The 57,671-nt window shown below is 53.9% G+C and carries 47 protein-coding genes and 1 other RNA gene (1 of these 48 running past the window's edge); 24 read left to right on the plus strand and 24 right to left on the minus strand.

Going from position 1 to position 57,671, the window contains the following annotated elements; genetic code table 11:
• From EVX52_RS04995 to bcsR, 5 genes are all read right to left on the minus strand, one after another.
• A protein-coding gene (locus EVX52_RS04995; RefSeq protein WP_240783437.1) for a cellulose synthase subunit BcsC-related outer membrane protein crosses the window boundary here: on the minus strand, window positions 1-2,332 show its 5' portion. It extends 893 nt beyond the left edge of the window; only the first 2,332 of its 3,225 coding nucleotides appear in the window; its start codon is at window positions 2,330-2,332; its stop codon lies off the left edge, out of view.
• A gap of 70 nt (window positions 2,333-2,402) precedes the next feature.
• The gene (bcsB, locus tag EVX52_RS05000; protein WP_129990746.1) at window positions 2,403-4,742 is read right to left on the minus strand and encodes a cellulose biosynthesis cyclic di-GMP-binding regulatory protein BcsB; all 2,340 of its coding nucleotides are present in this window, start codon (window positions 4,740-4,742) and stop codon (window positions 2,403-2,405) included.
• Window positions 4,739-7,354 (minus strand): UDP-forming cellulose synthase catalytic subunit, encoded by a 2,616-nt coding sequence (gene bcsA, locus EVX52_RS05005; protein ID WP_129990747.1) that lies wholly within the window; start codon window positions 7,352-7,354, stop codon window positions 4,739-4,741. Before bcsA ends, bcsB begins: the two co-directional genes overlap by 4 nt.
• Window positions 7,351-8,094, minus strand: coding sequence for a cellulose biosynthesis protein BcsQ (gene bcsQ, locus EVX52_RS05010; protein ID WP_129990748.1), 744 nt, complete (start codon window positions 8,092-8,094; stop codon window positions 7,351-7,353). Before bcsQ ends, bcsA begins: the two co-directional genes overlap by 4 nt.
• Before the next feature lies 1 nt (window position 8,095).
• Window positions 8,096-8,296, minus strand: a complete 201-nt coding sequence (bcsR, locus tag EVX52_RS05015) for a cellulose biosynthesis protein BcsR (protein WP_129951234.1) — start codon at window positions 8,294-8,296, stop codon at window positions 8,096-8,098.
• Between the two features lie 200 nt (window positions 8,297-8,496).
• Between bcsR and bcsE the strand changes: the two genes are divergently transcribed.
• From bcsE to bcsG, 3 genes are read left to right on the plus strand one after another with little or no spacing between them, the layout of a single operon-like run.
• Window positions 8,497-10,095: a cellulose biosynthesis protein BcsE gene (gene bcsE, locus EVX52_RS05020; RefSeq protein ID WP_129951233.1), complete on the plus strand. Its 1,599-nt coding sequence runs from the start codon at window positions 8,497-8,499 to the stop codon at window positions 10,093-10,095.
• A gap of 4 nt (window positions 10,096-10,099) precedes the next feature.
• Window positions 10,100-10,333: a cellulose biosynthesis protein BcsF gene (bcsF, locus tag EVX52_RS05025; protein WP_129990749.1), complete on the plus strand. Its 234-nt coding sequence runs from the start codon at window positions 10,100-10,102 to the stop codon at window positions 10,331-10,333.
• A complete protein-coding gene (bcsG, locus tag EVX52_RS05030) occupies window positions 10,330-11,976 on the plus strand; it encodes a cellulose biosynthesis protein BcsG (RefSeq protein WP_129990750.1) in 1,647 nt (548 codons plus the stop codon). Before bcsF ends, bcsG begins: the two co-directional genes overlap by 4 nt.
• 88 nt (window positions 11,977-12,064) lie before the next feature.
• Here the strand turns inward: bcsG and EVX52_RS05035 are convergent, their stop codons facing one another.
• Window positions 12,065-12,763 (minus strand): FadR/GntR family transcriptional regulator, encoded by a 699-nt coding sequence (locus EVX52_RS05035; protein ID WP_129951231.1) that lies wholly within the window; start codon window positions 12,761-12,763, stop codon window positions 12,065-12,067.
• A 197-nt stretch (window positions 12,764-12,960) separates the two neighbouring features.
• Here EVX52_RS05035 and uxuA point away from each other — a divergent pair, with 197 nt between their 5' ends.
• On the plus strand, window positions 12,961-14,145 hold the full coding sequence (uxuA, locus tag EVX52_RS05040) for a mannonate dehydratase (protein WP_129990751.1): 1,185 nt from the start codon (window positions 12,961-12,963) through the stop codon (window positions 14,143-14,145).
• A 34-nt stretch (window positions 14,146-14,179) separates the two neighbouring features.
• Here the strand turns inward: uxuA and araC are convergent, their stop codons facing one another.
• The 4 genes from araC to EVX52_RS05060 all read right to left on the minus strand — a co-directional run bounded on the left by araC (window position 14,180) and on the right by EVX52_RS05060 (window position 19,134).
• Complete coding sequence (araC, locus tag EVX52_RS05045; RefSeq protein ID WP_095922099.1) at window positions 14,180-15,115, minus strand: arabinose operon transcriptional regulator AraC; 936 nt, start codon at window positions 15,113-15,115, stop codon at window positions 14,180-14,182.
• 176 nt (window positions 15,116-15,291) lie between these two features.
• Entirely contained in the window at window positions 15,292-16,296 is a 1,005-nt protein-coding gene (araH, locus tag EVX52_RS05050) for an L-arabinose ABC transporter permease AraH (RefSeq protein WP_013575455.1), read from the minus strand.
• Window positions 16,297-16,313: 17 nt separating this feature from the next.
• Window positions 16,314-17,900, minus strand: a complete 1,587-nt coding sequence (gene araG / locus EVX52_RS05055; protein ID WP_129951229.1) for an L-arabinose ABC transporter ATP-binding protein AraG — start codon at window positions 17,898-17,900, stop codon at window positions 16,314-16,316.
• A gap of 247 nt (window positions 17,901-18,147) precedes the next feature.
• Entirely contained in the window at window positions 18,148-19,134 is a 987-nt protein-coding gene (locus EVX52_RS05060) for an arabinose ABC transporter substrate-binding protein (RefSeq protein ID WP_015697441.1), read from the minus strand.
• Window positions 19,135-19,551: 417 nt separating this feature from the next.
• On the opposite strand from EVX52_RS05060, the gene EVX52_RS05065 reads away from it, so the two are divergent.
• The 6 genes from EVX52_RS05065 to EVX52_RS05090 all read left to right on the plus strand — a co-directional run bounded on the left by EVX52_RS05065 (window position 19,552) and on the right by EVX52_RS05090 (window position 26,986).
• Window positions 19,552-21,231: a ribulokinase gene (locus tag EVX52_RS05065; RefSeq protein WP_129951228.1), complete on the plus strand. Its 1,680-nt coding sequence runs from the start codon at window positions 19,552-19,554 to the stop codon at window positions 21,229-21,231.
• A 36-nt stretch (window positions 21,232-21,267) separates the two neighbouring features.
• A complete protein-coding gene (araA, locus tag EVX52_RS05070) occupies window positions 21,268-22,773 on the plus strand; it encodes an L-arabinose isomerase (protein ID WP_129951227.1) in 1,506 nt (501 codons plus the stop codon).
• A gap of 381 nt (window positions 22,774-23,154) precedes the next feature.
• A non-coding RNA gene (locus tag EVX52_RS05075) (RtT sRNA) lies at window positions 23,155-23,236 on the plus strand.
• A gap of 273 nt (window positions 23,237-23,509) precedes the next feature.
• Window positions 23,510-24,259 carry an ABC transporter ATP-binding protein gene (locus EVX52_RS05080; RefSeq protein WP_129990752.1) on the plus strand — a complete coding sequence of 250 codons (750 nt, stop codon included), beginning with the start codon at window positions 23,510-23,512 and terminating at the stop codon, window positions 24,257-24,259.
• 77 nt (window positions 24,260-24,336) lie between these two features.
• Window positions 24,337-25,278: an ABC transporter substrate-binding protein gene (locus tag EVX52_RS05085; protein ID WP_205952629.1), complete on the plus strand. Its 942-nt coding sequence runs from the start codon at window positions 24,337-24,339 to the stop codon at window positions 25,276-25,278.
• 49 nt (window positions 25,279-25,327) lie between these two features.
• Window positions 25,328-26,986 (plus strand): iron ABC transporter permease, encoded by a 1,659-nt coding sequence (locus tag EVX52_RS05090; protein ID WP_129990754.1) that lies wholly within the window; start codon window positions 25,328-25,330, stop codon window positions 26,984-26,986.
• On the opposite strand, the gene EVX52_RS05095 is transcribed toward EVX52_RS05090, so the two are convergent.
• The 4 genes from EVX52_RS05095 to EVX52_RS05110 all read right to left on the minus strand — a co-directional run bounded on the left by EVX52_RS05095 (window position 26,983) and on the right by EVX52_RS05110 (window position 31,906).
• Complete coding sequence (locus tag EVX52_RS05095; RefSeq protein WP_129951223.1) at window positions 26,983-28,479, minus strand: MDR family MFS transporter; 1,497 nt, start codon at window positions 28,477-28,479, stop codon at window positions 26,983-26,985. The two genes, EVX52_RS05090 and EVX52_RS05095, sit on opposite strands and share 4 nt — an antisense overlap.
• 128 nt (window positions 28,480-28,607) lie before the next feature.
• A complete protein-coding gene (gene bioD / locus EVX52_RS05100; RefSeq protein WP_129951222.1) occupies window positions 28,608-29,294 on the minus strand; it encodes a dethiobiotin synthase in 687 nt (228 codons plus the stop codon).
• A gap of 321 nt (window positions 29,295-29,615) precedes the next feature.
• Complete coding sequence (locus EVX52_RS05105; protein WP_129951221.1) at window positions 29,616-30,839, minus strand: ROK family protein; 1,224 nt, start codon at window positions 30,837-30,839, stop codon at window positions 29,616-29,618.
• Window positions 30,840-31,006: 167 nt separating this feature from the next.
• Complete coding sequence (locus tag EVX52_RS05110; protein ID WP_129951220.1) at window positions 31,007-31,906, minus strand: LysR family transcriptional regulator; 900 nt, start codon at window positions 31,904-31,906, stop codon at window positions 31,007-31,009.
• A 142-nt stretch (window positions 31,907-32,048) separates the two neighbouring features.
• Here EVX52_RS05110 and EVX52_RS05115 point away from each other — a divergent pair, with 142 nt between their 5' ends.
• Complete coding sequence (locus tag EVX52_RS05115; RefSeq protein WP_129951219.1) at window positions 32,049-33,341, plus strand: MFS transporter; 1,293 nt, start codon at window positions 32,049-32,051, stop codon at window positions 33,339-33,341.
• Between the two features lie 77 nt (window positions 33,342-33,418).
• Here the strand turns inward: EVX52_RS05115 and EVX52_RS05120 are convergent, their stop codons facing one another.
• From EVX52_RS05120 to EVX52_RS05145, 6 genes are all read right to left on the minus strand, one after another.
• Complete coding sequence (locus EVX52_RS05120) at window positions 33,419-34,513, minus strand: ABC transporter ATP-binding protein (protein ID WP_129990755.1); 1,095 nt, start codon at window positions 34,511-34,513, stop codon at window positions 33,419-33,421.
• A gap of 4 nt (window positions 34,514-34,517) precedes the next feature.
• Window positions 34,518-35,360, minus strand: a complete 843-nt coding sequence (locus EVX52_RS05125; RefSeq protein ID WP_129951217.1) for a carbohydrate ABC transporter permease — start codon at window positions 35,358-35,360, stop codon at window positions 34,518-34,520.
• A gap of 9 nt (window positions 35,361-35,369) precedes the next feature.
• Entirely contained in the window at window positions 35,370-36,293 is a 924-nt protein-coding gene (locus EVX52_RS05130) for a carbohydrate ABC transporter permease (RefSeq protein WP_129951216.1), read from the minus strand.
• A gap of 63 nt (window positions 36,294-36,356) precedes the next feature.
• Window positions 36,357-37,631 (minus strand): sugar ABC transporter substrate-binding protein, encoded by a 1,275-nt coding sequence (locus EVX52_RS05135; RefSeq protein WP_129990756.1) that lies wholly within the window; start codon window positions 37,629-37,631, stop codon window positions 36,357-36,359.
• 62 nt (window positions 37,632-37,693) lie between these two features.
• A complete protein-coding gene (locus EVX52_RS05140; protein WP_129990757.1) occupies window positions 37,694-38,872 on the minus strand; it encodes an aminotransferase class I/II-fold pyridoxal phosphate-dependent enzyme in 1,179 nt (392 codons plus the stop codon).
• Window positions 38,859-39,572, minus strand: coding sequence for a FadR/GntR family transcriptional regulator (locus EVX52_RS05145; RefSeq protein ID WP_129951213.1), 714 nt, complete (start codon window positions 39,570-39,572; stop codon window positions 38,859-38,861). The genes EVX52_RS05140 and EVX52_RS05145 overlap by 14 nt, the downstream gene beginning before the upstream one ends.
• Before the next feature lie 307 nt (window positions 39,573-39,879).
• Here EVX52_RS05145 and EVX52_RS05150 point away from each other — a divergent pair, with 307 nt between their 5' ends.
• From EVX52_RS05150 to EVX52_RS05200, 11 genes are all read left to right on the plus strand, one after another.
• Window positions 39,880-41,085: an FAD-dependent oxidoreductase gene (locus EVX52_RS05150; RefSeq protein WP_129990758.1), complete on the plus strand. Its 1,206-nt coding sequence runs from the start codon at window positions 39,880-39,882 to the stop codon at window positions 41,083-41,085.
• 278 nt (window positions 41,086-41,363) lie between these two features.
• Window positions 41,364-42,731: an anaerobic C4-dicarboxylate transporter DcuC gene (dcuC, locus tag EVX52_RS05155; RefSeq protein WP_129951211.1), complete on the plus strand. Its 1,368-nt coding sequence runs from the start codon at window positions 41,364-41,366 to the stop codon at window positions 42,729-42,731.
• A gap of 253 nt (window positions 42,732-42,984) precedes the next feature.
• The gene (locus EVX52_RS05160) at window positions 42,985-43,425 is read left to right on the plus strand and encodes a DUF2569 domain-containing protein (protein ID WP_129990759.1); all 441 of its coding nucleotides are present in this window, start codon (window positions 42,985-42,987) and stop codon (window positions 43,423-43,425) included.
• Window positions 43,426-43,465: 40 nt separating this feature from the next.
• Window positions 43,466-44,047: an electron transport complex subunit RsxA gene (gene rsxA / locus EVX52_RS05165; RefSeq protein WP_015697462.1), complete on the plus strand. Its 582-nt coding sequence runs from the start codon at window positions 43,466-43,468 to the stop codon at window positions 44,045-44,047.
• Window positions 44,047-44,613 (plus strand): electron transport complex subunit RsxB, encoded by a 567-nt coding sequence (gene rsxB, locus EVX52_RS05170; RefSeq protein WP_013575430.1) that lies wholly within the window; start codon window positions 44,047-44,049, stop codon window positions 44,611-44,613. Before rsxA ends, rsxB begins: the two co-directional genes overlap by 1 nt.
• A 1-nt stretch (window position 44,614) precedes the next feature.
• Window positions 44,615-46,705, plus strand: coding sequence for an electron transport complex subunit RsxC (gene rsxC, locus EVX52_RS05175; RefSeq protein ID WP_129990760.1), 2,091 nt, complete (start codon window positions 44,615-44,617; stop codon window positions 46,703-46,705).
• Window positions 46,706-47,758, plus strand: coding sequence for an electron transport complex subunit RsxD (gene rsxD / locus EVX52_RS05180; RefSeq protein WP_129990761.1), 1,053 nt, complete (start codon window positions 46,706-46,708; stop codon window positions 47,756-47,758).
• Between the two features lie 9 nt (window positions 47,759-47,767).
• Window positions 47,768-48,400, plus strand: a complete 633-nt coding sequence (gene rsxG, locus EVX52_RS05185) for an electron transport complex subunit RsxG (RefSeq protein ID WP_129952109.1) — start codon at window positions 47,768-47,770, stop codon at window positions 48,398-48,400.
• Window positions 48,393-49,091 (plus strand): electron transport complex subunit E, encoded by a 699-nt coding sequence (locus EVX52_RS05190; protein WP_129951206.1) that lies wholly within the window; start codon window positions 48,393-48,395, stop codon window positions 49,089-49,091. The genes rsxG and EVX52_RS05190 overlap by 8 nt, the downstream gene beginning before the upstream one ends.
• The gene (gene nth, locus EVX52_RS05195; RefSeq protein ID WP_129990762.1) at window positions 49,084-49,722 is read left to right on the plus strand and encodes an endonuclease III; all 639 of its coding nucleotides are present in this window, start codon (window positions 49,084-49,086) and stop codon (window positions 49,720-49,722) included. The genes EVX52_RS05190 and nth overlap by 8 nt, the downstream gene beginning before the upstream one ends.
• 12 nt (window positions 49,723-49,734) lie before the next feature.
• Complete coding sequence (locus tag EVX52_RS05200) at window positions 49,735-50,034, plus strand: hypothetical protein (protein ID WP_129951204.1); 300 nt, start codon at window positions 49,735-49,737, stop codon at window positions 50,032-50,034.
• Between the two features lie 316 nt (window positions 50,035-50,350).
• Here the strand turns inward: EVX52_RS05200 and EVX52_RS05205 are convergent, their stop codons facing one another.
• From EVX52_RS05205 to EVX52_RS05220, 4 genes are all read right to left on the minus strand, one after another.
• Window positions 50,351-50,845, minus strand: a complete 495-nt coding sequence (locus EVX52_RS05205; protein ID WP_129990763.1) for a DUF2501 domain-containing protein — start codon at window positions 50,843-50,845, stop codon at window positions 50,351-50,353.
• 99 nt (window positions 50,846-50,944) lie between these two features.
• Window positions 50,945-51,865 (minus strand): LysR family transcriptional regulator, encoded by a 921-nt coding sequence (locus EVX52_RS05210; RefSeq protein ID WP_129951202.1) that lies wholly within the window; start codon window positions 51,863-51,865, stop codon window positions 50,945-50,947.
• Between the two features lie 48 nt (window positions 51,866-51,913).
• Window positions 51,914-52,894, minus strand: a complete 981-nt coding sequence (locus EVX52_RS05215) for an alpha/beta hydrolase (RefSeq protein WP_129990764.1) — start codon at window positions 52,892-52,894, stop codon at window positions 51,914-51,916.
• A 224-nt stretch (window positions 52,895-53,118) separates the two neighbouring features.
• The gene (locus EVX52_RS05220; protein ID WP_129990765.1) at window positions 53,119-54,537 is read right to left on the minus strand and encodes a NarK family nitrate/nitrite MFS transporter; all 1,419 of its coding nucleotides are present in this window, start codon (window positions 54,535-54,537) and stop codon (window positions 53,119-53,121) included.
• 364 nt (window positions 54,538-54,901) lie between these two features.
• On the opposite strand from EVX52_RS05220, the gene narX reads away from it, so the two are divergent.
• Both narX and narL read left to right on the plus strand, forming a co-directional pair.
• Window positions 54,902-56,692 (plus strand): nitrate/nitrite two-component system sensor histidine kinase NarX, encoded by a 1,791-nt coding sequence (gene narX / locus EVX52_RS05225; protein WP_129990766.1) that lies wholly within the window; start codon window positions 54,902-54,904, stop codon window positions 56,690-56,692.
• Window positions 56,689-57,339 carry a two-component system response regulator NarL gene (gene narL / locus EVX52_RS05230; RefSeq protein ID WP_129990767.1) on the plus strand — a complete coding sequence of 217 codons (651 nt, stop codon included), beginning with the start codon at window positions 56,689-56,691 and terminating at the stop codon, window positions 57,337-57,339. Before narX ends, narL begins: the two co-directional genes overlap by 4 nt.
• Window positions 57,340-57,671 lie beyond the last annotated feature (332 nt).

The following is a 57,671-nucleotide window of genomic DNA, read 5'->3' on the forward strand; positions in this document are numbered from 1 at the left end:
GGCGGCAGTTCTGATCACGACAGGTGCCGAAACTGGCTTCGTAATTACCGTTTTCGTTATCAAAAGTTCCGGCATCCATACGCACCCAGTCGGCCCGCAGGAATCCCCGCCCCTGATACACCGGCATATCTGCCTGCAACATGGTGGTGTTGGCGGTGAGATCAGATTTGCCCGGCGTACCGCTCGAGGTCCACGAATCCGTATCCACCGTGAAATTGATATCCTGCTGACGGTAAAGATCACCTGCGTCAGAGCGGATACCGCGTTTCAGCCAGTCATCCGCCGGATTGTTGCGGATCAGACGTGTATAACTGTCATTGTCCTGTGGCGTTTTGTCGGTGATGCCACTGGCGACCATCGCCTGCCCGTAATCCTGACGCGCCAGTTCTGGCTCGCCGAGCTGCTGTTCAAGGCTGGCGGCATTGCGATAAATCAGTGCCTTGTCTTGTCCGGCCGGTTGTGAACGCGCAGCCGTTTTCAATGGCTGCATCAGCGCAAAGGCCCGGGTCGTGTCACCAACATCACGCCAGGCCATGGCGATCTGCAGTTGCTGATTGAGGCTCAGGTCATGCAGATCAGCCTGCTGCAACTGCTGTTTCGCCTGCTGCGTATGACCTGCGGCCAGTGAAGCATCGATAGCGGCCAGGGTTTTACCGAGCTGAATGCGCTGCGCCACTTCACGCATGTTGGCGTCCCATTTCGCCTGCGGCAATGTATTCAGATGGTGGAGAGCGGCATCATCACGACCGGAGCCGGAAAGATAGAGCGCATAAGCGTAAACCTGTTGCGGATCCACCGGACGTTTCGCCGCAAGCTGTGCGAAAACCGTATCCGCCTGCGCCGGTTCGCCCGCCTCACGCAGGGCATTAGCGTAATGGTAGGTCGTCCAGACATCGTCCGGATTCAGCTTCAGCGCTTCGCCGTAGCGGTTCGCGGCCTGATTCCAGTTGTGCCGGGCAGCATATTTTTCCGCCTCCATTGTGACAACGTCACTTTGAAGTCCCCGCTGTTTGTCGCTGAGTTTCGCCTGTGAAGCAGCCGGCAGTGAACTGATGTAATCCAGGGCTTTTTGCGGCGACTGACGCTGATAGATATTTGCCAGACCGCGCTGGGCACTGCTGTTATCGCGCTCCAGCCTGAGTGCGCGGCGATAAGCCTGCTCTGCCTGCCTGTCATTTTTACGCTTAACCGCCACATCGCCGAGCCCGATCTGCGCCCACGGCTCACGGGAGTCCAGACGCTGTGCCTGGTTGTAGGCCGCTTCAGCCTGTTCAAGCTGTCCGGTTTTCAGCGCCCTGTCGCCCTGATCGATTTTCAGCCAGTAACTGTTGGTCTGGATCAGGCTGTTCCATTTATCCGCATTATAGCCGTCGGTTTCGGCGGCTTTCGCCTGCCGGAATAAGGTCAGCGCCTGCTGGCGGTTACCGGCACGGGAGTAAGCCAGCCCCATCGCCCCGAGAACCTCGGCATCGTTGGGTTTCGCCTGCAATGCCTGCTTCAGCGGGGCAATCGCGCCGGTTGAACCACCCCGATTAATTTGCGCCAGACCCCGGAGTCGTGCCTGATAACGCGGATCGGCCAGCAACGCCTGCTGACGCTGAAGCTCCTGTTGTGCGGCAATCACCTGCGGACCGGTATCAAACGTAGTAATAAACTCTTGCAGGGCCTCAGCGCTCGGATGGCCCACGGGTTGGTCTTTAATCTGGGCCAGCCATAAGTCAGCGGCAGGCGAACGCCCTTCATTGGTGGCAGCGATTTGCTTAATCAGCGCCACCGCTTTGGCATCATCCCCTGCGTCAAACGCCATCTGCGCCAGTTGCAGGCGTAACTGCACATCCCCCGGATACCGGTTATTCAGCGCCTGGAGCTGCGCCTGTGCGCTGGCTTTCTGCCCCGGCAGGCGCGCAATCAGTTGCCAGTATTCCACCGCCAGATCCAGCGTCGGCGGCTGGCCGCCAAACAACTCGTCATATTGCGCCTTAGCTTCACCGAGCCGCCCGGCGGTTGCCAGTAAGCGCGTCTGCTGGAGTTTTTGCTGCATTTCCGGCGAGGCGATTTTCAGGCTCAGCTGTGCCTGCTGATATTCATCCGAACCGGGTGCAACCTGTTTAATTTTTTCCAGCTGCTGCTGCGCCCTGGTCTGGTCACCTTCGCGGAGAAGCAGACGCAAACGGGCGGACATCACTTTCGGGTTCTGCGGATCGATTAATTCCAGGCGAAACAGTGACTGACGTACCAGATCATCCTGATGACTGGCTTCACCGATCCGTACCTGTTCCAGCAACCATTGTTCCGGCGACACAACCGGGGCAGAAACCGCAGGCGCAGCCATCAGGGCCAGCGCAATGGTCAGCGCCAGTTTGTTGCGGGAAAGCCGGTTCGTGGAGTGTCTGTTCACGAAATTATTCCTGATCATCATCAGACAGACGACGACGGGCCAGAGAACGTAACCCGGTCCATAGCAGTATTGCCGCCAGGAACACCAGAATCACCGCCATGACTGCCAGCAATACCGGATGGTTCGCCATTGCGTTCCATACCCGTTCCCACCACGGTAAATGGCCCACATAATAGGTATCACCCACTTTCAGACTACTGATGCCGGAATCGCGTACCACCGCCACTGAACCAAAGATCCGCGCACGCTGTCGGGTATCCTGCACTGAGGTGTTCAGCATTGCGAAGCCCTGCTGACCGTTTGCCATCAGCGCGACCACGCTGCGCTGATCAAAGTATGGCGACTTTAATCCGACGATCGCCGCAATCGGACCTTGTGCACTGATTTGCGCACTGGCATCCACCCGCGCATCGCTGGCAGGTGAGTTGTTATCCGTTAACGACGCCTGACGGATGGGGGTGTTAACCGCATCACGGGCTGCCTCGATCAGTAAGTTAGCTTTTTTATCATCGCGCATGCTGTCGTCACGCAAATCCGCAGGCAAGTTACCGATCACCAGCAGATCGGCGTCGGTGGTTCTTGCTTTTGCCGCATCTTCGGTCAGCCCTACGCCAAGTGCCGGATAACCGGTGAGTGCGCCAATATTGCCCATCGCATCAAACAGCGTGGTGAGTTGCTCAGGTTGCGGTTGTGGCTGAACCAGAATCAGCGTCTGGGATAAATCCGCCAGGCGGCTGAACGGGAATCCGGCATTCGCGAAGGCGCGCAAATCAGGCATCGCCATAAAATGACGGTATCCGGAGAAATCGATGGTGGAGCTGTCGTCGACCACTACATGATTTGGCACGGTGTTATAGGTTTCACAGCGGCCCTCGCTGCCGCTTGCCAGCAGCGACGTGTAGTCAAAATCAAAACGCATCTGGTTTACCGCACCCAGTTTCAGCGCCGGAATATTCAGATCCTTGCTGCCATCCAGCAGCCCCTGCAACAGGGACAGATGCAGTAACCGGGAATCCTCATCGTGTCCGGTTTTCAGGGTCAGATCCTGCACAAACTGGTTGTTCAGGCTGATGCTCAGACGCGACGTGTTTTTGAGCTGTGGCGAGGTGTAACGGTACTTCAGCCGCATATCAATACCGGTGCTGTTAATCAGGAACAGATCCGGCGGCAGGTTAATGTTGAGCGTGACCGGGTTCGGCTGGATGCCGTCAGACTGTAACTGTTCTGCATACTGTTTCAGTTCGCCAAAATTCATCGGACGGTCGGTGCGCACCCAGTTTGGCGCATCATACGGCTGGCGTGGCTGGATCTGATCCACTTTATCGACACCGACCGTTTCGCCACGGAACAGGATATTTCCCTGCGCAATGCCTTTTACTGCCGTCAGTAAGTCCTGATCATCACGACCGAGGATCAGCAGCATTTTGACGTACGGATTATCCGGGCGGCTGACCATCTGCACGACGGGCCCTTTCACCGGCGGCATTTCTTTGAGGAAATCAGGGCGCTGACCGTTAGTCGCAAACACCACAGCGTGGCTTTCCGGCAACTGGTTATACAGCGCCGGGAAAGATTGCCCGCGCCACTGGGCTTTGGTGCCGAACCAGGAGGCCAGAATCGCCGCCGCCTGTTGCTGGCTGGCATCCGGAGAGGCGGCAAATACCATCGGCAGGCTCAGCGAACGGCTGTCACGCGCATCAAAGAATGGCACCGGGAAATGCGCCAGATCGTTGCTTAGCGGCAGTTTCTGGTATTGCAGACTGAGTGAACTGCCCTTGCCGATTTCCAGCCACAGCGTGGTGTTTGCCGGGTTTTCACAGACGTTCTGGTAATGACCAATAAACTCCAGGCGGATACGGTTAAAGTCGGTGACATAGCGCGGATCAATCGTCATCTGTAAGTGATTTTTCTTGCCGAGCTGATCTTTATCAATCACTTCAACGCCCATCAGCTGGTCGTTGAGATACACCTTAAGATGCGACTGGACCGGGATCAGCGACGGCGACGGCGTGAACTCGAGATTCAGCGTAGCCTGTGTCACGACTTCGTCACTGCGCACACCGAATTCAATCTGCCCGTTCGGCTGAATACCGCGCAAGGTGATGGCCCCTGGCCTCGGTGCTACATCGGCAAAAGGTAATATCACGTTGCGCACCGGCGCGCCCGGAATAATCATCGGGTTCACCGCCGGTGCCACCAGCGGCAACGTCACCTGAGGCGCAGGTATCTCATTGCCCGGCACAACCGGTGCAGTAGCCTGTTCACTGTAGGCCGGTGCAGCAGAACCCAACGCCAATGTCATCAATGCGGATGCCATAAAAGTGGTGATCGGAAGTTTTTTCATTGTTTTGTCATCATCAGGTTGGATTCAACAGGCTGAACGGCCAGCGATGGATTACGCGGAGCAAAAGACAGCAACCAGCGGCCAAACGATCGTGTTCGGGACACCAGCGGTCGGTAGCGTTGCGGGGCGATGTCCAGCATCCGCAGATAACCCCGGATGCCCAGCCCCAGTATCTCACGCAGGCTTTCCATCGGTTTGTCTTCAGGGAAACTGTCTTCGCGTAATACCCAGCTGTCGGCCCGGGCAAAAGTACATTGGATGAAATCGATATGTTGTTGGGTTGTGAGTGGCAATAGCTGCATACCGATGTTTTCACCAAACACACGGCTGATCTGCATCGGGAAGGTATATTCCTGCTGTCCGCGGCTCAGGATTAACGTGACGTTGTCACCAAACTGAAACTGGCTTGCACTCGCGGTTTCCAGCCCGACACCGCTGTCGGAATAGTCCTGGATGGTGCAGACATAAATATGTCCGTCTGGCTTGAGTAATGACGCGGGCATTCTGGCTTCTACGCGGTGTGCCTGACGAACCTGTTTGGATTCGAACGCCACGGCAATCGCCCCGCCCAGAATAATCATGTTGTAGATCACCCACGCCATGCTCACCAGTACGGTTAAAATTTCGTCGGGGCGTCCATAAACAATGCGGTAAATTCCAAAGAATAAACCCGCCAGATTAAGCAACATCAGGATTTGATATGGCCGGCTGATTTTCCAGTCCACGTAAGCATGCTTGTTCAGCCCGCCTTTTGCCGTCACATTGAACGTCCCGGCATGGGGATTAAACAACGCCACCGTCGTTGGCCTGGCGATATACCACGCCAGCACGGTTTCGTAGATTTCATTCCAGAACGAATGACGGTATTTGCCCTGTACGCGCGAATTAGTCAGGCTGGCATGAATCATGTGCGGCAGCACATACAGCGCAATGGCAACAGCCGGTGCATAAATGATATAGGCATGTAACAGCAGAAATGCCAGGGGCGCGGTGAGGAAGATCAGGCGCGGAATACCGGCCAGAAAATGTAACATGGCGTTGGCGTAACACAGCCGTTGCGCCAGTTTCAGCCCTTTGCCAAACAGCGGGTTATCGAGGCGGAATATCTGCACCATACCGCGCGCCCAGCGGATACGCTGGCTGATGTGAGCAGACAGACTTTCCGTCGCCAGCCCTGCCGCCTGCGGAATACGAATATACGCCGAAGTGTAACCGTGGCGGTGCATTCGCAGCGAGGTATGCGCATCTTCCGTCACCGTTTCGATAGCGATACCCCCGATTTCATCGAGTGCGTCGCGGCGCAACACAGCGCAGGAGCCGCAGAAGAAGCTGGCATCCCACAGGTCATTGCCGTCCTGCACCAGTCCGTAAAACAGTTCGCCTTCGTTTGGCGTACGGCGCATTCGGCCCAGATTACGTTCGAACGGATCGGGCGAGAAAAAGTGGTGCGGCGTTTGCAACATGCTGAGTTTTTTATCTTTAAAGAACCAGCCGACGGTCAGTTGCAAAAAAGAACGGGTCGGCACATGGTCGCAGTCAAAAATCGCCACCAGCTGGCTTTTCGCCTGTTTCAGCGCATGATTAATGTTGCCCGCTTTGGCATTTTCATTCGTTTCACGGGCAATGTATTTCACGCCGATTTCATGGGCAAAATCCGCGAATTCCTGCCGGTTGCCGTCATCAAGCAGATAAATGGTCAGTTTGTCACGGGGCCAGTCAAGCCCGAGTGCGGCGTACAATGTCGGTTTCACCACGCTCAGATCTTCGTTATAGGTCGGGATCAGCAGATCCACCGTTGGCCACGTCGAGATATCCGCAGGCATGGGCACCGGTTTACGGTTAAGCGGCCAGATGGTCTGGATATACCCCAGCACCAGCACCGTCCAGGAATAGGTTTCCGCCCCTAGCAGCAGCAGACCGCAAATCAGACTCAGCGGATCTTCCCAGTTCAGCGTTGACGTGTACCGCCACCATAAATAACGACAGGAAATGGTCAGCGACAATACAATCATCATCAGCGCCGGGAAACGTCCCGGAATACGGCGGATAATCATTGCAATACTCCACAGCAGCACCACGAAAACAAACTGCGCGATATAGCCAAAAGGCTGAGAAATGCAGAACATCGCCAGCGTGATCGTCAGCAAAGCAGTCAGTAACACCAGTATGCGTTTAGTGAGCCGGTTCATTTTGCCGATACGTCGTGTGACCTGAGTTTCCAGCGGATTTTGGGTGACCTGTCCGGGTAATGATCTGAGCCACAAATGGACTTTCCCGCGCAACTGCTGCGGCCAGCGGCTATACATCACACGCCCGCGTTTGCCTTCAGATGGCAGGATGATCAGCAGCCACACACTTTGCACGATATAACGCAACGGATCGGCCAGACGCGGCTGAGAGGGCGAAATTTGCGGATACCAGCGGGTGCGCTGTGCATTAACGCGCTGCCAGAACGGGGATTCAAAACGTAAAAACAACCAGCACAACGCCACACAGATAATCATCAGACCTGCGGCCATGCGTGAGGAATGGCTGGCGCGATAATGCCGGTAACGATTTTGTAATTCGAGAACGACCGGCGGCACCAGAAACAGATTGAGCAGACGGTTCATTTTGCCGGGCTCCGCGGCGTTTTCTGGCTATGCACGTCCCCGGGATGGCGTAAGTGCAGCAGGAACCAGTTCGCCAGTGTGTTAATCTCACGGCTGATTTTGCTGTTATTTTTCCATTCCCCGACAGGCTGTTTCGCCGCCAGTGACTCCGCCATTGCTTCATCGCGGTGTAAAATCACCGGGATCAGGGCGGGCAAGGTTTCCTGCCATAACAACAGAATATCCTGCTGTAACTGGCTGGAAGGAATGAACTGGTTGAGCAGATAATGCCCGTTGGCTGGCAGCACATACTGATGTAAACGCAGGTGTGACTGAGTATCAGCATGGAGAAGCACGACGGTGCGGTCGGCAAGTGTGCGTGCAGGTAAGGGATCGGCTGCCGGAGAGTCGATCAGGATCCAGTCATAGACACCGGTATTTTTAAGCAGAGTGATCGCTTTTTGCCAGTCGAAATCAGGCTGATTGTTATCGTCCGTTGCGACATGCCCGTAAGGCAGGAGATCAAGATGAGAATGGTAGCGCAGTGCAGAGTTTTGCCAGGACGTCCCCGTATTGTGCGCATAGCGCCATCCGCATGCCTGAGCGACAGGCATACCAAAGTGCAACCGCAGGAAGTTTTCCGGTGAAAAGTCGATCACCAGCACTTTCTCATTTAATTGCGCAAGACCCCAGGCCAGTGCAGCCGTGACCGAGGTGGTCCCCGTACCGCCACGAACGCCCTGTAAGGCAATGACAGCCATATTATTTTTTCTCCGCGCTGTGTTCGCCGTATTGCGCCAGCTCAGCCAGTAACGGCCAGCGGGACATTAGTTGCGGGATTTTTTCTTTACGGGCTATATCGACGTAATTTAATTCTGACAAAGAAAAAAGGCGACTCAGCGCAAAAAAATCATCATCTTTTTTTGGTTCGGATTCTTCCTGGTCTGCAATATTGGCTCCCACCGGTTCTTTCTCCCTGCATCAATCTAAATACTGAGACAACATGGCCAAAATGGCCTTACCTGTTTAGGTTTTTTAGTACCAAACATTATTATGAAGTATTATGATTATTTAATGTGGCAATGCTAGAATTTATTATACTCACATTCCCGGTGTGCCCCAAGCAGACTTTTAATCAAAAATGACACAAGCAGATTAACTATATGGCACTCTCCTTTTCATTGGGCATGAAACCATTCTGGAATGGATTAACCCAGATGCAATCTCAGGGGCTTTACTGGGTTAATACCGACAGTGAGGAAGCCGCTTATCATCTTTGCGGTCAAACTGTTGAGGCTCAGCAAGGTGAAGTCCCGGTCAGTGTTTTTTTTCCGCAGCACAATTTACTTTGCACTGCACATGAAAACAGAGTACCGGATGACGACATTCTTCTCACTTATTTGAAAAAGTATCAGAAAAAAACCTTTTATTACCAGTTAGCGAATGGCAAGAAAGCGTTTCTCTCTCTTGCAGCCGATATTAATCGTCTGCCTGCTCACTCCGCCTCATTAATGATTCTATTACTCCCGGTCAGTACCTGGCAGGCGATAAGTGATAAACAATTCGCCCGCTGGTTGAGTGAAATGAGCTCTGGCACCCATAATAAAGGTGCAACGCTCCTTATTATCTGCTATGGAAACGGTATTAATGCGGTTAAAACTCAGCTTCACTTATACCACCGCAATATATACGGCGTTGCAGATTTGAAAACGGATGTTGAGCCTAATCAATGGGGTATTTCCTGGTGGCATGACACACTGGGCGCGCAAGCCAACACGCTTTATCCGCTGATACGCCACCACACCGGCTGGGAAATTCAAACAAACGTTTCTGCGGCAGTTTCCGACCAAACCGGCGATGACCAGTGGATGTTGCTGGCCGATCGCTCGGTGCTTGAAGGTGCGCCTGCGCTTTCAGAACGCTGGTTCCTGTTTGACGATAACGAAGCACTGGCCGCACGAGCGGCGCATGCCCGCTCGGCGACAGTCATTTTCGCCCTTACCGGCAATGACGAAGTGGAAGTGCTGGCCCGTCAGGTTCATCTTTTACGTATGCAGCGCGGCACGGGTTTGAAAATTGTCGTGCGTGAAATGAATGCCTCTTTGCGTTATGTCGATCAGCGCCTGCTTCAGGCCTGTGGCGCGAATCTGGTTGTCCCGCAGGCGGCACGCCTTTCCAACTTCCTGACCCTGCTGGATGACCTGCAAAACCTCACGTATACCCGGCATGTGCCGGACGATATCGAATTGCTGCTCGACAGCCGGCTGCCTACCCACCATAAGGGTTATCTGCCACTGCCGGTTTTTTGCCAGGTGATGCGCGAGATTTGGGATCACGCCTCTCTGGCGACGGAATCCCGGGGCATTTTAATTTCTCTGCGCCCTGCCGCCGGGATCAGCCCGCAGCAGGCGATGTCTTTATGTTCGCTGCGCCGTGACGGTGACATTTTGACCGTTACCGGGCGTCATCTTTATCTGTTTCTGTCGAACTGTCAGGTCAGCGATGTGGAAAATGTGCTGACATTTCTGTTTAGCCTGCCGGTCAAAGAAGTGTTCACCAGCCAGACGTTCTGGAGTCAGGAACCGGATATCCAGACAGAAGTTCGCCGTCTGGCCGCCAGACCACCGATGGCAACACCGGTGCTGGCGGCAGAAACATACGTGCAACATAAAACAGAACCGTTAAAACGGGCGCAGGTGCACCAACCCGTGCCCGTTACGCTCGCCGTGAGCGATTCGCCTGTGATTCGGGCACCGGAGTAACAGCATGGACATCAGAGATATTATTGAAATTTTTATTCTGGCAGCGATGATTTTTTTCCCGGCAGGATATGTACTGCGCAACCGGCTACCTCGCTGGAAAAACCGTTTCGCGGCCCTTTTCCTTTCGCCGCGCTATTTAACGCGAATAACAGCCAGCTCCGTCAGTAAAAGCCGCAAACGCTCCGGTATACCGGCTGATGACTCCGCCGCAACAGGGAAATCCAAGACGTCACTATGAACGAATCGCAATCCTCTTTACCGCATTTGCGGATCTGGCAATCCTGGCGCGGCCTGGGTGCCTGGAACTACTATTTTTTAGTTAAATTTGTTTTGCTTTCAACGGGGTATCTGAATTTTGATGCACTGAGCAATCTTGTCTTTGCCGCAGTATTGCTGTTCCCGTTACGTTCACTGCGCCTGCATCGCTGGAGACAGTGGCTGGCCCTGCCTTTCGGGCTGGCACTGTTGTATCACGATACCTGGCTGCCCGGCTGGCGTTCAATCGTCAATCAGGGGGCGGACGTTGCCGGTTTCAGTTTCAGTTATCTGCTTGAACTGGCCGATCGCTTTATCAACTGGCAGTGGATTGCCGTCGGTTTCGCTTTGCTGGTTGGTTATCTGTTTATCTCCCAGTGGATCCGGCTGACCACATTTACCGTTATTGCACTGCTGTGGCTTAACCTCAGCGGCCTCATCACGCCATTTTTCGCGCATTATACCCCCCCGGCTATCGCCCAAAATACCGTGACGACACCGGTGACCGTTGCGCCATCAGCCACGGATAACACCGTGAATGGTCCGCCCACCAATGCCAATCTGAACGCTTATCTGGAGCAGTTTTACCAAAACGAACGGCGCAAGACGACGAAATTCCCTGATGCGTTGCCTGCTGATGCACAGCCGTTTGACCTGCTGGTGATCAACATTTGTTCGCTGGCCTGGTCAGATCTGGATGCCGTGAATCTTTCCAGTTCACCGCTGTGGTCACGTTTCGATTTTGTCTTCAGTAATTTTAATTCAGCCACGGCCTACAGCGGCCCGGCATCTATCCGCCTGCTGCGCGCCAGTTGCGGTCAGACCTCGCATCATGATTTGTATCAGCCTGCCGGTCAGCAGTGTTATCTGTTTGACGATCTCGCGCGTCTGGGCTTCACTTCCCAACTGGCTATGGATCATACGGGTGTATTCGGTAATTACATCGGTAACTTGCGTGATGATGCCGATATGAAAGCGCCGCTGATGTCACAGGCCGGTCTGGGTTATGAGCTGACGTCATTTGATGGCACACCGATTTTCAACGACGGGCAGCTGTTCTCCCGCTGGCTGGAAAATCAGGAGAAAGCCGGTACCGCGCGCACCGCGACCTTCTTTAACCTGATCCCGCTGCATGACGGCAACCGTTATGTGGGCAGCAATAAAGGCGCGGATTACCATAACCGTGCACAAACCCTGCTGAATCAGCTGAATACTTTTATGGATCAGCTGGATAAATCCGGCCGCAAAGTCATGCTGCTGGTGGTGCCCGAGCATGGTGCTGCCCTGGTTGGCGATAAGATGCAAATATCGGGTCTGCGTGACATTCCAAGCCCGGGCATTACCCACATTCCGGTCGGCGTGAAATTCTTTGGTATGCAGGCCCCCCATGCGCCGTCACCGATGAAAATCGAGGGTCAGAGCAGCTATCAGGCGATTTCAGAAATGGTCGCCCGCGCAGTCGATGGCAAAGTATTTAACAGCCCGACAATGGACTGGAAAACTTTCGGCTCGAACCTGCCACAAACGCCGCTGGTATCAGAAAATGAGAACTCGGTGGTGATGGAATATCAGGGGAAAATTTACATCCGGCTCAACGGCGGCGGGTGGGTGCCGTATCCGAGCTGAGTGAAGCCGGGTCGGAACATAATGAATTTTAAGGGGCAGCTTCTTTTGCTCCCCCCTTCGCAAGGGAGGGAGCTTAGGCTCTCTTCATTTACTCTGCAAATAGCTGGTCATACACATGCTGTAAATGGCGGCTCATTCTTGCCCGCGCCCCTGCGCCATCTTTCGCCAAAATGGCGTCCAGGATCCCCTGATGATCGGCATTCATTTCACGGGCGAAATCCACTTCGGTGTAATGACTCTCCAGGCGCATAAACCGGCGTGAACGTCGCTTATCCCACAAATATCCCATCATATCGTGCAGCACTTCGTTGCCGGTCATTTCGCTGATCATCATATGAAAGCGGCGATCGGCTTCGAGGAAGGCGTCGTTATTAGCATTCAGTTCGTTTAATTCGCGGGCGATGGCTTTTAGCTTTTCGCGCTGATCGTCAGTGCCGTTAATTGCCGCCAGTTCTGCTGTCATCGATTCATAAACCTGACGTGCTTTTACCAGTGATTGCAGGCTGAATTCCTCTTCGGTATTCACCGTTTGCACCGCGGGTGTGGCCTGTGGCAGCGGATCGCTGACATATACGCCGTTGCCGGTGCGGATTTCCACCCAGCCGGTGATTTCCAGTGCAATCAGGGCTTCACGAATGGATGAACGGCTGACCCCCAGCTGTTTGGATAAATCGCGCTCAGAAGGGATCATCGCGCCCGGCGCAAACTGACCGGTATTAATGCAATTAATCAAGACATTAGAAATCTGGCGATACAGCCGTTCAACTTTAAGGGTGGGTAATGCCATTATTTTCTCCGTGTTCATGCTGAATCCCAGATCTGTTATCCCGATCACATTAAAGATCGGTTTGATGCTGAATCATATGTCGGTCTGATGGCCTGACCAGCAGACCACCTGACCAGACCGCGCATTAAGATTGAACTTATCACCGGCCATGCGTCAACTACATTCAGACAGTCAGTTAACAATTTTAAGGAAAACACATGGAACAGACATGGCGTTGGTACGGCCCGAACGATCCGGTTTCACTTGATGATGTGCGTCAGGCTGGCGCAACCGGCGTGGTTACCGCCCTGCACCATATCCCGAACGGTGAAGTCTGGCCGGTGGAAGAAATTCAGAAACGCAAGGCCATAATTGAAGCCAAAGGGCTGGTATGGTCTGTCGTGGAAAGCATTCCGGTGCATGAGGAAATTAAAACCCGTAGCGGAGATGTTGAAAAACATATTGCTAACTATCAGCAATCTATCCGCAACCTGGCGGAATGCGGCATCGATACAGTCTGCTATAACTTCATGCCGGTTCTGGACTGGACACGCACGGATCTCGGCTATTTGCTGCCGGATGGTTCACGCGCCCTGCGCTTCGACCATATCGCGTTTGCGGCTTTTGAATTGCATCTGCTCAAGCGCGAAGGCGCGACTTCTTATTACAGCGCGGATGAGCAAAAACAAGCGGCCGAATACTTTGCGGCAATGACACAGGCGGATAAAGATCAGCTGGTGTCTAATATTATTGCCGGTTTGCCGGGTGCGGAAGAAGGCTACACACTGGATCAGTTCCGTGCACGTCTGGCCACTTACGACGGTATTGATAAAGCGAAATTGCGTGAAAACATGGCGCATTTCCTGCGCAGCATTGTGCCGGTTGCCGAGCAATGTGGATTGAGTCTGGCGGTTCACCCTGATGATCCTCCGCGCCCTATCCTCGGCCTGCCGCGTATTATTTCCACCATCGAAGATATGCAATGGCTGAAAGAAACGGTCGACAGTATTCACAACGGTTTCTGCTTCTGCACCGGTTCTTACGGCGTGCGTGAAGATAATGATCTGGTGAAAATGATGACCACCTATGCCGACCGCGTGCATTTCATTCATCTGCGTGCGACGCAGCGGGAAGACGTACCGGGAAGCTTCCATGAAGCAGACCATTTAGACGGTGATGTGGATATGGTGGCGGTAATCAAAGCGATTCTGACCGAAGAGCAAACCCGTCGCCGCGCGGGCAATCTGCGCGCTATCCCGATGCGTCCGGATCACGGCCATCAGATGCTGGATGATTTGCATAAGAAAACCAATCCGGGTTATTCAGCGATTGGACGCCTGCGGGGACTGGCAGAACTGCGGGGTGTGGAGCGGGCACTGAAACAAAGCTTCTTTAATCAATAATTTTGCACCTCCCCCTGCGAAGGGGGAGAACAAATCAAAAATGATACGCCACCGCGTTTTCCTGCTCCGGCCACGGATGGGATTTATACGGCTTGGCCGGATAGTTGATCTCGACACTCCGGCGGCGGAAATCACTCGGGCTCACCCCGACACGTTTCCGGAATACCCGTGAGAAATACAACTGATCATCGTATCCCACCACGCGGCCAATCGTCGCGATGGATTCCTGTGTGGTCTGCAATAATAATTTGGCGCGGATTACCCGCTGATCTTCGCGCCAGCGCAGGATATTGATCCCGACCTGCTCACGGAATAAATGCGCCAGCCGTGAGGGTGAGAGGCAAACGTGTCGGGCAACTTCATCAATCCGCAATTCACCCGCCAGATTGCCGGTAATAAACTGACAGGCTTCGATAACACGCGGATCCATAATTTTTTGCGGGCTCTGCGGATCTTCTTCCATGGCGCGCAGCAACAAACGTTCCAGAAGATTCATCCCCAGCTCTTCACAAAAACGTCGCCCCGATTTCTGCGTTTGTTCGATGTTGGCAAACAAACGGTCAAATTCCAGCAACAAAGTGTTATTCGGTAAAGAAAGACGCCCGACATCGCGGGTTTTGGTGTGCCATTCGAGCCAGTCAGCCCAGTAGGCGCGCGGGCGGAAATAAACCCAGCGGTGATACCAGGAATCAGCGTTAGCAGACCGGCTGTAAAGATGACGGGCTTTCGGCGGGAATAGCAGCAGATCGCCGGGGTTGCAGTAGAAGGTATCTTCGCCGTCGAAGACTTTCCCCTGCCCCTTCACCGTCAGGTTAAGGATATAGCCCTTCATGCCGCCGGGACGGTCAATGGCAAAATCCAGTGGCCCGTCAGCAAGGATTGGTGTCATACCGGCGACCAGATAGGCATTGAAACTGTAACCCGGTAACAGCGGATTTTGCTGCTGATCCTGAATCATACGGTGATACATCGAACCTCCTGAAACTTCACATGGCTATGGACTTTTCATCTATTCTAACCGGCAGTGAAAACGCTGCCAGTAAAGGTTACTATATTGTGAACAAACACGCGTTTTCCCGGCATTTAACCCGTGATGGCGCTAAATGCCGGACGATGACAGGATGAAAGCGTTATCACAAAATCCGATTAAACGGTCTTTTTCGCTTTCTGTTTGTAGCGGTCAAAGATCACCGCCGCCAGCAGGATCAAACCACGAACCACATACTGCGAGAACGGAGAAATATTCAGCAGGTTCATCGCATTTTCCACGGTACCCAGAATAAGGATCCCGGAAACAACATAGGAAATTTTGCCGATGCCGCCTTTCAGGGAAACGCCCCCCAGCACGCAGGCAGAAATAACGATCAATTCGAAGCCCAGTGAGGTCATGGGCTGGCCGCTGGTCATGCGTGACGCCAGAATGATGCCCGCCGCCGCTGACACCAGCCCGGAGAGCACGAAGATGATGATTTTTGTACGCACCACCGGCACACCGGCCAGACGCGCCGCATCTTCATTACCGCCAATCGCCAGCGTGTTACGCCCGAAAGTGGTTTTGTTCAGCAACAGACCAAAGATGATCAGACAACCGACCGTCAGCCAGATGGGCGCAGGCAACCCCAGCCAGTTGGCGTAACCCAGAGTGAAGAAACGTTCGTCTTCGATACCCACCGCTTTACCATCGGAAATGATGTACGCCAGACCGCGCACGATCTGCATGGTGGCAAGCGTGGTGATCAGCGCATTGATTTTCAGGCGGGCGATAACAAAACCGTTGAGCAAACCGGTCAGCATACCGAGCAGTAAACCGGCAGCGACACCGATCCACAAGCTTTCGGTCATATTGATTACCACGGCGGTCGTGACGCCCGCACAGGCAATCACCGACGCAACTGACAAATCGAAGTCACCGGAAGCCAGGCAGAACAGCATCCCGCAAGCCACCATCCCGGACATTGAAATCGCCAGCCCTAACCCTTTCATGTTGATGAAAGAACTGAAGTTGGGCACGAAAATGGTACAGGCAATAAACAGCACGGCGAACACCACTAACATGCCATAACTGTCCCAGATACGCATCAGCCCCTGGCCGCCGCGTGAGGCGGCTGAAGGTTGATCCGGTTTAGCTGAATTGGTCGTCATACTCGACATAATATTTTGCTCCTCAGTCAGGCAGCGTCATGGGCAGAATCAAGAACGGGTGTCCGCAACATGGCGAGCCCCAGCGCTTTTTCTTCGGTGGCGTCGTCATGCAACAGTTCGCCGGAGATTGCACCTTCGCGCATCACCACAATCCTGTCGGCCAGACCCAGCACTTCCGGTAAATCACTGGACGCAAACAGCACCGCAATGCCTTGTTTTGCCAGTGAATAAATCACATTGTAGATTTCATGCTTAGCACCAACGTCAATACCGCGCGTCGGTTCATCCAGCAAAATGACTTTCATTTCTTCCGATAACCAGCGACCCAGAATGGCCTTTTGCTGATTACCCCCCGAAAGATTCATGATCAGTTGCTGATCGCTGGGGGTTTTGATATTCAGCGCATCAATATGTTTACGCGCATTCTTCGCTTCCCAGGCGTTGTTGATCAGACACCCTGCTTTGACTGTTTTGCGACGGGCGCTGATGTTGATGTTGTCACGCACCGAGTGCACAGGAATGATGCCGTCAGCCTTGCGGTCTTCCGGACATAGCATGATGCCCTGGCGGATAGCATCCGCCGGTTTGCGGATATTCAGCGCTACGCCGTCGAGACGGACGGTGCCACCGGTAATCCGCGTGCCACCGAATAAGCCTTTCATCAGCTCACTGCGCCCTGCGCCCACCAGCCCGAACAGGCCGACGATTTCACCCTGGCGTACAGTGAGGCTGACCGGTGTTCTCACGCCCGGTGCTTTCACCTCTTCCAGTTCAAGGCGGATTTCACCATGCGGACGCGGTGCGTAACCGTAAATGTCATCGAGATTACGGCCAACCATCGCCTGCACCAGTTTGCTGTTATCCACCTGCGTCATATCGTCGAAAGTGCGGACATAACGCCCGTCTTTGAAAACAGTGACAGCGTCACTTAATGCAAAAATTTCTTCCATGCGGTGCGAGACATATAAAATCACGCGCCCTTCAGCACGTAACTCACGGATAACACGGAATAACTGTTCAATTTCACGGGCGGAAAGTGAACTGGTCGGCTCATCGAACGCAATAATTTTGGCATTACGTGCCAGCGCTTTAGCAATTTCAACCATCTGCCACTGGCCGATGGAAAGATATTTCAGCGGCGTATCGGGGTCGATATCCAGTCCGAGATGTTCAAGCTGAATTTTGGCTTCGTAACGCAGCAATTTTCGGTTCACGAAACCATGTTTGCTCGGTAACTGGCCGAGATAAATGTTCTCTGCCACCGTCATTTCCGGCACCAGATGTAATTCCTGATAAATAATCGCCACACCGGCATCGAGCGCATCCGTGGTATGGCTGAATGCGACCGGCTGGCCTTTGATGTGAATATTGCCCTGGGAAGGCTGATAGTTCCCGCTGAGGATTTTCAACAGCGTAGATTTACCCGCGCCGTTTTCGCCCATCAGCGCATGGATCTGCCCGGCATAACAATTGAAAGAAATCCCGTCCAGCGCTTTCACGCCAGGAAAAGTTTTGCCAATGTCATGGAATTCCAGATACGGCCTGGCCGCATCAAACTCCGTCAGGGACGGTGTCAGCAAAGGCGTCTTATTATCGAAAGATTGCTGAGTCATAGTGGCTACCTGGAAGTTGATTAAGTATGGATGCACGCCGCTGCACAGCAGAAAACAGTTCAACGTCTCCCTGTCGTCCACTCTGCAGCAGCGTCTCTCCCCTTCATACTTCAAGTCGCAGATGCGTTGGCTACGCTTACTCACCCGAATCACTTACTTATGTAAGCTCATCGGGACTCGCTCACTTGCCGCCTTCCTGCAACTCGAATTATTTAGGGGTATTGCTTGTTTCAACCACATCTGAAGATCACATAAGACCTTTCTTCTTCAACTCTTCTTTGAAGTTATCGCGGGTGATGAGGACAACATCCGTCACTTCAGTAAATTTCGGTGGTTCAACGCCTTTGGTGACCCATTCATTCAGCATCTGGATACTTTTGTAACCATGGATATCCGGGCTAGGTAACAGGGAACCGTAGAAACCGGTTTGGGCACTTTTTGACAACTCATTCACCGCATCCACGCCGTTGATGCCGATGCCGATGACGTTAGCGGCTTTAAAGCCCTGACCTTCGGTTGCACGAACGCCACCCAATACCGTGTTGTCGTTCATGCCGATGATCAGCCAGTTTTTCACTTCAGGATGTTGCACCAGCAGGGAGTTACCGGCATCCAGTGCGCCCGGTATGTCGTTAGATTTGGTCGGGACTTTATAGATTTGTTTTTCCGGGAATCCGGCTGCTTTCAACGCATCCATCGAACCGGAGGTGCGGCGGCGCGCCGTATCGAGTTCATCTGCCGTAATGGCCATCACCCCGGTATCAGCCACTTTCCAGCCACGTTTTTGCATTTCTTTGTACAGTTCCTGCCCCTGACGTTCACCGATTTTGGTCGCGGCCATCATAACTAACGGCACTTCTTCCATTGGCTTGCCTTTGGCATTCACAAACTGGTCATCCACCTGGATGACTTTCATGTCATAGCTGCGCGCTTTCGCCATGATGGCAGGTCCGAGACGCGGATCCGGCGTACAGATGACAAAACCTTTCGCCCCGTTGGCCGCCAGGCTGTCAATCGCATTCAACGTTTTTTCACCATCCGGCACGGCGATTTTAATGACGTCGAAGTGGAGATCCTTACCGGCTTTATCTGCGAACCGCCATTCAGTCTGGAACCACGGCTCTTCCGGCTGTTTAACCAGGAATCCCAGCTTCGGATTCTCGGCTGCCATAGCTGAATGTGACATAAGGGCAGCTAACCCGACCGCCGCTAATGCCTTAGTGAATTTATGCATGATGTTCTCCGACTTTTATTGTTGTTTTTCACAATCGCAGTCTTACATCGGGTGGTTTACCGCAATCGTGAAAACGTTATCAGTAGCGTAAAGAGACAAAGTGAAAGTGCGGCGAAGTCCGGTTTTATAGAGGATTTACGTCACACTCTCTTGTAAGACGGGTTAAGTTTTAGCGGTAATTTTGCAACGGAATGTAGAGCGCTATCACACGGCGGGAAAACAGCAGGTTTGTGCATAGATATAGCGATTTTAGCCAAACGCTAACATTTGACCAACCTCACAGAAACATCATTGGGAGCAGATTTGTGCATACTTCCAGCTAACGCCTCCTCACTCACTTTTTTGCATCCTCCTACTGTTAGAGCAATTCGATTCGCCGCCGTAATGACTACGGCAAACCTGAAGGAGTGAGAAAGAATGACGCAAGGTGCGATTGCTCTTGGTCTTGATTTTGGCAGCGATTCCGTCCGTGCCCTGGCAGTGGATTGCCAGACCGGTGCCGAGATGGAAACCGATGTGGTTTATTATCCGCGCTGGAATGAAGGTCGCTATTGTGATGCGGCAAAAAATCAGTTCCGCCACCACCCGCTCGACTACATAGAGGCAATGGAACAGGCGATTAAAAATGTGGTGCAACGTCTGGGCAGCGAACGTGCTGCGCGCGTGGTGGGTATCGGTGTTGATTCCACCGGTTCAACCCCCGCCCCTGTCGATAAAGAAGGCAACATTCTGGCGCTGAAACCGGAATTCGCCGAAAACCCCAACGCCATGTTCGTGCTCTGGAAAGATCACACAGCCATAGAAGAAGCCGAAGAGATCAACCGTCTTTGTCGCAGCGGCAATTTCCCTGACTATTCCCGTTATATCGGTGGCGTTTATTCCTCAGAATGGTTCTGGGCAAAAATCCTGCATGTATCGCGTGAAGATGCGGCGGTTAAACAAGCCGCTGCCTCGTGGGTCGAATTGTGCGACTGGGTGCCCGCCCTGCTTTCCGGCACCACCGCGCCGGATAAAGTGGTGCGCGGGCGTTGCAGCGCCGGACATAAAATGCTCTGGCATCCGTCATGGGGCGGCCTGCCACCCAAAGATTTCTTTGCCGCACTTGATCCGTTGCTGGTTGAACATCTGCCGTATCCGCTGTTTACCGACACCGTTACCGCCGAACAGGCTGTTGGCACACTCACGCCTGAATGGGCCGAACGTCTTGGCTTACCGGCCAGCGTGGTGCTGTCGGGCGGTGCATTCGACTGCCATATGGGCGCCGTCGGCGCGGGTGCACAACCTTATACGCTGGTCAAAGTGATCGGCACTTCCACCTGCGACATTCTCATTGCCGATAAAGAACGCGTCAATGACCGTGCTATTGCCGGCATCTGCGGGCAGGTCGAAGGCAGCGTGGTACCGGACATGATCGGAATGGAAGCCGGACAATCCGCTTTCGGCGACATGTATGCCTGGTTTAGTCGCCTGCTGAGCTGGCCGCTGATTCAGGCAGCCAAAGCGCATCCTGAAATGGCACCGCAACTGACCAGCCTGCAAAAAAATCTGCTGACCGATCTCACTGCTGCCTGGGCGGCAAATCCGAAACTGGATCACCTGCCGCTGGTGCTCGACTGGTTTAACGGCCGCCGCACACCGTTTGCCAACCAGCGTCTGAAAGGTGTCATTACCGATATCAATCTGGGCACAGAGGCGCCGGAACTGTTCGGCGGTTTTATTGCGGCGACCGCTTTTGGCGCACGCGCCATCATGGAATGTTTCGAACAGCAGGATATTCCGGTGGAAAACGTGCTGACCCTCGGCGGCATCGCACGTAAATCGCCGGTCATCATGCAGGTTTGTGCTGATGCCATGAACCGTCCGCTGCAAATTGTCGCCTCGGATCAGTGCTGCGCGCTGGGTGCCGCGATTTTTGCCGCTGTCGCCGCCGGGGAATTCAACGATGTCCCTGCCGCTCAGGAAAAAATGGCCTGTAGCATTGAACGCACACTGCTGCCGGATCCGCAGCGCGTTGAGCAATATCAGCGTCTGTACACACGTTATCAGCAATGGTGTGCCACGACAGAACCACTGTTTGCAGCAAAACCGGCACATTAATTCGTATTTTACCTATCCGATATTCAGGAGTCATAAATGGACGCGTTTAAACATCTCGAAGTGTGGTTCGCCATTGGCAGTCAGCATCTGTATGGTCCCCAGGCATTACGTCAGGTAAAAGAGAACGCCGAGAAGGTGGTCAGTAGCCTGAACAGCGAAGCCGGGTTGCCGATCAAACTGGTGCTCAAACCGCTGGTGACCACGCCGGACGAAATCACCGCGTTATGCCGTGAAGCTAACTATGACAATGCCTGTGTGGGCATCATCACCTGGCTGCATACGTTCTCACCGGCCAAAATGTGGATCGCCGGGCTGAGCATTCTGCATAAGCCGCTGATGCAGTTCCATACCCAGTTCAACGCCGAAATCCCCTGGGAAACCATGGACATGGATTTCATGAACCTGAACCAGACTGCGCACGGTGGCCGTGAATTCGGCTTCATCGGTGCCCGTATGCGCCAGCAACATACCGTAGTGGCCGGTCACTGGCAGGACGGTGAATCTCATCGCCGTATCGCTCAGTGGATGCGGGTTGCTGCCGCGAAAAACGAAAGTCAGCATCTGAAAGTGGCACGTTTTGGCGATAACATGCGTGAAGTTGCGGTCACCGAAGGCGATAAAGTGGCTGCGCAAATCCAGTTCGGTTACAGCATCAGCGCCTACGGTATTGGTGACCTGGTCAGCGTAATCAACGAAGTCAGCAAAGGCGACGTCGATACGCTGGTAGAAGAATACGAAGCCACCTATCGTCTGACGGATGCGGTAAAACTCAACGGCGAACGTCGTGAAAATCTGCTGGATGCCGCCAAAATTGAACTCGGCATGACCCGCTTCCTCGAGCAGGGTAAATTCGGCGCCTTCACGACCAACTTTGAAGACCTGCACGGTATGAAACAACTGCCGGGGCTGGCCGTTCAGCGTCTGATGCAGAAAGGCTACGGCTTTGGTGGCGAGGGTGACTGGAAAACATCTGCCCTGCTGCGCATCATGAAAGTGATGGCCAGCGGTCTGAAAGGCGGCACGTCTTTCATGGAGGATTACACCTACCACTTCAAGCCAGGCAGTGATCTGGTGGTGGGCTCGCACATGCTGGAAGTGTGTCCGTCGATTGCCAAAGAAGAGAAACCGCTGCTTGACGCGCAATATCTCGGCATAGGTGGTAAAGCGGATCCGGCACGTCTGATTTTCTCCACGCCAGCGGGTCCGGCAGTCAATGCCAGCGTCATCGATATGGGCGACCGCTTCCGTCTTCTGGTCAACCTGGTGGATACCATCGAACAACCGCATCCGCTGCCAAAACTGCCGGTTGCCCGCGCTATCTGGAAAGCCCAGCCATCACTGGCGACAGCAGCAGAAGCCTGGATCCTCGGCGGCGGCGCACACCATACCGTGTTCTCACAGGCACTGGATATCGACGCGCTGCGGTTATATGCAGAGCTTTCCGGGATTGAACTGCTGGTGATTGATAACGAGACGACGCTGCCGGACTTCAAAAATCAGATCCGGTGGAATGAGGTGTATTACAAGCTTTGCAGCCGCTGATTTATTTGCAGAAGGCCGCTGCAATGGCGGCTTACACTGCTAAAGCGAGTTAGCGTAAATTTCGGTTTCTTACGTGCGGTGATCACTTAACGCGCTGCGCCGAAACCGCCCAAAAGGGGAAAGTGCTTTTCCCCTTTTGGATTTCCCCACGCTTTTTCAACACGCGCTTCGCTCGCTGGCTATGTTTCAGTTGCCGCGGCGACAGGCTGGAAATCTTGCCGCTACGCGGTACCTTCATTTCGGGGTTGCAGCCTCAGGTCTGCAACCTCTCATTTAGCAAGCTTTCTGAACCGCCCGCACGATCTTAAATTCAAAAACAGAATGAATTTATATTTTCAGAAAAGTGTATTGGCGTGATCAAAAATGGCACCGAATGAACGGTTCGAGACCTATGGCTCGAGCCGAGCGGAGCGAGACAACGTCACGAAGTGACGGCCCGAAGGGCGAGGCCGTAGGCCGAGTAAACCTGAAATTCGGGAATCGCGAAGCGATGACATTTTGCGCCACTCACCAATGCATCAGAACATGTCCGTCATATCCGCGACAGCGCGCAGTGAAAAAGCGCGGAGTCCAGAGGCCCGCGCGTTACCGGGTCTCTGGTCGGTGTGGGCCGACGCCCACGGTTTTGACCTTAAGGCCAGTTTGGGTGGCACCCCAAGGTGTTGTCATCCGTCCGTCACATTCCCCCTTTACGCTCACCAGCACAATTAAGTCCCAAAGAGGATAGTTCCCCACCATGATCATTCCAGCTACCATCAGCGGGAATGCGCCTGCGCGCATGTCTTCTCCTCCCGCTATCGCCATCCATGAGGTCTCCCATTTCTTTGGGAGTCACCCGGTACTCAATCGCGTCAATTTATCGGTGCCCGAAGGCACTATCCTCGCCCTGCTCGGCCCTTCCGGTTGCGGTAAAAGTACGCTGCTGAAAATGCTGGCAGGATTGCTGCATCCGGCGTCGGGGCAGATCAGTTTCGATGGCGAAATTGTCGCCAGCGGAAAAATCAATGTGCCACCGGAAAAACGCCATCTCGGCATGGCGTTTCAGGATTATGCATTGTGGCCGCATATGACCGTACAGCAGAACGTCGCATTCCCGTTGCAGATGCGCAATATCCGGGGTGCAGCGCAGCAGGAGAAAGTGATGGCAGCGCTGGAACGCGTCGGGTTGGCGGGTTTCGCTTCAAGACGCCCTTCTGAGCTTTCCGGTGGCCAGCAACAGCGCGTGGCACTGGCGAGGGCCATCGTTGCCGAGCCGCGAATTTTACTGTTCGACGAGCCGCTGTCGAATCTTGACCGCGATCTGCGGGAAAGCCTGTGCGAGGAAATGGCAACCCTGTTGCGCCAACTCGGCACCACGGCGGTGTATGTCACCCACGATCAGCACGAAGCTCGTGCACTCGCACACTGCATTGCGCGCATGGACAAAGGCGCAATCGCCAGCGTTGACCCGATTGACCCTTCCGTTGTTTCACCTTTTGTTGCTTAACCTTTGATGGAATGAAAATGATGAACCGCACACACAATAAAACCTCCAAAACGTTTTCCCGTATCCAAACAGGCGTAATGACAGCAATGACTCTTTCTCTCGCAATGGCAGCAGGCAGTGCACAGGCGCTGACGCTCTACACCGCCGGGCCGGGTTCTCTGGCAAAAAAACTGGCAGCCGGATATGAAAAGCAAACCGGCATAAAAGTGGATGTGTTCCAGGCAACGACCGGCAAAGTGATGGCGCGTCTGGAAGCAGAACAGGCAAACCCGCGCGCCGACATCCTTATCTCAGCATCCTGGGATACCGCCACCGATCTCGAACAGCGCGGCTTGTTGCTCGGATACCAAAGCCCGAACGCAGAAAAGGTTCCGGCGCAGTTTAAAACACCGTATTACGTCGCACAGGGAATTTCCGCCCTGGGTATCGTATGGAATACCAAAAGTGGTACTACCGAGCCTAAAGACTGGGGCGATTTAGCCAAACCGGAATTCAAAGACAAAGTCACTACGCCGGATCCGTCACTTTCCGGTGCGTCTCTGGATTTGCTGATCGGGTTACAAAATGCCCACGCACAGCAGGCCTGGAAACTGTTTGAGGATCTGAAAGCCAACGGCATGATCATAGCGGGACCCAACGCACAGGCGCTGACGCCGGTCTTACAGGGTGCAAAAGCCGCCGTCTTTGGTGCGGTTGATTATGTATCTTACGCCAGCGTGCAGGACGGCGAATCCGTAAAAGTGATTTTCCCGGACAGCGGAACGGTCATCGCGCCGCGCCCGATGATGATCCTCAAATCCAGCCAGCAGCCAAAAGAAGCGAAAGCCTTTATCGATTACGCACTGTCGCCTGAAGGCCAGAAAATGGTGGCTGATGCCTGGCTGATGCCGGCCCGTACCGATATCGACGCCAGACGTCCGTTGTTTAAGTCACTGAAATTGCTTCCGGAAGTTTCTCAGGCTTCTGCGTCACGTAAAGACGTTCTCGACCGTTTTGCGAAGCTGTTCAGCCCGCAGTAATCCTTTCACGGGCTGTTAACCATTACAGCCCGCTTTTGAGATTTCATTAATGAGCAGAAACGCTTTTTTACCGGGCGTGACGGGCATTGCACTGCTGTTGCTGGTTGCAGTGCCGGTCACGTTTGTCGCCTTGCAGGCTGTCTTCCCGCATCTGGATACAGGCAGCTTTTCCGCGCCGTTCAGCGCCTTTCCCCCTGTGTTCGAAGAGCCTCAGTTACGTAAATTGTTCGCCACCACGTTAAAGGTCGGACTGGGCGTGGCGATATGCAGCGGTCTGATTGGCATTCCATTGGGTGCCTTACGCGGCCTGTTTGCGCTGCCCGCCGCCGCGCTGTGGGACATTCTGTTTCTGGTGCCCTTCCTGTTGCCGCCCTATATTGCCGCGCTGTCCTGGATGCTGGCGTTACAGACTAACGGTTATGTCCAGCAACTGCTGCCATGGCTACATCTGAATGATTTTTTGTTTTCGCTGCCGGGCATGGTGGTGGTGATGACACTGAATATTTTCCCGGTGGTGTATTTTGCGGTCTCACGCAGCATGGCGGCCAGCGGCAGCCGTCTGGCAGATGTCGCGCGCATTCACGGCGCAGGTCCGTGGCGGGCATTTATACGCATCACACTGCCGATGGCGTTACCGGCGATGGCATCCAGTTTATTGCTGGCGTTTACGCTGTCGATTGAAGAATACGGCGTGCCCGGCGCACTGGGTTCGCGCAGCGGTATTCTGATGCTCACCACAGGTATCGAACAACGCCTCGCCGACTGGCCGGTCGATTTGCCCGGTGCGGCGGTGCTTTCGCTGATGCTGGTGGCGATTGCGCTTTGCGCATACAGCGTTCAGCGTGCGGTACTGGCGGGTAAAAATGTTGAAAGCCTGACCGGCAAACCGGCTGACGTCACACAGAAATCGCTGGCTGGCTGGACTATCCCGGTGCTGATTTTGTTTATGGCGGTGGCACTGATCGCCGTCGCGCTGCCGATTGTCTCCATGCTGATCACCGCGTTTTCCCGTACGTTGTCCGGCGGGCTCTCGTGGCAGAATCTGACCTTAGGACACTTTGGCAATGTGTTTGCTGCACATGGCGATGCCCCTGCCGCACTTTCAACCAGCCTCGGTCTGGCGCTGGGCACTGCACTTATCGCAGGGGCAACCGGATTGATGGCATCGTGGCTGGTGGTGGCACGCAAAATTCGCGGTGCCGCATTGATTGATGGTTTATCGCTGCTGCCAGCGGCACTACCGGGGATTGTGGTCGGTGTGGGTCTGATTCTGGCCTGGAACCAGCGCTTCTGGCCGGTGACACCGTATAACACCTGGGGGATTTTGCTGCTGGCGTACTGCTGCCTGTTGTTGCCTTATCCGGTACGTTATGTCAGCGCCGCATTAAAGCAGATAGGCGGAAATCTTGATGCCGCCGCGCGCGTGCATGGCGCCACAGCGGCGCAAACATTACGCCTGATCCTGCTGCCGCTGGTGTTTCCGAGTTTACTTGCCTCAATGATGATGGTGTTCGCCGTCGCGTCGCGCGAGCTGGTAACCTCTCTGCTGCTGTCACCGGCGGGCGTGCAAACCGTGTCGGTGTATGTCTGGCGCCAGTTTGAACAGGGTTCTGTCGGTGATGGTATGGCCATGGCGTCAGTGGCAGCGTTTCTGAGCCTGACGCTGATGTTAATTGCAGTCAGGCTACAACAACGAACCGCAAGTTAGTTTTCCCGCTGCGGTTCGGAGTGCGGGCGGTCGCCTGAAGGGATCAGTAAACCGGCTGCAACTGCCAGCACCGAAATCACCGCAGACACGACAAAGACCCAGTGCAGCGACGCCGCCACGCTGTCCGTAAGCATATTCAGCTGACTGCTTTCGAGCGTACCGCGCGTCGCTTTATCCATCAGTTGCTGTACGGGATCACTCACCTGTGGCAGACGATACTGAAGATTGAGATTGAGTGTCGCACCGAGCAATGCGGTACCCATGGCTGAACCGAGCATGCGGGTAAAAAGTGTCGAGGCGGTAGCAATACCCCGTATGGCAGGTTCCACGCTGTTTTGCACTGACACAATAAACGTGGTGTTGCACAGCCCCATGCCAGCGCCAATCGAAAAAGCGGCAAGACGCGCCATCCACAAACCGGACGATGGGGAGAGCACTAACAGCGCAAGACTGCCGCCTGCCAGCAATAATCCGCCTGTGACCGCCGTCATGCGATATGAGGTTGCCTGCATCAGACGACTGCTGAACATGCTCGCCAGCGGCCAGCCAATCGACATCAGAGCCAGCGTGGTGCCGGCCTGTAACGGTGTACCGCCAAGCACGCCCTGCACATAGGTGGGTAGAAATGCGCTGATACCCATCATGGTGGCACCAATGATCACCCCGCCGACGTTTCCGGCAATAATGACTTTATTTTGCCACAGTGCCAGCGGGAACAGGGGCTCCGGTGTTTTACGCTCCTGACGGACCAGCAACCAGGCGCTGCAAACTGACAAGGCCACCAGCGCCAGCGCCAGATATCCCAGTTCCTCTGCCTGCAACAGCGCCAGCAGTAAGGCTGCGACAGACAGTGTCAGATAGCCGGTACCGGCAAGATCTAACGTGTGCGGTTTACGCTGACCGTCCGGCGGCAGGTATTTCACCAGAATCATCATCGCCACCAGACCGATGGGCACATTCACCCAAAACACCACTGCCCACGGAAAATGAGAAACGATGAATGCCCCCATCAGCGGGCCGACAATCGCCGAGACGCCCCAGACGCTGGACAAATATCCCTGTGCTTTTGCCCTTTCCTGCGGACCATACACATTGGCAATCAATGTAGTGGCAACCGGCGTGATCGCTCCGGCCCCCAGCCCCTGTAAAGCACGAAAACCAATCATCCAGCCAAGCGAAGGCGCAAACCCGCATAAAACGGAACCGAGCAAAAACAGCGTGGTGCCGATAAAGAACATTTTGCGACAGCCGTATAAATCTGCCAGACGCCCGTAAACCGGCACGGTGATGGCCTGTGTCAGCAGATAGACCGCAAACACCCAGCCGAGCAGCGAGAATCCCCCCAGATCGCCAATGATAGTTGGCATGGCCGTCGCGACAATAGTGACTTCTACTGCAGCCATAAACATCGATAACATGCAGGCAGTGAGGATGAGCGGACGATGAGAGGATTTAACCGCAGCTGTTTTGACTTCCGAATGATTGACGGCCATGTTCTCTGTTTTCTTAGCATTGCTTTGATGAGTGCACTCAGGCAGATACACTTAATTATAGACAAAAAAAAGCGCTGAGTTTGCACACAGCGCCCGTTAATTACAGACTAGTAGTGACAACGTCACTATCAGGCCTGAGACATCATCTTCAGATCAAAACTGGACAGATTAATAAACCGGGTTAAATCGCGGCTTTCAGCTCGGGGTAAATACGGAATTTCCCCCAGCAGCGGCGCTGTAATATTGGCGCTGATCGCGTCAATCGTTTCCTGGTAGTGAGCCAGACACGGGTTAATGCGGTTCGCCACCCAGCCGAGCAACGGTAAACCATCCGCAATAATTGCCTGTGCGGTTAATAATGCGTGGCTGACACACCCCTCCTGAATACCCACCACTAATACTACCGGCATATTTTGCAGACGTACCCAGTCAGAATATAAAAGTTGCGGCGTGATCAACGTTCTCCACCCGTCGCATCCTTCAACCACTACAGAATCTGCCTCTTCACGCATGAAATTAAGACCATGAGTCATTATTTCAAAAACATTTTCGGGGATCTGGCTGGCATAAATGTCTTCGTCAGTTAAGGCCAGCGGGGTTATTTTATTAAAAGGATAAGAAATAGAAGATGACTGCTGAAGAGTTACCGCATCTTTATTTCGAACCCCGTCGGCCAGCTCCTGGCTGCCTGTGGCAATAGGTTTATAGCCTAAAACGCAGCGATCCTGCGCGGCTAAGGCCTGAAGCAAGGCACGTGTGACAATGGTTTTACCTACACGAGCGTCTGTCCCCGTGACGAAAAAGTGCGTTAACATGGAATTCAGGCTCCGGGATCTCTCCGTCTTATTGAAAGATAGTCTCCGGTAAGAAAACACCGCCAGAGACAAAGTAACGACAGAAAGTCTAGGCGATGCGCGATCAGAGCAGTTTGCGTTAGCGCAATGTTTTGTTGACTGTACGTGCGGTTAATGTGCAGGTCTTATATGTTTTTTATTTAAAAACAGACATAAAAGATCTATCCAGATTAATAAAATGACGACAAGGCAGTAAAAGAAAATCCCGCTGAGCAGGTTAATGTCAGTGATCCGGACGAACAAATGCAGCCAACGCAGCGGTAATTTGAACGCTGAAGGATATTAACCTTGCAGTAATTTAATTAACAGGGAACCGCTATATAACGCGTCTTTGACTAATGCCGCGCCGGGCATCGTGCCCTGATTATAAAATTGTGTCGATTCAAGTTTGATATTTTCGCTATAAGCGGGAAGTGATTGCTGTTGAATACAGGACATTATCGCGGGATGAAGAATATCCTGAGACAAATTAAGCGGTGAGCCGATCAGTACTTTCTCGGGATTAAACAGATTGACCATAATCGCCAGAATACGTCCGACACTCTGTCCGACGCTGATAATCACGTCGCGCGCCAGCTGATCGCCCCGGTTTGCTGCATCACACACGGCTTCGATGGTCAGCGATACGCCATGCAATAAGCTGGCCGGAACGGGTACTGTTAAACGCTGACGAACGAGATCAAGAATGCTGTCAGTGCTGGCTACGGTTTCAAGGCAACCGTGATTACCGCAATAACAGCGCTTGCCGTAAGGATCCACCTGCGTATGGCCGATTTCCGCCACACTGCTGCTGCCTGCGTGCAGCACGCGCCCGCCGGTGATCACTCCCGCCCCGACGTTATGATCGATGACCACCTGCACCATATTTTTACAGCCACGCGAGGCACCATATAACGACTCGGCCAGCGTCCAGGCACCGATATCGTGCTGGACATAGACCGGCAAACCGGTGTGTTCCGACAGCGTGTCACCCAGCGGCATATCGAACACATCATGATAAAACGGCATACGGTGCACAATGCCACGACGCGCGTCAATCATGCCCGGTAAGGTAATGGCGATAGCAGTAAGGCGTTCGAGCTTGCGCTGATGGCGGATAAAAAACTGGTCAATTTCAGAAATAATACGTTTAAGCAGCGGTTGTGAAGCCTGTTCCGGCAGTGGAAGGACCTCTTCCACCACCAGTTTACTGCTGAGATCACGTAAACCGAGTGTGATTGAACCCAGGCTGATACGTGCCGAAAGATAATGCCAGGCCTGAGTGTCGAGCGCTAAACCAATGGCCGGACGCCCGCGGCTGCCGGGATCCTGAAATTCAGTTTCCAGTACCAGATGCGCCTGTAATAACTCACGGACAATCTTGGTGATACTGGCGGGAGCCAGTTGTGCCTTTTTCGACAATTCAATACGCGAAATAGGGCCAAACAGATCTATCAGGCGGTACACAGCACCGACATTGGTTTGTTTTATCTGATCGATATGTCCTGGTTGCCCGTCGGGGATCACTCAAGAAACTCCTGTTATTTTCGCGCTTCAAAATAAAGATTAGGGCTATGTTGGGGTTTTTGTCATATGTCGTCAACTATTTGATTCGTTATGTGATTCGGTGCACAAATTGCGGTAAAAGACGCTCGGAATTGACTGGAAATACAGCATCTTCTGACTTCAGCTTCTTATTCTTCACGTAACAACAATTCCATAAATGCACGGGTTGCGGCGGTCACCGGACGCCGCGCGTGATTCACCAGCCAGAGTTCTGTCGTGCCCTGCCGGTGACCAAATCGCAAATACCGCACGCCTTCAACCTGAATACGCAGATAAGAAGCAGGCAGAATCGATACGCCCAGCCCTGCGGCTACCAGCCCGATGATGGTCAGCGGTTCCCCTACTTCCTGCGTAATATAGGGGGTAATTCCCTGCGCCTTGAGCTGACCGAGAATGTCATCGTAAAGCGACGTGCCGACATCTTTGGAGAAGAACACAAACGGCTGATCGGCAAGGTGTTGAAAAGTCAGTTCACCCTCTTTAAGCGCATTCAGCGGATGATCGCTGTGCACCACGGCAATCAGCGGTTCGGACAGCACCAGATGATGTTCCAGCTCTTCCGGCAACCCGCCATTGCGCATAATGCCCAAATCCAGTTTTCCCTCCAGCAAAGGTTCGATCTGCTGTTTGCTGTTGAGTTGTTCGATGCGGATATTGACGTCCGGATAGGACAAACGAAAACGGTGTAAGGTGCGTGAAACACGGCGTAAAAAAGGTGCCGAAGAGGTCAGCCCGAGCGTCAGATTGCCTGACTCACCGCGATGAATGCGGGCTGCCTGAGCGGAGGCCTCACCGACCCGCTGCAAAATCTGCCGGGCTTCCAGCAAAAATGCCTGTCCCGCCTGCGTCAGTCTTACAGTGCGGTTGTTACGATAAAACAGCGTGGCGCCAAGATGGGTTTCCAGCGCCTGGATTTGCTGACTCAGCGGCGGCTGGGAAATGTGCAGACGTTCCGCTGCACGGCCGAAATGCAGTTCGTCCGCAACGGCGATGAAATAACGCAAATGACGCAGTTCGATATGATTCATGATGTGGATTAACCCAGCCCAATTGATATTTTAAACATATCATTTTTGACTGATTAATATATTAGACAATAACCGCTGCAGCGTTAAAATTCTTATACATTTTAAAATTAAGTTTTACCGCACTCCGCATTAAGGACTTACCGTGAAAACCTCCCGGCGGATTTCTGCCGCACCAGCCAGTCATTCAGTCAACGACGACGAGTTAAATCCTGAAACTCCCGCCGCGCGCTCCGGACTTAAAACGCCCTTTATCAAACGTGGGACACCGGAGTTTATCCGCGTCACGCTGGCCCTGTTTTCAGCAGGGCTGGCGACGTTTGCCCTGCTGTATTGTGTTCAGCCGATCCTGCCGGTGTTGTCGCATGATTTCGGGGTTTCACCGGCCACCAGTAGCCTGTCGTTGTCGTTATCTACCGGTCTGATGGCCATTGGCCTGTTGTTCACCGGGCCTGTTTCTGACGCAGTCGGGCGCAAGTCAGTGATGGTGGTAGCGTTATTTCTCGCTGCGGGTTGCACGCTGGTCTGTTCCTTTATGCAAAGCTGGGACGGCATTCTCATCATGCGTGCGCTGATTGGCTTATCGCTGAGCGGCGTGGCAGCCGTCGCCATGACCTATCTCAGCGAGGAAATCCACCCAAGCGTGGTCGCCTTCTCGATGGGTTTATACATTAGCGGAAATTCCATTGGGGGCATGAGCGGACGTTTAGTCAGTGGTGTGCTGACGGATTTCTTCTCCTGGCGTATCGCCGTTGCATTCGTGGGCTGCTTCGCCCTCGCGGCGGCAATTATGTTCTGGCGCATTCTGCCTGCATCAAAACATTTCCGGGCAAGCTCGCTGAAACCGCGCAAAATGCTGATTAACTTCAAACTGCACTGGCGCGACAGCGGTCTGCCGCTACTTTTCGCCGAAGGTTTCCTGCTGATGGGCAGTTTCGTGACCCTGTTTAACTACATCGGTTACCGTCTGCTTTCATCGCCCTACCATCTGAGCCAGGCGATAGTCGGGATTTTATCTGTCGTTTACCTGATGGGCACCTACAGCTCGCCGAAAGCCGGTGCGCTGACCGGCGTTTATGGCCGCGGCCCTGTGCTGATCGGCGCAACGTCGCTGATGCTGCTGGGCATTTTAATCACCGCTTTTTCACCGGTCTGGCTGATTTTCGTCGGCATGATTCTGGTCACCGGCGGATTTTTCGCCGCCCATTCCGTTGCCAGCGGCTGGATCGGCAGACGTGCCCGTCGTGCAAAAGGTCAGGCATCGTCTTTATATCTGTTCAGCTACTATGCGGGTTCCAGTGTCGCCGGAACGTTAGGCGGATTCTTCTGGCACTCCTTTGGCTGGTACGGGATCACCGGATTCATCAGTTTGATGCTGATTGCCGGTGTCGGCGTCGGGTTTAAGCTGATGCGCTTACCTGAGGCAAAAGCGGTTTAACTTATCGCGCCTCCCCCTGCGAAGGGGGAGGCGCCGACCGGGATTCACTTATTCCCGCGCGAGAAATTTACTGCTTTTCACTCTCCCATTTTCCTCATCCGCTTCTGACTATCCGCCTCAAACAACTGCATCCGCGCGGTATCTATCTGTACCCATACCCGGTCTCCGGGCGCGGCGGCCGATCTGACCATGCTGTAAACACTCAGCTTTTCAGTGCCAAATTTACCGTGAATAAGTTCACTCAGGCCGGTAGGTTCAATTAGCGTGATATCCAGTGGCACCGCGCCTGGCGCGCCCTCTTCGCACAGCACAATGGCTTCGGGGCGGACGCCATAAATCACCTCTGTACCACTTTGCAGATTCTTGATTAAAGGATCTACCGGCAGCGTCAGTTGCCCGTTAATCCGCAATTGCGGTGCAGAATCCCCCAGTTCCAGCGTACCGTTGATGAAATTCATAGACGGCGAACCGATAAAGCTGGCGACGAATTTATTGGCCGGCGTGTCGTACAGTTCAAGCGGCGTGCCGACCTGCTGGATCAGGCCGTGGTTGAGTACGACGATGCGGTCAGCGAGGGTCATGGCTTCCACCTGATCGTGCGTCACATAAACGATGGTGTTCTTCATACGCTGATGCAGGCTTTTGATTTCAATCCGCATCTGCCCCCGTAATTGCGCATCCAGGTTAGAAAGCGGTTCATCGAACAAAAACACCTGGGGCTCGCGTACGATCGCCCTGCCCATTGCCACACGCTGACGCTGTCCGCCGGATAACTCTTTCGGACGGCGATGCAGCAACGCGGTCAGCCCGAGAATATCGGCGGCTTTATTCACCGCCGCCTCAATCTCCGCTTTCGGCCGCTTTTGGACTTCGAGGCTGAACCCCATGTTACGTGCCACGGTCATGTGCGGATACAGTGCATAACTCTGGAATACCATTGAGATATCACGGTCTTTCGGAGCCACCTGATTCATCAGACGTGAACCGATATGAATATCCCCCGCCGTCGCCAGTTCAAGCCCGGCGATCGTGCGCAGCAGGGTCGATTTACCGCACCCGGACGGCCCGACCAGCACCACAAACTCGCCATCTTTAATGGTCAGGTTAATGTGTCGCAATACTTCGACATTTTCGTAACGTTTTTGAAGATCGGAAATCGTAATCTGAGCCATAGAATTATCCTTTTACCGCACCGGCAGTCAGCCCCTGAACCAGGTAACGCTGAATGAACGCAAAGAACAGACAGGCAGGAATGAGCGCCAGCACAGCCGCTGCCATCATGTCGCCCCATGAAACCGCGAATTTCGACACAAAACTGAGTAAGCCAACCGGGAAAGTCATCACGTCGTTTTTGTTGATGAGCATCAGCGAGAACAACAATTCGCTCCACGCGGCGGTAAACACAAAACCTAAGGTTGCCGCCATCCCCGGCAGAGTCAGCGGGATAATGACTTTGCGCAGTGCCATAAATCGGCTGCACCCTTCAAGCATCGCGGACTCTTCCAGATCCTTCGGAATACTGTCAAAAAACGACTGCATCAGGAACGTGGCAAAAGGGACGTTAAAAGCGGTGTAAATCAGAATCAGCCCGGTCAGGCTATTGGTCAGCCCGAGCGGTGCCATCACTTTGTAAATTGGCGCGAGGATCATTACCAGCGGGAACATCTGGGTAAACAGCAGCAGCGCGGCCATCACCGTTTTGCCGCGAAAACTGAAGCGGGAAAACGCGAAACCCGCACCGGCAGCAATGATTGTGGTCAGAAATGCCGTGCCGAATGACACAATCAGACTGTTGAAGAAATACAGCGGAAACTGGCTTTCAGTAAACACACGCTGAAAATGGACCAGCGTCATCTCGCCCGGCCACATCCGCACACCTTCACTGTAGAGCAGTTTATCCGGCGTGATGGAGATTTTGATCAGCCAGTAAATCGGGAACAGCGCGAACACCAGATAGAACACAATCCCCAGCCGATGCCCGCCCTTGCGAAGCCAGGCGTTAATTGACAATGCACTCATATGAGCCCCTTATTTCAGCAACTGATGGCGGATGCGCAGTAAAACCAGCGCATAAAATGTCATCAGCACCAGCAGGAACACCGCCATCGCAGACGCATAACCAAAGTCGAGTTTGCGGTATGCAGTGGTGAAGATGAAACTCGACAGAATCGAGGTGGAATTTGCCGGCCCGCCGTCGGTCATCACCACAATCAGATCAGCAAAATTTGCGATCCAGATGGTGCGCAGCATGACCGTGATGGCAATCATCGGTGCCAGAAACGGCAGCGTGACTTTGCAAAACTGCTGCCAGCCGCTCGCCCCGTCCATCGACGCCGCTTCGTACAAATCTTTCGGAATCGATTGCAACGCCGCCAGCAGGGTAATGGCGAAGAACGGAATGCCGAACCAGACGTTCGCCACTACCGGGCCGTACAGCGCCAGTTGCGGATCAGACAAAATATTGTACGGTTCGGAAATGATATGCAGATCAGCCAGCCAGTAAGGCAGCACGCCAATTACCGGATTGAGCAACCATGCCCAGGTCAGGCCGGAGAGAAACGCCGGAACCGCCCACGGCAGAAACACCAGCGCCTGCACCCAGCGGCGGCCGGGGAATTCGCGGTTGAGCAATAAAGCTAAGCCCAGCCCCAGCGCGAACTGCAACACCAGTGAAGTCAGTGTCCAGTTGAAGGTATGGCGCAGTGCGGCATAAAAATGCCGGTCATCAAACATGGTACGAAAATTATCCAGCCCCACCCAACCGGTATCGAACGGGTTCAGCAACTGTATGTTCTGAAAAGCATAGGAAATGCCGATAGCCATCGGAACAAAGATAAACAGGCCAATCAGCACCAGCGTCGGGCTGAGATAAACCCAGGGTTCCAGCAGCGCCCGCAAACGTGGGAAGCGCGGCGCGGCAGCGGTGTCTGGCGGTGAAACTTCCAACATCATGACGCGTCTCCGTTGAGAAGAATGGGGAACTCCGGCAGCAGATCCGTGCCGGAGTCATCCGGTTTACTTTTGCGCAGCCAGCCAGGCTTTCTGTTCTTTGGTCAGGTATTTCGCCCAATCTTTCACCATGCTTTCGGTGTCGTTCTGGCCGAGCAGCGTTTCCTGCGAACTGTCTTTTACAATCACCGAGTTAAAATAGCCCCAGCCTTTGAGGTGCGTCGGCATGGTCAGCGGGATGTAATCCGGGCTGTTCAGCTCGGCAAACCAGCCTGCAAACTGTGGCGCGTGGTAATATGCATCCTGCTCTGCACCCTTATAAATCGGTAAGGTGCCGACGAATTTCGACCAGGTCAGGTTGTTTTCTTTATTACTCAGGAAGGAAATCAGATCCCAGCTTTGATCCTGATGTTTGCCCTGTTTGAACATCGACCAGCCGGTATAACCGATAGTCGGGTAGGCTTTACCGTTCGGCCCGAGCGGCATCGGCGCAACGGAGAAATCGTCCGGGTTCATGCTGTTCTTGATGGCGATCAGCGCGTCCGGATCCTGATCCAGCATGGCGCATTTACCGGAGTAGAAACCGGAAACGATTTCGTTAAAGCCCCAGTTAACACTGTCTTTGGGTGCATAACCTTTCTGGTACATGTCCACCAGGAACTGCGCGCCTTTGACCGCACCCGGTTTGGTCAGCATGCTGTTGCCCTCTTTATCGAAAAAGTCCGGCGAGCCGTTCATTGCCGCCATAAACATCATCCAGGCATTCGTGCCGCCGACGCCGCCGCGCATGCAATAGCCGCTGATCCCGTTGCCCAGCGCGCTGATTTTCTTCGCATCCGCCATAAACTCATCCATGGTTTTCGGCGCGTCGGTCAGGCCCGCCTGCTGAAAGAGTTTTTTATTCCAGAACATCGCCCGCAGATAAAAACCGTACGGGATCATCGTTGCGGTGCCACCGGAAGAACGCGCCATGGTCAGCGTTTTGTCGGTCAGATCTGCCGTGCCTGTCCAGCCTTTCAGCCGGGGTTCGAGATCAGCCAGCATACCGTTACTGGCATACAGCCCCTGCCAGGTGTCCGGCATTTCCACCACATCCGGGTACTGCCCGCTCTGAATCATGGTGCCAAGCTTTTCAAACGCCTGCCCCCACGGCAGCGACACGACCTCGATCTCGACATCAGGATGCTGTGTTTTGTAAGCGGTTAACATCTTTTGCAGCATTTCGGTACGTGCCGGGCTGGTAATCACTTCCACCAGCGTCAGCTTAGTGGCGGCAAAACTGGCGCAGGAAAACAGGCTGAGCACCAGCAGGCTGAGCACATGACGTTTCGGGTGTCGCATAATCTTGATTCTCCACGGTGAAAAAAGTCGGAACACAGGAACGGTATTTTCAAAAAATGGCTTCAGGAACAAGCACTTTCGATGGCGTTTTTCAAGTCACGCCATAAATCTTCAGTATCTTCCAGCCCGATTGAAATGCGGATCACACGGGGTGAGACGCCAAAATCTCTTGCCGAGTTAAATTCACCCGCCTGATTCAGCACCGAAATGGCCGGCATCACCAGGCTTTCAAAACCGCCCCAACTGACGCCCATACGGAATAAGGTCAGCGCATTGCAGAACGTCGGAATGTCAATGCCTTCGCTGAGCTCAAAGGAGAACAAGCCGCTGTAGCCGGTCAGCGTGGAAGTCGGCAGCGGCTCGAGCCCCGGATGATTCACCTGCGTGATACGCGAATAGCCCTGCAGGCGGCGCGCCAGTTCCAGCGCACTTTCATGATGCTGGCGCATACGCAGCGGCAGCGTGCGTAAGCCGCGCAGCAACAGCCAGGCTTCATTCGCGGAGAGTTTGCCGCCTAAAAACGGGCTGATATAACGACTGATGGCAGTGATGTGTTCTGTACTTGAAATCACCAGTCCGGCAACGACGTCGCTGTGTCCGCTGATGTATTTCGACGCAGAATGAATAACCAGATCGATGCCTGCCGCCAGCGGCTTCTGGAAAACCGGTGACGCCCAGCTGTTATCGATCATCGTTATTACGCCGTATTTTTTGGCCAGCGCGGCAATGGCTGGCAGATTTTGCTCGCCCATCACCCAGCTGTTCGGGCTTTCGAGATATAACAGTTTCGCCCCCTGAATCGCCGCTTCGAGTGCGGCCAGAGAACCTCCATCGACAAACTGTGATTCAATCTGGAAACGGGTGCAGAAACCGCGCAGAAAACGGTAGGTGTCTGGATAAACGTGATTCACACAGACGACTTTATCGCCGGGACCGGCCACGCTGAGAATGGCATTACTGATCGCCGCCATGCCGCTGCCGAACGCCAGACAGGCTTCGCCGCCTTCAAGCTGCGCCACCTTCTTCTGTAATTCGATCACGGTCGGGTTGTCGACGCGGGAATATAATGCGTGGTCGCTGTCACCACGAAAACGGGCAATCATGCTGTCATAATCGGTGAAACTAAATAACGACGACTGATAGATAGGGGGTGAAATCGCCCCGCGATCGTGGCGGCCGTCATGCACTAAATGCGTGTTTTCACTTAACTCAACCGGCTGGCTCTTATCATCTTGCTGCATTGATCACTTCCTTCATGTCACGTTCGGTTATGTTCAGAATGTCGTTGCTCAGCCTGCGCGCGTTTTCCGGTTCGCGGCGCGCAATGGCTTCATATAACAGGCGGTGCAGCGGAAAAGAGTCGCTGAAAAGCGCCTGCTCCGGTGGCGATTCGAAAAAGGCATGCAGCAGGTCGTAAATGCCGCCGACCATTTGCAGCAGCAGCGGATTGTGCGCGGCGCTGTAGATCGCCGCGTGAAACTGCCAGTCTTCTGCCCCTGCGGAACCGATGCTCAGATGTACTTTTTCCATCACAACCAGTTTCTGTTCGATGAACAGCAAATCGCTTTCCGTCGCACGTACTGCCGCCATTGCCGAAGCCTCACATTCGATGATCCGGCGCACTTCCAGCGCATGCAGCATGGTGGCGGAATCATTTTTAAAGCGCAGGGACAGAAAGCTGTCGTTGGCAGTAATTTCAGACTGCAAAAAAGTGCCACTGCCTTTTTTACGCACGATAATCCCCAGTGCCTCCCAGCGTTTGAGCGCCTCACGCACGGTGTTGCGGCTCACCGCCAGACCTTCAGCCAGCACACGCTCAGGAGGCAGTTTCTCGCCGATACGGGTGCCGGACTGCGCCACATAACGCGTCAGCGCATCCAGTACCAGGGTGTCGCTTTGTTGTGGCGCGATCGGATGCAATAAATTTATTTCGCCGCTCATTGGCTTCTCCGCACATTGTTTTCAACGGACACCGGTCCAAATTGGCCCAACAACTCAACCTGTGGACCACATTGCAATTTGTCTGCCAGTTTGCAGAACCGCCGTTAAGCAATTGATTAAAATGGAATATGAATAAATAACGTTCCAGGCGGGAAGATGGCGGGCAGATCGCGGTGGTGCAAAAAAAGCCGGATATGTTGTACCGCTGTGCAGGTAATGTTCAGTGATGTAGCACGGGATGGATTGACGCGCAGGAGTGCAAATGATAACTGTTATCATATGAATTTATTCAGTCAGGCAGGTGGTTATGACACCGGATACAAAGTCTTCAGCAGCATCATGCTGCATTGTCGGGGGCGGTCCCGCAGGTTTAATGCTGGGATATCTTCTGGCGCGTAAAGGTATTGACGTCACTGTGCTGGAAAAACACCGTGACTTTTTGCGCGATTTTCGCGGCGACACCATTCACCCTTCGACGCTGGACATCATCTGGCAACTGGGTTTCCTCGACGAATTCCTCGCCCTGCCACACCAGCGCGCTGAAAAGCTATATGGTGAAATCGACGGCCAGGAAACCACGCTGGCGGACTTCAGCCATCTGCCAACGCAGTGTAAATTTATCGCTTTTATGCCGCAGTGGGATTTCCTTAATTTTATCGCCGGTAAGGCAGCACAACTGCCCAATTTCAGGCTGATCCATAATGCACAGGTGCTGTCGTTGCAGGAGGATAAAGGGCAGGTATCCGGTGTTATTGCTGAAGTGGACGGAGAAACGCAGCACTTTGATGCCGGTCTGGTGATCGGTTGCGATGGCCGTAATTCCATCGTGCGGGAACAGGCCGGGATGGAAGTCCGCCGTTATGGCACGCCGCGTGACGTGTTATGGCTGAAAATTCACAAACGACCGGACGATCCGCAGTGGTCAATGGGTCACCGCGGCCCGAAGAAAAACTTCATCATGATTGACCGGGGAGATTACTGGCAGTGTGGGTATTCGATTCCCAAAGGCAGTCTGGATTCGCTCAAAGCGCAGGGCATCGCGCCCTTTCTCGACCTGCTGACCGAAGTATCTCCCTTCGAACGCCCGCGTCTTCAGCAAGATATCCTCAGTTGGGAAGACGTACGCCTGCTGGTGATCCGCATTGACCGTCTGAAAGAGTGGGCAAAACCGGGGCTGCTGTGCATCGGCGACGCAGCGCATGCGATGTCACCCATCGGCGGTGTTGGCGTGAATCTGGCCATTCAGGATGCCGTGGCGACGGCGAATATCATCACTGAACCGCTCAAGGCCGGACGCCTGACGCTGCGGCATTTAAAACGCATTCAGCGCCGTCGCATGTTCCCGACCTGGGCGACGCAGGCGTTACAGATTATGATCAGTAAGGCCGGACAGAAACAAAGGAAGCGTGCCCCTTCACGGCTGGAAATCTGGCTACGGGGAAGGAAATTTATACCATTTCTGTTTGGACGCCTCATCGGCGTGGGATTTTATCGGGAAATCCCGAAGCTTTGATTTTGGGTTTGCCACCCGAACCGCCTTTAGGTCAACACCTTGGGTTGCCACCCAAACTTGCCTTAAGGTCAAGGTCAAGGTCGTGGGCGTCGGCCCACGGTTTTGAACTTGAAGTTTGTTTGAAACGCCCCTCGTGATGCCCGTTAAGCATCACAAATTTAAATATTCCCCGCTTTTTCATCACCCATAATTGATAAGCGTCATTACGCCCGGTGAGCTATTTCGGCAAAGTGCCCGCCTTTCACTTGGATCCATATTTAATCTCGGGGAATACAATAATGCTGGAATTACTGATCGGGCTGGTGGTCGCCGTCTTTGTCGGACGCTATATCATTAAAGGCTATTCACCCACCGGCGTGCTGATGGTAGGTGGCTTATTGCTGCTGATTATCAGTGCAATGATGGGCCACAGTATCCTGCCGGAAGGCACAAAAAGTACCGGCTGGAATGCCACAGATATCGTTGAATACGTCAAAATTCTGCTGATGAGCCGCGGTGGCGATCTGGGAATGATGATCATGATGCTGTGCGGATTCGCGGCCTATATGACACATATTGGGGCCAATGATGTGGTCGTCAAACTGGCATCGCGTCCGTTACAGATGATCAACTCACCGTACATTCTGATGGTTGCGGCTTATATCCTGGCGTGTCTGATGTCGCTGGCGGTATCTTCCGCCACCGGTCTGGGCGTGTTACTGATGGCGACACTGTTCCCGATAATGGTCAACGTCGGCATCAGCCGGGGTGCGGCGGCGGCGATTTGTGCATCCCCTGCGGCAATCATCCTTTCGCCAACATCCGGTGACGTTGTGCTGGCCGCGCAGGCGGCGAACATGCCGCTGGTGGATTTTGCCTTTAAAGTCACCCTGCCTATTTCGATTGCCGCCATCGCCGCAATGGCTGTCGCGCATTTCTTCTGGCAACGCTATCTGGATAAACGCGATACCACAGCCCAGGTGGATACGGTCGATTCAAATGCTGACGATGTGGCTGAAACCAATGCTCCGGCTTTCTACGCCATTTTGCCTTTCACGCCGATTATCGGTGTGCTGATTTTTGACGGAAAATGGGGGCCGAATCTGCATATCATCACCATTCTGGTGATCTGTATGCTGCTGACCGCCCTGATTGAAACCGTGCGTAACCGTAGCGGCAAAGCGGTATTCGCCGGTCTGGACGTGGCGTATCGCGGCATGGCCGATGCATTCGCCAACGTGGTGATGTTGCTGGTCGCGGCAGGCGTGTTTGCTCAGGGTTTAAGTACTGTCGGGTTTATCAGCAGCCTGATCGGACTGGCGCAAAACTTCGGTTCCGGCAGCATCGTTATGATGCTGGTACTGGTGGTGATCACCGTGCTTGCCGCCATGACTACCGGATCCGGCAATGCGTCGTTCTATGCCTTCGTTGAACTCATCCCTAAACTGGCGACGAAAATGGGCATTAATCCGGAATACCTGGTCATTCCGATGTTGCAGGCGTCCAACCTGGGCCGGACCCTTTCCCCGGTTTCCGGCGTTGTGGTCGCAGTGGCCGGCATGGCAAAAATCTCGCCTTTTGAAGTGGTTAAACGGACCTCCGTTCCCGTGCTGGTTGGCCTGATTGTGGTGATCGTCGCCACCGAAATTCTGGTGCCGGTGCACTAGTCCTCCCCGCTTTTAATTCCTGAATCGTTCAGGCTGTATCAGTGCATTCACTGAGCGTGTCCCCGGAGCATACAAAAGTCTGTGACCGGGGCGCGTGAAGGCAGTCAACGCAGAGACGGCGGAAGGATTAAGGTATTGATCACATAAATACGATATCGGCTGAAGCGAACTCGGGTTAAGCTACTGCGCCTTGAAGGTCGGGGAAGTTTCCCTGTGCTGATTTGATGGCAAAACCAGCGTGAGAAAAGCTTTTATGTCGAATAATCCGGGCTATAAACGTATTGGCGGGTGGTTACTGGCCCCGATGGCGTATCTGATTGTGACGCTGCTCAGCGTCGTATTAATGCTGTTTCTGTTTTCAATGGCATTATTTGTACCGGAATCGCGTGAATATTTAATCACCAACTCGCAGGCATTTACCCTGCAATGGTATTTCTCTGTAGTGACCACGTTGGCGATGGGGTTATTTACCGTTGCGGTATTATGGCAATTTTGTAAGCGCGCCAGAGCGTTACCTAAAATGTATATTATCTGGTTATTGTGCACCGTGCTTCTGGCAGTAAAAGCCTTTGCATTCTCACCGGTTACCGATGATTTGGCCGTGCGTAACTTATTGTTACCTTTATTGGCCGCCGCCGTCTTTGTGCCTTATTTCAAGCGCTCACTGCGGGTAAAAGAAACCTTTACGGAATAACCCTGAATTTTTTAATGATTATTATGTCCGGGCAATTGCTATGACCTCTTATTTATTACTCTTCGTCGGCACCGTGCTGGTCAATAACTTTGTGCTGGTCAAATTTCTTGGCCTGTGCCCGTTTATGGGCGTGTCCAGGAAACTGGAATCGGCTATCGGGATGGGGCTCGCCACCACCTTCGTGATCACCCTGTCCAATATCTGCTCGTGGATCGTCAACACTTTTGTTCTGATGCCACTGGGGCTGGTGTATCTGCGTACCATGGCCTTTATTCTGGTGATCGCCGTTGTCGTGCAGTTCACCGAAATGGTCGTGCGTAAAACCAGCCCGTCGTTGTATCGGCTGCTGGGTATTTTCCTGCCGCTTATCACCACTAACTGTGCCGTGCTCGGTGTGGCGTTGCTTAACATCAACCAGCAGTTCAACTTTATGCAATCCGCGCTGTACGGTTTTGCCGCGTCACTGGGCTTCTCGCTGGTCATGGTGCTGTTCGCTGCCATTCGCGAACGTCTGGTCGTCGCTGATGTTCCGGCACCGTTCAAAGGTTCTTCGATTGCGCTGGTCACGGCCGGCCTGATGTCATTGGCCTTTATGGGCTTCACGGGTCTGGTGAAATTCTAATGTTTGAATTATGGGTAGCAATTGGCGCGCTGACCGCTCTGGCGCTGGTTTTTGGCCTGCTGCTGGGTTACGCCTCGCGTCGTTTTGCCGTCGAAGGCAACCCGGTTGTCGATCAGATTGACGATATTCTGCCGCAGAGCCAGTGTGCGCAATGCGGATATCCCGGCTGTAAACCTTATGCCGAAGCGGTCGCCAATGGCGACAACATCAATAAATGCGTGCCGGGCGGCGAAGCGGTCATGCTCAAGCTGGCAACCCTGCTTAACGTTGAACCTCAGCCGATGGGCGAAGACGCCGCGGCGGCAGTACCGGTGCGTAAAGTGGCTTACATCGACGAGAGCAACTGCATCGGCTGCACCAAGTGCATTCAGGCATGTCCGGTTGATGCCATTGTAGGGGCCACCCGTGCCGTGCATACCGTGATTACCGATTTATGTACCGGCTGTGACCTGTGCGTCGCGCCCTGCCCGACGGACTGCATCGAAATGCTGCCGGTAAAAACCACCACCGCAAACTGGAAGTGGGATTTGAAATCCATTCCGGTTCAGGTCATCCATGCGGAGTAACATGTTTAATCTGTTTGCGGCGCTCAAAAAAGACAAGATCTGGGACTTCGACGGCGGTATTCATCCGCCGGAAATGAAGACTCAGTCAAGCCACGTTCCGTTGCGCAACGTGCCACTGCCTGAGCGCTTTATCATCCCGCTTCAGCAACATCTTGGCCCTGAAGGCGAGCTGTGTGTGAAACCCGGCGACCGCGTGTTAAAAGGTCAGCCGCTGACCACCGGTCGTGGCCGTACCGTACCGGTTCATGCGCCGACCTCAGGCGTGATTACCGCCATCGGGCCACACATTACTGCGCACCCTTCCGGCCTGAAAGAGCTTTGTGTGTTAATCGACGCCGACGGCCAGGACACCTGGTGTGACCGTGAATTCGTGGCCGATTACCGTCAGCTTACTGCTGACGAACTGAATCAGCGCATCAGTCAGGCTGGTATTGCCGGGCTGGGTGGCGCCGGTTTCCCGACCGCCAGCAAACTGGCTGGCGGCCTGACCTCGACCCGCACACTGATTCTTAATGCTGCCGAATGTGAGCCTTACATCACTGCCGATGACCGGCTGATGCAGGAACATGCCATGGAAATCCTCCAGGGTACGCGCATCCTCTGTCACATGTTGCATCCTGAACGTGTGCTGATCGGCATCGAAGACAACAAACCTGAAGCGATTGCCGCACTAAAAGCGGCGATCAGCGCTGAAATCTCCGACGGTGTGCGTTTTGAGTTGCGGGTGATCCCGACCAAATACCCGTCCGGCGGTGCCAAACAGCTGACTAAAATCCTGACCGGCCTCGAAGTGCCAAAAGGCCATCACTCGTCGTCCATCGGCGTGCTGATGCAAAACGTCGGCACTGTGTTTGCCATTAAACGCGCCATCATTGACGGCGAACCGCTGATTGAACGCGTGGTCACGCTGACCGGTGAAGCAATGGCAAAACCGGGCAACGTCTGGGCGCGTCTGGGTACCCCCATTGAGCACCTGATGCAGGAAGGTCAGTTACAACCGCAGGGTAATAAAAAGATGGTGATCATGGGCGGTCCGCTGATGGGCTTTACCCTGCCGTCGCTCAACGTACCCGTGGTCAAAATTTCCAACTGTTTGCTGGCACCGTCCGAATCCGAACTGGGACAGCCCGGGCCGGAAGAAGCCTGCATCCGTTGCAGCCTGTGTGCGGAATCCTGTCCGGCCGGTTTATTGCCGCAACAACTTTACTGGTTCAGTAAAGGCGAGGAACACGAGAAAGCACGCAAGCATAACCTGTTCGACTGCATCGAATGCGGCGCCTGTGCCTATGTCTGCCCGAGCAATATTCCGCTGGTGCAGTATTACCGTCAGGAAAAGGCTGAAATCCGCGCCATCGATAACGAAAGCGCACGTGCCACGGAAGCCAAAGCGCGTTTCGAAGCCAAACAGGCGCGTATGGAGCGTGAAAAATTAGCGCGGGAAGAAAAGCATCAGAAAGCGGCTGTAAAACTCAGCGAGACACCGGCAGCAGAAGCCCCTGTAGAAGAAAAACCCGTGGCTGACACGCCGGAAGTCGATCCGCGCCAGGCCGCACTGGCGGCGGCAATTGCCCGCGCTAAAGCTAAAAAAGCTGCCGCGCAGCAGGATATTCCTGTGGCCTCTGAACCGGTGGCTGAAACAGCACCGCCCGCTGAGGAAGATGCCCGTAAGGCCGCGGTGGCTGCCGCGATTGCCAGGGTGAAAGCGAAGAAAGCCGGCAACACTGGCGTGGTTGTTGAAGCCAGAGAAAGTGAGCTTGCCGTTTCTCAGCCACCCGCTGAGGAAGATGCCCGCAAGGCCGCCGTGGCGGCCGCGATTGCCCGTGTAAAAGCGAAGAAAGCCGCAGCACCACATCAGCCTGCCGGTGAAGAAAACGTGACAGCGTCACCTGCCGAACCTTCCGCAGACGACAAACGCAAGGCGGCAGTAGCCGCTGCCATCGCCCGCGCCAAAGCCAAAAAAGCGGCCGCGCAGGACGCAGAAGAAACCGAGCCAAAACAACAAGAAAGCGATCCACGCAAAGCCGCCGTGGCTGCGGCGATCGCCCGGGTTAAGGCCCGTAAAGCCGCCCAAACAATGTCTAACGAGGAATAGATGGCCTTCAGGATCGCAAGCTCACCTTTTACACATAATCGCCAGAACACCAGCACCATCATGATGATGGTGATCCTGGCGTGTATTCCCGGCCTGATCGCTCAGGTCTGGTTCTTCGGTTACGGCACGCTGATACAACTGACACTGGCTATCGTGATTGCTCTGCTGGCAGAAGGCGCCGTGTTACAACTGCGAAAACAGCCGGTGACGAAACGTCTGGGAGATAACAGCGCCCTGCTGACCGCGGTTTTGCTGGGTATCAGCCTGCCGCCGCTGGGCCCGTGGTGGATGGTGGTACTCGGCACGATTTTCGCCATCATTATTGCCAAACAACTTTATGGCGGTCTGGGTCAGAATCCGTTTAACCCGGCCATGGTAGGTTATGTGGTACTGCTGATTTCTTTCCCGGTGCAAATGACCACCTGGTTGCCGCCTGATACCCTGCAACACCATCACGCAGGCTTCACCGATACACTGCGGACTATTTTCACCGGGCATAACAGTCTGGATCTGACCGCCTATCAGCTCAATATGAACGTCGATGGCGTGACGCAGGCAACACCGCTGGATGCGTTTAAAACCGGTCTGCGCTCCGGCCATAGCGCCGATCAGATCCTCAGTACGCCATTGTTTAGCGGCACGCTGGCCGGTCTCGGCTGGCAGTGGATTAACCTGGGTTTCCTCGCCGGCGGGCTGTTCCTGATGTGGCGCAAAATCATCAGCTGGCACATTCCGGTCGCCCTGTTAGGTATGCTGACTGTCTGCGCGGGTATCGCGTGGGGTCTGGCACCGGAAAGCTACTCTTCACCGCTGGTCGGGTTGTTTTCCGGCGCGACCATGCTCGGCGCGTTCTTTATCGCCACCGATCCGGTGACGGCGTCCACCACGCCAAAAGGCCGCCTGATTTTCGGTGCGCTGATTGGTTTGTTGGTGTGGCTGATCCGCAGTTACGGCGGTTATCCGGATGGCATCGCTTTTGCGGTTTTACTGGCCAATATCACCGTGCCACTGATTGATCACTACACCCAACCACGCGTTTACGGGCATCGCTGAGGAAGAATGATGTTAGCAACCATGCGACGCCACGGCCTGATTCTGGCTTTCTTTGGCGCACTGATGACCGGCATGACGGCACTGGTCAACCTGATGACCAAGCCGACGATTGAACATCAGGCACTGTTACAACAAAAAACATTGTTTGATCAGGTGATCCCTGCAGGCGTGTACGACAACGACATGCAAAACGAATGTTACAACGTCACTGATGAGGCACTGGGTAACATGACGCCGCACCGTATGTATCTGGCGCGCAAAAACGGACAGCCTGTGGCCGCGGTGGTTGAAACCACTGCGCCTGATGGTTATTCCGGTGCGATCCGGTTACTGGTGGCGGCTGATTTTCATGGCAAAGTTTACGGTTCCCGCGTGCTGGAACAGCATGAAACGCCGGGGCTGGGTGACAAAATTGAAGTGCGCATTTCAGACTGGATCAAGCATTTCGCCAATCAGACCGTTAACGGTGCAGGCGATGAGCGCTGGGCCGTGAAGAAAGACGGCGGTATGTTTGATCAGTTTACCGGTGCGACCATTACACCGCGCGCCGTCGTTCGCTCCGTAAAACGCACGGCGCTGTTTATCGGGACGGTACCGTCTCAGCTTTCCCACCTCACCCCTTGTGGAGCACGTGATGAGTGAAGCCAAAAAGATAATCGTTCAGGGTCTGTGGACCAATAACTCCTCACTGGTTCAGTTACTGGGGCTTTGTCCGCTGCTGGCCGTGACTTCGACTGCCACCAACGCCCTGGGTTTAGGCCTGGCGACCACGCTGGTGCTGACCTGTACCAACGCCATGATTTCCGCATTCCGTAAGTGGATCCCGGATGAAATTCGCATCCCGATTTATGTGCTGATTATCGCCTCGGTCGTCAGTACCGTACAGATGCTGATCAACGCTTACGCGTTTGGTCTGTATCAGGCGCTGGGGATTTTTATCCCGCTGATTGTGACCAACTGTATTGTGGTCGGACGCGCCGAAGCCTGCGCAGCCAGCAGTCCGATCCATCTGGCCGCGCTTGACGGTGCGATGACCGGGCTCGGAGCAACCTGTGCGATGTTTGTACTGGGCTCAATGCGTGAAATTCTCGGCAGCGGCGTACTGTTCAACGGCGCTGATTTGTTACTCGGCAGTTGGGCGAAAGTATTGCGTGTCGAAGTGCTGCATCTCGATAACCCGTTCCTGCTGGCCATGCTGCCGCCGGGCGCGTTTATCGGCCTCGGTCTGTTGCTGGCCGCTAAATATCTTATTGATCAGCGCATGAAAGCACGGAAAGCGGCACAGCACGTTGCTGCTGAAGAAAGTTTGCCAAAGGGAAGTGTTCATGAATAAGGAAAAACGCACCGAAATTCTCAGCCGTTTACGTGATAACAACCCGCATCCTACCACCGAACTGGTGTACACCACCCCGTTCGAACTGCTGATTTCGGTATTGCTTTCCGCGCAGGCCACGGACGTCAGCGTGAACAAGGCGACGGCAAAGCTGTATCCTGTCGCCAACACGCCTGAATCTGTTCTGGCACTTGGCGTGGACGGTGTGAAGGAATACATCAAAACTATTGGCCTGTTTAATGCCAAAGCCGAGAACGTGATTAAAACCTGCCGTCTTTTGCTGGAAAAACACAACGGTGAAGTGCCGGAAGACCGCGCCGCGCTTGAAGCCCTGCCAGGCGTCGGCCGCAAAACCGCCAACGTTGTACTTAACACTGCCTTCGGCTGGCCGACCATTGCGGTGGACACGCATATCTTCCGCGTCTGTAACCGCACGAAGTTCGCGCCGGGTAAGACTGTCGATGATGTCGAAGAAAAATTGCTGAAAGTGGTTCCCGCCGAATTCAAACTTGACTGCCATCACTGGCTGATCCTGCATGGCCGCTATACCTGCATTGCCCGCAAGCCACGGTGCGGGAGTTGTCTGATTGAGGATTTGTGTGAGAGTAAAGAGAAGGTCTATGCGGAGTGAAAGGGCTTCCCTTTGGATCTCTTTAAAATTTTCTCAGTTGCACTGAAGGCTCGACCGAGAAAATTTCGGTTTTTCAATTACGGTTATCACATGCGTTTTCGCGCCGAAACCGACCAGAGGGAAAAGTGCTTTTTCCCTCTTGGATCTCCCTTCGCTTTTAACTCCCCGCTATCGCTCGCTGGCTATGTTTCAGCAACCACAGCGACAGGCTGGAAATCTTGCCGCTACGCGGTGCCTTCTCTCGGTCCTGAAGCCTTCGGTCTTCAGGCCGCTCCGTTCAGCAAGATTTCTGAATCGCCCGCAGCTTTTTGAAAGATTAAGAAAGTGAGGTTGTGAAGTTGAAGCCTGAGGCCGGTTCCAAAATTCCGCCGGAGGAGAGGTGGAAAACCGCGCGTTTTTTGCGCGGGTTGCAACCCGAACGTAGGGCACCGCGCAGCGGCGGGATTTTGCGGCTATCACTGTGGCTTATGAAACATAGCCAGCGAGCGGAGCGCGCAGTAAAAGAGCCGGAGATTCTTAAGAGGCGCGGCGATAGGCGCCTCTTAAGGCCAGTGTGGGTGGCAACCCACGGTTTTGACCTTGAATTTGAAGTTGAAGTTAAAAGCCGCCATTGCAGCGGCCTCTGCAATCAAATAAACGATTTCGCCTGCTTGAGCACCACATCACAGGCCTTGGTTTTCACTTTCTCTTTTACCTGCGTCAGCCCGTTCCCCAGGTTATTCAGATCGACACTCTGATCTTTACCGGTTTTCAGCAATCCCCCCAGACCCTGCTGATAATCCTGGCTTTCCGCACCCTCTGCCGTCTGGATACCCAGCTTGCTCAGCAACTGATCTTTCACATTCTCAGTGCTGGCTTTGGAAAGTACGTTGTTCTTCACGCAATATTGCAACACACCTGCGACGTTGTTCGCGCTGGTCGAGGTTAATGCGCTGTCGCCGCCGCTAAGCAACGAGGTCAGCGAAGAAGTGGTGGCGGTGGAACCGGATTTGCCGCCGCCGTTCAGTCCTTCGTTGGCGGCCTGCTGCAGTTGTCCCAGAAGATTATTCGACGCCTGTGCACCTGCTGAAAGCAAAATACCTGCAGAGGCTATCGCCAGAACAACGGCTTTCAATGTTTTCATGTGTTACTCCATTCATTTAACGCAATATTGCGCCAAAGCTTGAGCTTAAATATTCTTTTCATCAATAGGAATAGCGGAGATAAACCGTCGGAGGATGGTTTATCTGTCGGGTTTTTCTGTCTGCTGTTGTGCCAGCCAAAGCCCGGCGGCTGTGAAGAAATGCTGCGCCAGTGGCGTTGCCCTTCCCGCTTCGGCAACCACCAGTGCGGCGTGACGGCTCATCGGTGTGATATCCAGCGGACAACGTTTCAGTACAGGATGCATCTCATCAATCAGATGTCCGCGCGGAACCAGCGCACAGCCAATCCCGACGAACACGCCCTGCATCAGCTGGAAAATCGAGGTACTTTCAAGCCGCGGACGCAGCTCAAGCCCGGCCTGGCGGAAAAAATTATCCAGATAACGCCGGAAATAGCGGCTCGGCTCAGACAGACATAATGGCAGCGTGACTGCCTGTTCAGCGGTCATCAGTCCGATGTCCTGCAACTGCGGAAAATGATCCGGGTGATAGACCACATCAACGCCGCCATCATCAAGCGGCACCAGCTGAAAGCGCAGCTCATTGAGCGTCGAGAACTCAAAAAAACCAATACCGACATCCACTGAATGACTGCTCAGCGCTTCTATCAGTTGATCGGCACTGACTTCCGCGACACGATAATCCAGCCCCGGATGCGCCTCGCTGACCGCCTTAATCAGCTGCGCCAACGACACGCTGCATTGCGGCATCACGCCTATACGCAATGTCCCGCTCATGCCCTGTTTCAGTGATTCGACTTCCAGTTTCAGCCCTTCATAGACGGCGACGATTTCACGCGCCCAGCTCAGCACGCGCAGGCCTTCGGCGGTAAAACCTTCAAAGTTATTACCGCGGTTGATCAGATTAAGGTCGAGTTCTTTTTCGAGATTTTTAAGGCGCATCGACAGCGTCGGCTGGCTGACAAAACTGGCTTCTGCCGCCCTGCCGAAATGTCGTTCGCGTTCGAGATTACACAAATAGATAAGTTGTTTGATATCCAATTTATTTTCTAATTCAGCCGGTTGTTGTGCCCTGTCGATTGCTGATGATTATAATCCAAAGTCATGATGATGACGCAGCGGATTAAAACCGGCCAGGGCGTCCTGACGCTGTTTACGTGCGCGGCGGGCCAGCGCATAGGCCGGATCGCCATTGAAACCGTGAAATCCGCCCGGATAAATGCTGAATTCCACCGGTACGCCGGCACGGATTAACCGGCGTGCATAGTCGATATTCTCATCGAGGAATAAATCTATCGAACCGACGCCAATCCAGGCTGGCGGTAATCCGCTCAGATCCTCTGCACGGCCCGCCGCAGCGTAGCAGGAAATATCCCGCAAACCCGCGTCATGACCAAGATAGGCGTGCCAGCCGAAACGGTTGTCCTCGCGCGTCCAGGAGAATTCACCCGTCACCGGATTCGGGTTGGGATCGGTCACGGTGCGGTCGTCGAGCATCGGATACATCAGGTTTTGAAACGCCAGTTTCGGGCCCCCGCGGTCACGGGTCAGCAACGCCAGCGAGGCAGCCAGCCCTGCACCGGCGCTGTCGCCCATTACACCGATATGTTCGGGGTCGATGCCCAGCGCTTCTGCCTGAGCGGTCATCCAGACCAGCGCGGCATAGCAATCCTCCAGCGGTCCGGGGAACGGTGTTTCCGGCGCGAGGCGATAATCCACCGAAACAATGACACAGTCGTGCTGCGCCGCAGTCGGACGGGTCAGCGGCATCGATTGCTCAGGGCTGCCCAGCACATAGCCGCCACCATGAATATGCAAAATACCCATCCGCCCCTGGCGTGCATATTGCGGTGAAATCACCACCACACGCACCGCCGGCGCGCCTTCGCTACCCGTAATGTGATGATGGGCGACGGAAACAGGCAGGCCATCATCCTGCAATAAACTTTCCAGTGCCGCTGCCTGCCGCTGAGCGCGCATATCAGGCAGAACAGAGGCTTCAAGCACACGTTCTGGCATAAGATCCAGTAACGGGCGCAGTTCAGGGTCAACCAGGTGGGCAGTTTTCATCACAGGATCCATTTTTCAGTTATCGTCCCGTTATTTATAACGCCCTGAACCGGTTTTAAAAAGTCTGAATTGTTATTGCTTATGACTGATTACAGGTAGGTTTCTCATGAGGAAGCTGTCATGAAATGCGGGGCCACCCCGGATGTCATACCAAACGTGCCCGGCGTTCTGATCACGCAAAAAGGGGCCGGAGCCCCTTTCATTCCATTCACTGCCTGCTGAGATTACTTTCTGACTTGTTTGGTCGCAAAACCTTTGTTCAGTTTACGCCAGTACACCAGCCAGGTGATCAGCGCACAAACCACGTAAAACACCAGGAAGACTTTCATCGCGCCCGCCGGTGAACCGGTCATGGCCAGTGATGTCCCGAACGCTTTAGGAATAAAGAAGCCGCCAATCGCGCCGATGGAAGAGATAAAACCGAGCGCAGCCGCCGTATCGGTAACCGCTTCACGCAGCGCTTCATCATCGCTGGCACCACGGGCTTTAGCCTGATCAGTGGTGAGTTTGCGGAAAATCACCGCAATCATCTGATAGGTGGAGCCACTGCCCAGACCGGCCGTCAGGAACAGCACCATAAATACCGCGAAGAACGCCGGGAAATTGCCGCCCGCGCCACCGACCGGCAAGGTCAGGAACAGTAAACCCGCAAAAATCGCCATGACGATATAATTCACCAGAGTTACGCGAATACCACCCAGGCGGTCGGACAACATGCCCCCCGCAGAACGGGCCAGCGCACCAAAAAACGGGCCGAAAAAGGCAAATTGCAAAATATTGACGTCAGGGAACTGGGTTTTGGTCAGCATCGCAAAACCCGCTGAAAAGCCGATAAACGAACCGAAAGTCGCCAGATACAACACACTCATGATCCACAGATGACCGCGTTTCAGTACCGGTAATTGCTGGCGGATTGAGGCTTTGGAAGAGGCCAGATCGTTCATACCAAACCAGGCGGCAAGGGTACCGATGATCAAAAATGGCACCCAGATCCAGGCCGCATTTTGCAGCCAGATGTCAGTACCGTTCGCCAGCGTCTGTTTATCGCTGAAGGCCGCAAACACCCCCAGGGAGATGACCAGTGGTGCAATCAGCTGCATCACGCTCACCCCAAGATTACCCAGACCACCATTGATCCCGAGAGCGCCGCCCTGCTTCGCTTTCGGAAAGAAAAAGCTAATATTGGACATGCTCGATGCAAAGTTAGCGCCACCGAAACCGCACAACAGCGCAATGATCAGGAAAACGTTATAAGACGTGGTGATATCCTGCACCGCAAAACCCAGCCACAGGCATGGCAGCACCAGAAATACAGTACTGATGGCCGTCCAGCGGCGGCCGCCGAACAGCGGGATCATAAAGGAGTAAGGCACACGCAACAAAGCGCCGGATACTGACGGAATAGCGGTCAGCATAAACAGCTGATCCGTCGTGAAGTTAAAACCGACTTTGTTGAGGTTAACGGAGACCAGGCTGAACAGCATCCAGACGCAGAATCCCAGCAAAAGACAAGGCACGGAAATCCATAAATTGCGGCTGGCCACTTTATGCCCGGTTTTTTCCCAAAATGCCGGGTCTTCGGGACGCCAGTCCTGCAACAGGCGTGACGGTTTTTCCGTCGGTGAAGCTGATGTATGTGACATGTGTACCTCGGGTGGCAACGCATTGTTGTTGTAATGATTGAGTTCTGTCGCACACACTAGGTAGAGCACCACCCCGGGATGTTGATACAAATCAACGCAAACGCAGGTGGATAATGCCGGAAAAATCACCACAAATCCTTTGTGAGTACCCGGCGGAAAATCAATAAACTGTTTTTATTCAAAAGGTTGAAGAAGAGATATTCTTTGGGTTAACGACAGCATGAATGACATGGAAATAAAGGAGTAATCACAAAGGGGTATAGGGAAACGCTCCCTGATCATAAAAAATGCCCACACAGTACAGGTTTGTGTCATTCCGGCACGTTATCTGCGGCGTCCGCTATAGGTTCAGGAAATACTATTCATGTTTAAACGCGTACTGCCTTCTTTGTCGCTCATCAGCCAGATCACCTTGCTGATGCTGCTGCTCGGCCTTCTGGGCATTGGCGGAATGAGCCTGGCGGCGTGGATGGCGGGCAGTATCGAGGGCAATGCCCATGCGATCAATAAAGCGGGTTCGCTGCGCATGCAAAGTTACCGGCTGTTATCTGAAGTACCGCTGCAGGAAACCAGTGCCCGCTATATCAGCCAGATGGAAACTGATCAAAACAGCGCCGATTTATTACAGGCTGTTGAGCGCGAAAATCTGCAACCACAGTTTCTGGCGTTACGTCAGTACTGGCAAACCACCCTGCGCAACCAGCTTCTTACGGCTAAGCACCCGCAGGATGTCTCGGCCAATATTGCCGTCTTTGTCGGCCAGCTTGATGAGCTGGTCGCGGCACTGGAGCACAAAACCGAATACCATTTACAGCAGATTTCGCTGATCCAACGTGGACTTCTGGTGGTAACTCTTTTACTGATGGCGCTGACCATCTGGTTCCTGCGCCACCATCTGCTGACGCCCTGGAAAAGCCTGCTTTCACAGGCCAGCGCCATTACCGCCGGGGATTTCAGCCGCCGCTATCAGCGTAACCGTGTGGTGAATGGCGATGCACATAATGAAATGGATATCCTCGGCGACTCACTCAACAGTATGTCTCTGGCCCTGGCGGAAATGGTCGATAAGCTGGCCCAGCGCGTGGCAGAAAAAACCGCCGATCTGCAACAAAAAAATCAGATGCTGGATTATCTGTACCGCGTGAGCCGTCAGCTTCACACCAGTGCACCGCCTGAGGCACGCATGGAACCGGTGCTGAAAGAGTTGCAATCACTGACTCCGCTGAAGGGTATTCAGTTGCGGCAATACGAAAATAATAGCGCGGAAGTATTCAATGAATTCAGCCACACTTCGCCACGTCAGCCTGACATCCCAGAGGTCGGTGAACATGCACAAGACGGTGGCGAGTCCCTGAGCTGGAGCCTGCGCGACGATCGCGAAAATTACGGTGTGTTGCTGGCGCAGTTGCCGCCAGGGCAGTATCTGGATGACGATCAGCAGCAACTGATACACACCCTGCTGGAACAACTCACCAGTACTCTGATGCTGGCACGTCAGGCGGAACATCAGCAACAGCTGATGCTGATGGAGGAACGTTCGGCTATCGCCCGTGAACTGCATGACTCGCTGGCGCAGTCACTGTCATGCCTGAAAATTCAGGTGGCCTGCCTGCAAATGCACGCTGATGCCTTCCCGGAAGAAGACAAAAATCTGTTGCTACAAATGCGGGAAGAACTCAATACCGCTTATCGCCAGTTGCGTGAACTGCTGACCACCTTCCGCCTGACGCTGAACACCCCCGGCCTGCACGCCGCACTGCAACATACCGTAGATGAATTCTCACGCCGTATGGGCCTGGCCATTGATTTCGATTATCAGATCCCGCCGCGTTCCGTTCCGGCCAATCAGGGCATTCACCTGTTGCACATTGCCCGTGAAGCCCTGAACAATGTTTATAAACATGCTAATGCCACCCGGGTATCGCTTTCATTACAGTGTCATGACGGCGAAATCAGCATGAATATTTGCGATAACGGTGACGGTATTTCGCAGGACATCGGGCAGCAAAATCATTATGGGCTGATCATCATGCAGGATCGCGCCAGTACCTTACACGGCAAATGTCGGGTCGCCCGGCGCCCGGAGGGCGGCACAGAAGTCACTGTGCGTTTCCGGCCCGAAGCCCTGCCAGTTAATCCCCAGGAGCAAGTATGAACGACACCACCCCTTCCACTATTTTGCTGATTGACGATCACCCTATGCTGCGCAACGGCGTGAAACAGCTGATCGCGCTGGACTCACGCCTTAAAGTTATTGGTGAAGCCAGTAATGGCGAACAGGGCGTCGAACTGGCAAAACAGCTCGATCCGGACCTGATCCTGCTGGACCTGAATATGCCGGGCATGAACGGGCTGGATACACTCGACAGTATGCGTCAGACCTCCCTTTCCGGGCGGATCGTGGTTTTCAGCGTATCGAATCATGAAGATGATGTGGTAACCGCCCTGAAACGTGGCGCGGATGGATATTTACTGAAAGATATGGAGCCGGAAGATTTGCTCACTGCGCTGCATAACGCCGCCGCCGGGAAGATGGTGCTGAGCGAAGCGCTGACACCCGTTCTCGCGGCAAGCCTGCGAGAAAGCCGCCCGAGCGGTGACCGCGATATTCAGTCCCTGACGCCGCGCGAACGCGACATCATCAAACTGATCGCCGAAGGTTTGCCGAACAAAATGATCGCCCGCCGTCTGAATATCACCGAAAGCACAGTGAAAGTGCACGTCAAACATCTGCTGAAGAAAATGAAACTTAAATCCCGCGTTGAAGCGGCAGTTTGGGTATTACAGAGTAATGTGCTTTAACCAGGCGTTAGCCGTTAAACACCTGCCAATCCTCCCCTGCGAAGGGCTGACTCTTATACACAAATCCCCGGCATTCATGACGGGGATTTTTTTTGAACTTTTCCTTCTCCGTTGATCTTCTTTACAGGTAGAAAATGTGACCCAGGCGCGGCAGATCATCAGCTATTACGAACGGCGCTGGCGAAAATGGGTCATTGATACGACAGCAAACGTACGGGTCGTGCAGGCTGGATAGTGATGTGGGAAGGCTGGCTCAAGCTGCAGAATATCGTTGAAGGCTACAAACTTGCGAAGTCTCTTGATCAGGAGATCTGATCAAGAGACAGGCGAAG

Origin of the sequence: Rahnella sp. CFA14(1/10) (assembly GCF_004195095.1) — a bacterium.
Classification (GTDB): domain Bacteria; phylum Pseudomonadota; class Gammaproteobacteria; order Enterobacterales; family Enterobacteriaceae; genus Rahnella; species Rahnella perminowiae.

Coding starts and splice junctions, on each gene's coding strand:
- EVX52_RS05190 (WP_129951206.1), top strand. CDS start 48,393: ATGAGTGAAGCCAAAAAGATAATCGTTCAGGGTCTGTGGACCAATAAC.
- EVX52_RS05120 (WP_129990755.1), bottom strand. CDS start 34,513: ATGGCTCAGATTACGATTTCCGATCTTCAAAAACGTTACGAAAATGTC.
- narL (WP_129990767.1), top strand. CDS start 56,689: ATGAACGACACCACCCCTTCCACTATTTTGCTGATTGACGATCACCCT.
- EVX52_RS05220 (WP_129990765.1), bottom strand. CDS start 54,537: ATGTCACATACATCAGCTTCACCGACGGAAAAACCGTCACGCCTGTTG.
- nth (WP_129990762.1), top strand. CDS start 49,084: ATGAATAAGGAAAAACGCACCGAAATTCTCAGCCGTTTACGTGATAAC.
- EVX52_RS05150 (WP_129990758.1), top strand. CDS start 39,880: ATGACACCGGATACAAAGTCTTCAGCAGCATCATGCTGCATTGTCGGG.
- EVX52_RS05110 (WP_129951220.1), bottom strand. CDS start 31,906: ATGAATCATATCGAACTGCGTCATTTGCGTTATTTCATCGCCGTTGCG.
- EVX52_RS05090 (WP_129990754.1), top strand. CDS start 25,328: ATGAGCAGAAACGCTTTTTTACCGGGCGTGACGGGCATTGCACTGCTG.
- bcsB (WP_129990746.1), bottom strand. CDS start 4,742: ATGAAAAAACTTCCGATCACCACTTTTATGGCATCCGCATTGATGACA.
- EVX52_RS05160 (WP_129990759.1), top strand. CDS start 42,985: ATGTCGAATAATCCGGGCTATAAACGTATTGGCGGGTGGTTACTGGCC.
- rsxC (WP_129990760.1), top strand. CDS start 44,615: ATGTTTAATCTGTTTGCGGCGCTCAAAAAAGACAAGATCTGGGACTTC.
- rsxA (WP_015697462.1), top strand. CDS start 43,466: ATGACCTCTTATTTATTACTCTTCGTCGGCACCGTGCTGGTCAATAAC.
- narX (WP_129990766.1), top strand. CDS start 54,902: ATGTTTAAACGCGTACTGCCTTCTTTGTCGCTCATCAGCCAGATCACC.
- EVX52_RS05060 (WP_015697441.1), bottom strand. CDS start 19,134: ATGCATAAATTCACTAAGGCATTAGCGGCGGTCGGGTTAGCTGCCCTT.
- bcsA (WP_129990747.1), bottom strand. CDS start 7,354: ATGAACCGTCTGCTCAATCTGTTTCTGGTGCCGCCGGTCGTTCTCGAA.
- EVX52_RS05130 (WP_129951216.1), bottom strand. CDS start 36,293: ATGATGTTGGAAGTTTCACCGCCAGACACCGCTGCCGCGCCGCGCTTC.
- araG (WP_129951229.1), bottom strand. CDS start 17,900: ATGACTCAGCAATCTTTCGATAATAAGACGCCTTTGCTGACACCGTCC.
- dcuC (WP_129951211.1), top strand. CDS start 41,364: ATGCTGGAATTACTGATCGGGCTGGTGGTCGCCGTCTTTGTCGGACGC.
- EVX52_RS05095 (WP_129951223.1), bottom strand. CDS start 28,479: ATGGCCGTCAATCATTCGGAAGTCAAAACAGCTGCGGTTAAATCCTCT.
- rsxD (WP_129990761.1), top strand. CDS start 46,706: ATGGCCTTCAGGATCGCAAGCTCACCTTTTACACATAATCGCCAGAAC.
- araH (WP_013575455.1), bottom strand. CDS start 16,296: ATGTCGAGTATGACGACCAATTCAGCTAAACCGGATCAACCTTCAGCC.
- bcsE (WP_129951233.1), top strand. CDS start 8,497: ATGGCACTCTCCTTTTCATTGGGCATGAAACCATTCTGGAATGGATTA.
- uxuA (WP_129990751.1), top strand. CDS start 12,961: ATGGAACAGACATGGCGTTGGTACGGCCCGAACGATCCGGTTTCACTT.
- rsxG (WP_129952109.1), top strand. CDS start 47,768: ATGTTAGCAACCATGCGACGCCACGGCCTGATTCTGGCTTTCTTTGGC.
- EVX52_RS05215 (WP_129990764.1), bottom strand. CDS start 52,894: ATGAAAACTGCCCACCTGGTTGACCCTGAACTGCGCCCGTTACTGGAT.
- EVX52_RS05080 (WP_129990752.1), top strand. CDS start 23,510: ATGATCATTCCAGCTACCATCAGCGGGAATGCGCCTGCGCGCATGTCT.
- bioD (WP_129951222.1), bottom strand. CDS start 29,294: ATGTTAACGCACTTTTTCGTCACGGGGACAGACGCTCGTGTAGGTAAA.
- EVX52_RS05125 (WP_129951217.1), bottom strand. CDS start 35,360: ATGAGTGCATTGTCAATTAACGCCTGGCTTCGCAAGGGCGGGCATCGG.
- rsxB (WP_013575430.1), top strand. CDS start 44,047: ATGTTTGAATTATGGGTAGCAATTGGCGCGCTGACCGCTCTGGCGCTG.
- EVX52_RS05035 (WP_129951231.1), bottom strand. CDS start 12,763: ATGGCATTACCCACCCTTAAAGTTGAACGGCTGTATCGCCAGATTTCT.
- bcsQ (WP_129990748.1), bottom strand. CDS start 8,094: ATGGCTGTCATTGCCTTACAGGGCGTTCGTGGCGGTACGGGGACCACC.
- araA (WP_129951227.1), top strand. CDS start 21,268: ATGGACGCGTTTAAACATCTCGAAGTGTGGTTCGCCATTGGCAGTCAG.
- bcsF (WP_129990749.1), top strand. CDS start 10,100: ATGGACATCAGAGATATTATTGAAATTTTTATTCTGGCAGCGATGATT.
- EVX52_RS05145 (WP_129951213.1), bottom strand. CDS start 39,572: ATGAGCGGCGAAATAAATTTATTGCATCCGATCGCGCCACAACAAAGC.
- EVX52_RS05065 (WP_129951228.1), top strand. CDS start 19,552: ATGACGCAAGGTGCGATTGCTCTTGGTCTTGATTTTGGCAGCGATTCC.
- EVX52_RS05205 (WP_129990763.1), bottom strand. CDS start 50,845: ATGAAAACATTGAAAGCCGTTGTTCTGGCGATAGCCTCTGCAGGTATT.
- EVX52_RS05135 (WP_129990756.1), bottom strand. CDS start 37,631: ATGCGACACCCGAAACGTCATGTGCTCAGCCTGCTGGTGCTCAGCCTG.
- EVX52_RS05140 (WP_129990757.1), bottom strand. CDS start 38,872: ATGCAGCAAGATGATAAGAGCCAGCCGGTTGAGTTAAGTGAAAACACG.
- bcsG (WP_129990750.1), top strand. CDS start 10,330: ATGAACGAATCGCAATCCTCTTTACCGCATTTGCGGATCTGGCAATCC.
- EVX52_RS05085 (WP_205952629.1), top strand. CDS start 24,337: ATGACAGCAATGACTCTTTCTCTCGCAATGGCAGCAGGCAGTGCACAG.
- araC (WP_095922099.1), bottom strand. CDS start 15,115: ATGTATCACCGTATGATTCAGGATCAGCAGCAAAATCCGCTGTTACCG.